Consider the following 57,671-nt stretch of genomic DNA (forward strand, 5'->3'; position numbering starts at 1 on the left):
CGTATTTCATTGTACCCATTTTAGCTCCCATCATGGGCGCGTCACTCGGCGGCTGGCTTTACCCTAAAGTGATTGGTATTTACCTTACCAATGACGAGCAAACAGCAAATGAACCCGCTGAAAATGCACCACAAGTTTCAACAAACGCATAAACATCACGATCTACAATTAAAGAAAATAGGACATTATCATGGAAAAGAAATATATCGTTGCTCTAGACCAAGGCACAACTAGCTCTCGCGCCGTCGTACTCGATCGTGATGCCAATATTGTTTGTAGCGCGCAACGTGAATTCACCCAAATTTATCCGCAAGCAGGTTGGGTTGAGCATGATCCATTAGAAATTTGGGCGTCACAAAGCTCAACATTGGTTGAAGCGTTAGCTAAGGGAGGTTTGCATTCTGATGAGATCGCCGGCATTGGTATTACCAACCAACGTGAAACCACCATTGTTTGGAACCGCGCAACGGGCAAGCCCATTTATAACGCCATAGTTTGGCAATGTCGCCGTACAGCCAGCATTTGTGAAGAGCTCAAACAAGCAGGCTTAGAAGATTACATTCTCGAAAATACCGGCCTAGTGGTTGACCCTTACTTCTCCGGCACCAAAGTAAAATGGATTTTAGACCATGTTGAAGGCGCGCGTGAGCAAGCTGAAAAAGGTGAATTAGCGTTCGGCACCGTGGACTCATGGCTGATTTGGAACATGACCCAAGGTCGTACCCACGTCACCGACCCAACCAATGCCAGCCGTACTATGCTATTTAACATCAATACCCTAGAGTGGGATGACAAACTACTTGATGCATTAGCCATTCCTCGCGCCATGATGCCAGAAGTCAAATCATCATCGGAAGTATACGCACAAACCAACATAGGTGGTAAAGGCGGCACACGTATTCCAATCGCCGGTATTGCAGGGGATCAGCAAGCGGCTTTATTTGGCCAAATGTGTGTAGAAGCCGGACAAGCCAAAAACACCTACGGCACAGGTTGTTTCTTATTAATGAACACGGGTGATAAGAAAGTTACCTCCAAAAACGGCCTATTAACCACCCTCGCCTGCGGTCCAAAAGGCGAAGTAAGCTATGCACTAGAAGGGGCTGTATTCATGGGCGGCGCATCCGTACAATGGCTGCGTGATGAGCTACAACTAATTAGCGATGTTGCCGACACCGAATATTTTGCCACTAAAGTAGACACCTCAAATGGCGCTTATGTGGTGCCAGCATTTACTGGCCTTGGCGCGCCACATTGGGACCCGTATGCCCGCGGTGCCATTGTTGGGTTAACCCGTGGGGTAAACCGCAATCACATAATCCGTGCCACATTGGAAAGTATCGCCTATCAATCATTAGATGTTATTTCCGCAATGCAGGCAGATTCAGGTATCAAGCTCGATTTTCTAAAAGTGGATGGCGGCGCGGTGGCCAACAACTTCTTAATGCAGTTCCAGTCTGATGTGTTAAACACCGAAGTTCAGCGCCCAGTGGTAACAGAAGTAACGGCATTAGGCGCTGCTTATCTCGCAGGTTTAGCGGTGGGTTTCTGGGGCAGCATTGAAGAGCTTAAACACAAATCAGTGCTGGATCGTTCGTTCCAACCTTGTGCCGACGACGGCAAACGTGAACGCCGCCATAATGGCTGGAAACGTGCGGTTGAATGTGCCAAAGGTTGGATCACTGAATAACCTATCGTTAAGAAGTTAGCCATAATAAGGCAAACAACGCCTCTGCCCCCAAGCCATCGCTAAGTGTTGCGCTTGGGGTAATCACCGCAATTATTAATAATAACCCGCAGTTTTGCTTAAGCTTATTACAATCGGATAAAGTATATTTTGCTGATCCAGAATTGAGGTTAATAAGGGTTTAACTGCGCATCAATTCCAGCAGCTGAGTATTCAACTGCACCAACGCCAAGTTTAACTGGTCACGTTGTTTTTCAGCCATTTCACTGGTTTCATGCTGTATTTTTTGCAGCGCCTCTTTTACCTTCTTTATTTCATCTTTGGTCGCTTGAATCTGCTCTTGCTTCACATCTTCATTGGTTTTACTGCCTTTACTTAGCTCTTGCTGGCGCTGGCTAAGCATTTGCTCTTTTAATTCATCACTGACTTTTGGCTTATTTGGCCCTTGGCCGCCCTGCTCTTTTGCCAGCAGCTCACGCGCTTGCGGCGAAATGCTGACCGTATCACCAGTCGGCGGTGGTGGTGGCGGATGATCCACGCCCTCGAGGCGGTCTTCCTTTACCTCAGTCGGCCCTTGTGGCCTAACTAGGGATGGATTAACATCAAACCCATCGCGTTGCGGCGTTATGTTCATAATGTGCCATAAAATAACGAATACTTAATCTCGTTATCGGCATTGCTGCAGCAATCTTTAACCCATTCTAAACAAGGTTCTATCATGGATATCAGCACCAAAACCGAGCTTGAAGCCGCCGCCTTTCGCCGCCTACTGGCTCACTTAGACCAGCATAAAGAAGTGCAAAACATTGATTTGATGATCACGGCTGACTTTTGTCGTAACTGCTTAAGTAAGTGGATAGCTGCAGAAGCGAAAGCGCGTGATGTTGAGCTAACAGATGATGAAGCGCGAGAGTGGATTTACAAAATGCCCTATTCACAATGGAAAGAGCAGCACCAGCTGCCCGCTACCGATGAGCAAATGGCGGCGTTTAACGCCAAGAAAAAGTAATTGAACCAATTTATCACTAAATTGAAACACGGCTTTCTTGTTGGTGCCAAGTCGTCACCAACAAGAAAATGACGGTTACTTGTTCAACATTTCAGCAGATAACTTTAATAGAGAATCACCATTTATTTCAGCGGTTGAAATTTCATTGTGAAAATCTCGTCTAAGTTTTTGCACCTTCTCACTAAGATCCCTGACTTTCGATATATCTCTTGATGGTATTTTATCCCACGCAACAGCGTTAGCCAAAGGGGTAGGTTTCGTTGGTTGATTAGCGATAAGAATGTCTGGCTTCACGCCTTTAAACTGAAAACTATCACCATTTAAGCGATACAACTGCCCAACACTATATTGTAAAGTACCAAACTCGAAATCCTTTACATCATAAATTCGTTTAAGTTTCCTCGCCATTTTCACTAGCCCCATACCATAACTGGTGTGACCAACAAGGATTGCTCGTCCATGCTCTTGCATCGCTGCAGCAAAGAGCTCGGCAGAGCCTGCCGTTTTAGCATCGGTGAGAATAATAATATCCTTTTCAAAGGATAAAGAGTGAGTGGACTCGGTCCGCTCGACATTAACCCTATTGGTTTGACTGCGAATCTGAAAAACCTCGGCATCAGGCAGAAATAAAGCTGCTAATTTTGTGGCTTCTCTTAAAGATCCACCTTCATTGCCCCTCAAATCGATAATTAAACCTCGAATCTCATTCGCATTGATACCTGCTAATTCGCTTGCGACTTGTTGTGCAACGTCGACTGGAAACGAACTAATTTTAAGTACAGCTACACGTTGTGTCATATCTGGAAATTTAAGCGACTCCACACTGATTGCCTGCTGTTTAATATTTTTCCTTGTTAACTCTACTTGCTTTATTTCGCCAGTTTTCTCTTCGAATAAGAGCCGAACTTTTGTACCTAACGCTCCATTTAATAAACTAAGAATATCAAGAGGATCACGACCAATAATGTCTTGATAGTCAAAATCTGACTGTGCTATCGCCAACAATTCGTCCCCAGCTTCAATTCCTGCATTTGCTGCCGGAGAGCTCAAATACACATCGGTTATTTTAGCTCCACTGCCGACTTTTAAACCAACACCATACGCCTCTTCACCCATTCCTATTAATGAAGTGTGAAAACGAGCTGGATAATAGTTACTCGCAGGATCATAAGCCACCACGTAATGATGAGCGAGGATCTCGAATACATCAAAATCTGACAAATTTGCAATTTTGTCTATTTGGTATTGATACCTTTGTTGCAATACAGTTAGCGGATGTTTATAGGGAAGATCTTCAATCACAGCTAAATCTTGTTGGCTTTTATACTTCCAATATGCAATAAGGTAATTTTGCGAAATACTCTGAGAGCTATCTCGCGAAGGAGCCTTTAAGCTCACTTTACTGGGCTGCTTTAACAGCGACTTGGCATACTCATAACGATTTTGTTTAATCGATAATAGTTCGCGTGTATTTTGAATCAACCTAGTTATGCCACCACTTGCAAACTCTTCCGCAAAATGGACATTTTTAGACCGGAACTCACTCACATCTTGATCAGTAAAGAAGATTCGCTGTGGATCAAGACCGGCAATTAATCCATTCAGCATATGTTGTGATAATTGAGCATCAACAGCTATTGGCCTTAAATGTGCACGCTGTAAAATTTCCGTGATACGTTGCGCCGAAACAATTTCAGCGGTTCGGTTAGTACCTGTATTTAAGTTACGAGGTAAAGACTGCTCTAAAGGTTGAACAGGTCGATCAAGTTGATAACTTTTCTGGGGTGTAGAAGGTGGAGCAGTGCTAGCACAACCCGCTAGTAACATGGAGGCAGTCAAAACATAGAGTTTAACTTTCATAATCGCCCTAACTTATTAAAAATAGGGCGAAATATAACAAAAACCAGGATTTAGAACAAATTGATTAACTCACCAAGCTATCATTCACAAAATAAAAGTAGCCTATGTTTAATAGTGTCAGTTCAACTGGCTAACCCGCTTTAGGTCGGTAATGCTCACAAATGCCGTGTAAAAAGTTACGCAGTAATTGATCACCACACGCCTTGTAGTTGCGGCTATCATATTTACGAAACAGCGCGCTGAGCTCAGGGCGAGATAAAGCAAAACCCGCCTTATCCATAATGTCGAGTAAGTCGTCTTCTTTTAATTCAAACGCAATACGGATTTTCTTCAAAATCAAGTTGTTATTCATACGTTGTGCGGGTGCAGGCGCTTGCCCTTCACGTACACCGCGGCGCTGAATAATTAATCCATCTAAAAACTTTTCGAGCACCGCGTCGGTACACTCTAAATAGCCTTGTTCATCTTCTTTTTTCAATAACAAGCTAATGGAAAATGGCTTGATCTTATGGCCAGCTAAAGCAAAGATCGCTTGCATGTCAGTTTCTTTTAAATTCAACGCGTAACGCAGGCGACGTAAAACAAGGTTATGGATCATAAAACACTCCGAAAATTAAGGCGGCTAAACTACCACAAAAGCCTTGTATTATCGAGGAGCAATTGAGCACAGCTTGCCAGTGACAGCTACGTTGGGACTGCGATAAAAGCTGTATATCCATACAGTTGCAATGGCACTTTTGCTATTTGGCTCGATAAACTTTTCAAAAAATTCTCGCTTTGTTCACAACAAATTTCTAACTAGCTGATATATAATGGCAAAAAAAGTAAGCCATAAAATTTAGCGAGCCAAATTTGGCGCGCTAAATGAATTCTCGCTTTGTTTTCCCCTGTGTTGCTTGTTACGGAAAGCAAAAGAGCATTTAACTGGCTGAATATTATTAATTTATTTTTTACGGAATGACGGTTTTCGTGCGCTAGCGTGCGGGATTTATACGGAATTCCGTATAATACGCTGTTAAATTTTTGAGGCATGTATGTTCGAAATCGCCAATAGTTCTCCATTTTTTGAACTTATGCATAGTGAAGAACCTTTACTTGTTCAGAACATAGAGGTTGTGAACGATAATAAAATCAACATGGATATAAGTTATCATAATCCTAAAAAATTCATTTTAGAGTTAAACAACTTATTAAAAAGTACTATTTTTTTTGTTGAAACGGCGATGAAAAATAGCCCTGATTGGTTAAGAAACTCCGTGAAGGATTTTAGGGAATCTAATATTGATGAATATGAAATATTAAAAAACCTTAGAAATACTAGTGCACATCAATCCTTGGTCTTTCCAAATGAATCTCTTTCGATGGGCTTATATCGCGTGCAATCAGAAATAGAATACAAACAAAAAATCGGAATAGGTGATCATGAAAAGCCAGGAAAATATTCATGGGATTTAGCATTCAAAAATACTAATGATTTATTTCATGATGTTCTGGTATTCCAAAGTATTGCATTTATGGATCTTGAGCATAGTGCTTTATGGGAATGCTTAGGGATAACACGCCGTTGGTTTTTCCATGTCAAATTTAAAAACAGAGATACTACCTTTGATGAAGTAATAGATGTCTATAAACTTATATGTAACTTTTCAACTAAATTACTCGATCAGGTTTGTAATGATTATGCAAAGCTCAAAGATCTGAAATTCTCTCAAAATTTCCACGCTGAACTACCGGAATGTAATTTTGTAAATACTATTCTCGAAATAGACCTGTATCCGTCACTGTTTTGTAAGTGGTGGGAAATTGAAGTAGAACCATTAAACTTTGGTATATTAGCTACAATAAATGAAGCCAATCAATTTCATTGGATTAATTCATTCCATACAAATGCTTATGATAATTTAATGAAGAACTCAGATGAATATATCTCACAATTAGAAAGCATTATTAAATTAGAGCCAAAAGAAATATATACAGAAGAACATGCGCTTAAAGTATTTTCATTTATAAAATTAAATCATTGGCACGTAAAGTCTGCGTTCAATGCAAGTCTAATGGATACACCAGTTGATATTGGTGACATTATGAGAATACAAAGACTGGGAAAAATATTCATGGATGAATATGCAAAGAAAAAGCAATGTACTATTTCTTCTAGCTATCAAAGCTTTAGGTCTCACCTTCAAGCGGTGCATAAAAATTTAACAAGCGCTTTAAACGGAACAAAAACAGTTGGTTAGGTTCCGCTTCGCTGCACATTATAACCAACAATTTTTGTCCGCTTAAGCGGGCGTTGAGGCTGTAGAATTACTCGATTTTAACAAAAACAAGTGTGATTTAAGGTTTGTAAATGCATTAGCAAAGTCGTTTTAATGGCTTAGAATGCGATACAGAGACTCAAAAAAATCACTAAATATTATTCAAAGAAAAATTCTACAGGCTCGCTATACATCATGGATTATCAAATGAAGTTGTTTATATGTTTGGCATTTCTGTTCGTCTGTTTTACGTCAAGTGCTAACACCCCCTATGAATTACCACGAAGCTCAGTAATCGAGCTTGAAGAAAAATCTAGTGGGCGTATCTACCCCTTGTTTATTCAACTGCCACCTTCCTACACGACGAATACTGACCAGATTTACCCGGTAATTTACCTCACCGACGCGCATTACAGCTTTCCAATTGTGAGTGGTGCTATGCGTTTTCCGATGAATAGCGGCCTAATGCAGCATGCAATCATTGTTGCAATGTCTTATGAGAAAGGTTCGAAGGGTGCCAGCAGCAGGATCAGAGACTACACGCCAACATCGGCGAAAGCCTGGAAGTTGCAGACTGGAAATGCTAAAGCGCACACAACTTTTTTGCGTGAAACCGTAATGCCATTTATTGAAAGCCAATATAGGGCGAGCAAAACGGATCGAACCTTTGTCGGTAATTCACTGGGCGGTTTATTTGGTGCTTATATTCTATTTACTGAACCGGATTTGTTTTCCAGCTACATATTGGGGAGCCCATCGGTTTGGTTTGATGATTACGCAATACTAAATATCCCCTTAACCAAAGCAAAGGCGAAGATAAAAGTATATTTATCCGTAGGCGAGTATGAAACGCCAGCTTTTGGCGAAAGGCAAGACATGGTTGCTGGTGCTATGCAGCTCAGAGACAGAATTACAGCATTAAGCAACGCAGAGATGGAGCTAAACTTTGCCGTCGTTTCAGGCGCCAGCCACGCCACAGCATTCCCGACTACGGCCATTCAAGGCTTGGATTGGGTATATGGTATAAAACGGAAATGATGCATAACAAATCGCGGCTTTCGGGGCCTGCGGCACCTACGACGCTCACAAGTTCGCGCGCATGCGACTTATGAGATCAACGAAAGAGATAAAATTTAATGTATAAAGTTGGCGTTGTTTTATTTGATGATTTCACAGATGTAGACTTCTTTCTTATGTATGACTTGCTTGGGCGAACAACTGATAGTTGGTCAGTTAGCATACTGGGAACTAAACCTGAACATTATTCCCATCTTGGTATGAAAGTTAAAACTGACGGACATATTTCTGAGGTAACGAATCAAGATGTCGTTCTTATAACGAGTGGTAAACGTGGCATTCCAGCCGCCATGAGAGATACTGAATTTATGTCAGCGCTGAATCTTGACCCAAAAAAGCAGCTAATTGGTTCGATTTGTGCGGGGTCATTTATCCTTCATGAGCTAGGTATACTAAAAGGTAAGCCGTTAACGACGAATCCAGACGCTAAGAGTGTTCTGCAAAGTATGGGAGGAGACGTTCAAGACTTACCTCTCGTGGTAGAAGGTAACGTAGCCACTGCCGGAGGTTGTCTCTCACTAATGTATCTAATTGGTTGGCTGGCAGAGCGGCTGTTTGACTCAAGTAAGCGAAAAGCTATACAGAATCAATTAATCCCAGCTGGACAGTTAGAACTTTTTGAAGAGCTCATTGCCACGACTATTCAATCAGCAGAGTTGAAAAATTCGCATAATCGGTTAGCCGGAGGTCTCTAACCACCAGCCCCCACACCACCCATCATGCACTCTTGATTGAGAAGATATGCAATGGGCGGTTCATCTTCCGTAATGAATAGTAATCCAAATGTCCTTCAGTGATACCAGACCTTGAGCAGCAAGGAACTCATTGCTTATACCTATGTTTATTCCTTTGGTTTTCGAGCTTCTGCAGGGCCCTTTGCTGGTGATACCACAAGCAATGGCGAGACGTTCACTGACACCCAACTTGATTATACTCCTCACTTTGGTGCGCGGTTTTCGCCATTGTCGCCAGTAGCACATTCTCAGTCTGCGCCGGATCCAATGATCTAAATCCACGGTAAGCTGATAAGCGTTTGCAACCAGATAGTAATATCCCCAGCCGCGTAAATATTGCGTCAATTTATGAATTTGTAGGGTCATTGAGATCCCCCAATTACGGTTGCTTAGCTCCCTGACTTTGGCCTTAAATCGCTTTAATGCACTGTCGTGGATCTGAATTTTGCCGTAACGGAGGGTAAACCCGAGAAACTTGGAGCCAGATACAGGCCCTTCCAGCAGTTTGCTCTTAATTCCTTGCCAATGTTGTTCAGCAAAGTCATAAAACACATCAATACTCATGTTGTCGTTGCCGGGTACCCCTTGTCTTGTGCTAGCTCATCTCCAGCCTACGCCTGATATGATGTTCTCCGGATGGCCGTCCCGTTCTCAGCTCGCAGTTTTGCTAGCGGCTTCCTCCAGACCTTTCCTCACGGAAAAACCCTTGCCATTCGCTAATAGTTAACGTCTAATAATCAAAAGGTTATATAGACGGTGATTTTCCTATAGAGGACTTTCACCTAATCAGCGCATACCCACGCTGGACGTGCACAAGAAATTAAACGCAATCAAAAACTTCTGGCTATGACTGAAAATAAGGTCTAAAATTAGCACTTATTTAAATATTTAATTGGTGTTGTTATGAGACAGGTTTTAGCTGATTGTTCAGCAAGTATTTCTGAGTTAAAGAAAAATCCAACAGCTTTGTTAAACGAAGCCGATGGTTCTGCTATTGCTATCCTAAACCACAATAAGCCAGCAGCTTATCTTGTACCAGCAGAGACTTATGAGTTTCTAATGGATATGCTCGATGACTACGAGCTTGCTAAACTTGTTGAAAATCGCCGCGGTGAGTTATCTGAAGCGGTGGAAGTAGATATCGATGACTTATAAGCTTAAATTTTTACCTGCTGCCAAGAAAGAATGGAGCAAGTTAGCTCCACCAATTCAAAGTCAGTTCAAAAAGAAGCTTAAAGAGCGTCTAGAAAACCCGCATGTACCTTCGTCTAAACTTCGTGGTTATGACTCAGTTTACAAGATCAAACTACGTACAGCAGGGTATCGCTTAGCCTATGAAGTCATCGACGATGAAATCGTGGTGTATGTGTTGGCTATTGGAAAACGGGATAAAGATGCAGTGTACAAAAAGTTAGCATCGAGGTTCTTGTAACGAGACTGTAGAATAACTCCAACAGCCAGATTTGACTAAAAAACGAGTCCCTGCAATCAATCCTAAGCGCTTTTAAGTCATTAGGTAATGCATTTGGAACCCATAAAACAGGCTTTTTTTCTTAAAAAAGAGAAATTCTACAACCTCAACAGCAGCATAATTGGCTAGCCGGAGGTTTCTAACCTCCAGCCCCCCCACACCACCCATCATGCACTCTTGATTGAGAAGATGTGCAATGGTCGATTCATCTTCCGTAATGAATAGTAATCCAAATGTCCTTCAGTGATACCAGACCTTGAGCAGCGAGGAATTCATTGCTAATGGCGATATTTATCCCTTTGGTTTTCGAGCTCCTACAAGCCCTTTTCTGGTGATACCACATAGGCAACGGCGAGACGTTCACTGACACCCAGCTTGATTAAACGTCTCACTTGGGTGCGCGGTTTTCGCCAGTAGCACATTCTCAATCTGCGCCCGACCCTATGATCGTAAGCGCTCAATACTAAACGTAAGTTTAACAAATAATCTAACAATACAGACATATATACCTGCACTTTATATCAGTTGCGAAACAATATAACGAATAAGTATCGATATTCATTGAATAGCATTGCATAAACCGTAAAAAAACAGTAGTCTGCGCTAAATTGACTAGATACGTATGTATAGTGAATAAGTATGCCAAAGAGTTCGGCTATTATTGACTAGCTGCAACACGAGATTCGCAATGATGAATAACACTCAAACAATCAAACAGCACAAATCAAAATCAAACTTCTGGATCTTTTTAATTCCTTCTTTGATCGGTTTATTCTTGTTTATGGCACCTGTTACCTATAACGGTGACATTACCATTCCTATTGCGATACTGGCGAAATCTATCCAAGCATTGCTGGGGGATTATCTTGTTGGCATCGTGACTGCAATCGTGGCATTTATGGCAGCAGCATCTATGCTTTTTCGTATTAAGAACCCGACTTTTATTGCTAACAGCACATTTTTAAATGGGTTATTCAATCCATCACCTCTTTGGTTAGCAGTACGCATCATAGGTGGTATTGCGGTAGTAATGACTTACTTTCAACTTGGACCAAAAGCCATTTGGGAAGGTAACACTGGTGGTTTAGTGCTTGAAGGTTTGCTACCAACACTATTTTCTGTCTTTATTTTCGCTGGTCTATTACTCCCACTACTGCTTAACTTCGGCTTGTTAGAACTGTTTGGTACATTGCTGTCAAAAGTGATGCGTCCAATATTCAATCTTCCTGGTCGTAGTGCGATTGACTGTATGGCTTCTTGGTTGGGTGACGGTAGTGTTGGTATCTTGCTGACCAGTAAGCAATACGAAAACAAGTTTTATACCGAGCGTGAAGCTGCCGTTGTTGGTACCACGTTCTCGGCGGTATCAATTACGTTTAGCTTGGTGGTGATAGCGCAAGTTGAGCTTGAACATATGTTCCTGCCATTTTATGCGGCGATCTGTTTAGCAGGTTTCGTTGCTGCAATGATCATTCCTCGCTTACCTCCACTAAGCTACAAGAAAAATACCTTTATTGATGGTACGGCTCCTGCACACGATGCTGATGCCATTCCTATGGGCCACTCTAGCTTTAGTTGGGGTTTGGAGCTTGCGCTAGAAAAAGCAGGAAGAGTGAAATCAATTAAAACGATTGTGACTGAAGGCGTTCAAAATGCAGTCGATATGGTTTTTGGTGTGCTGCCTGTCGTGATGGGGCTTGGTACAGTGGCATTGGTCATCGCAGAATACACTTCAGTATTTACATTCCTAGGCCAACCCTTCATTCCATACTTAGAGTTATTAGGTGTACCGGAAGCGACTGAAGCATCAAAAACGATTGTGGTTGGTTTTGCTGATATGTTCATCCCGTCGATTCTTGCTGCGTCGATTGAAAGTGAGATGACACGTTTTGTTATTGCGGCAATGTCAGTCACTCAGCTAATTTACATGTCGGAAGTAGGTGCACTGCTACTTGGTAGCCGTATTCCCGTAAACATTTTTGAGCTGTTTGTTATCTTCATTCTGCGCACAGTGATCACGCTACCAGTGATTGCTGGTGTCGCACACTTGATTTTCTAAGTTACCGATTATTTAAATGACAAATGTACGAAAGGCTTCCAGTTGTTGGTAGCCTTTTTCGTCTCTAACGATCACTCTTCAAATAAGGCTAACTTGATACGCCTTAGTCAAACGACGTTAACATCCAGCGACGCGAAAAATGGTCGAAATTGCGGCACCCAGTTTCCAAAGCGAAATGCACCTCCCTGCTAAACTTGAAGTGGTCCAAGGACTTGGAAGTACAGGTGGTTTTTGGTTTATTAAAGTAACGAAAGAGGATAAATTTCACTCGATTACTTATCAGGGAGCGCTGTCAAAAAAGCAGCTAACGCTAGAGCTTACAAAAATAAACCAATATTTGTATAGAAACACCTAATCGTCGACTAGCAGAATTTCTGCATTCGGGAGAAGTAATGGATTACAACACATTTTTACCTAGTAAAAGTCTATCTTCATTTATTAATTGCTTTTGGACGCTTGAAGTCGCTTCGGAAGAAAAGCCAGCAAAACAACGTATTGTTCCCGATGGCTGCATTGAATTAACCTTCATATTAGGCGATGACATTAAGCGCTATACCTCAGCAAATGATTACATACTGCAGCCACGCGCCATGGTACTTGGACAAACGGTTTCCCCTTTCTATATTCAACCAACAGGATATGTTCATACCTTCGCCGCCAGTTTCTTTCCTTATGCTTTCTCCCATTTTGTATCTAAGCCAATAATAAGTCTAAGAAATAAAGAAACATCAATTTATGAATTATTTGGGCATGATGAAGCCGCAGAGCTGGAAGGTGACATCATTCGAGCACTGGATACCAAGCAAAGAATTAAGATCCTTGAGAATTTTCTTCTTGCCAAACTGAGTGCCCCTCATACCATTGAGAACATTGTAAAAACAACAGTGGACGTTATATTTTCAAAAAATGGCAATGTATCCATTGATGCAATCACCGAGTCAAACCCCAATAAAAAACGCCAGTTAGAAAGAAAATTTTTGAACATGGTTGGCGTAAGCCCGAAAAATTTAAGTAAACTTGTGCGCTTGCAAGCGGCTTTAAAACTAATAATAAGCCAAGAAGACAGCCTTACGAGCATTGCGTACAAAAGCAACTATTATGACCAATCTCACTTTATTAAAGACTTTAAGGAATTCACAGGAGTCAACCCTCGCGATTTTCTCGACGACAAAAGCATGGCGCTTTCTTTGCTTTTCAACAAATAAGCAGATCTGTCGCTTTTTTACAATTTCTTGTTGCTACCCTGCTCTATCTTGAAAACTGCTCGCTCAAAGTAATACACGACCATCAACAGCGGCACATTAATCACACAGAATGCTAGCAGTACAGGCAAAACTACAAGGATGAAATAATGCACAGTATCGCATCAATTTTTGAGATCCCAGCAACAGACTTAGATCGTGCGGTAAAATTTTACGGCAGCATTTTTGCTTTAACGATTGAAATCATGGATATTCCAGGGATGAGAATGGGAATATTCCCTTACGAGGATCAAGCTACGGTTGGGGTGATTGTCCAGGGGGAAGGCTACTTGCCGTCTAGCTCAGGCATCACCTTATATTTAAATGCAGGCGAAGACCTTCAACTGGTGCTATCAAAAGTAGAAGCAAATGGCGGAAAAATTCTCGCAGCCAAAACACCACATGCAGACGAAAGCGGTTTCTTCGCATTATTTCTAGACACAGAAGGAAACCGACTTGGCCTGCACTCTCCCAAGTAAAAAAGTTGCATGCTACCCAGCACATTGATATGAAACGGGCGACAAGGCAAAAGCGTATACCTTGAGCGCTCACACTATCATTGAAAGGTCACGAGTCAGCCAGCGCTCTTTGCTCTGGCTGACGGTTTTTCACAAGTTAATGCAACGTGTCACACCTGATTGCTGGGCAAATTCTTCATCATGACTGACCAAAATAAAGCCACTACGATAATCTTTTAGCGCCTGCGCCAGCATTATTTTTGAATCAAGATCCAGATGGTTATCTGGCTCATCAAGTAACAACAGTGGTTGCATTGATTGATGGCTAACAATCAACATCGCAAGTTTCATCTTTTCGCCGCCACTGAGCATGCCGCCAAGGCGAAAAACATTGTCACGACGAAAACCAACACCCGCTAGTAGAGTTCGCGCATCACTCTCAGCTATGCCATCACAATGTTGCGTCAAGTTATCCAACATCGATAATTCAGGCCGAACAGCGCCAAAATGTTGGTCAAGGTAATAAAGTGGTGTATTCAGCTGCAGCGCGCCTGTTTGCAGTCGCTCCTCACCTAAGAGTGTTTTCAAAAAGGTCGATTTGCCAGCGCCGTTTTGCCCTATTAGATGCACCTTATCAGCTGAAAAGATCTGCTGTGTAATGGGTTGCGCACTGCCGAATGCCAATCTCCCCTGCACAATAGAAACCACTTTGCGAGCGCGGCTTTGATTGTCTGCCAAATACAGTTTCTGACTTTTTATTTGCTCTTTTCTTGCGCTTAGCGCCTGCTGTGTTTCAAGCAGGTGAGCTTGGCGCAGTTGCTCATTTTTATTGCGGTTCGAGGCGCGAGCACTGGCTTTGTCTTTTTTGGCATCAAGTAAAATGGATGGCTGACTGCCCTCTTTGCGTAACTTGTTGCCTTGCGCGGCTCGTTGCTCTGCTTTTTCTCGATTGCGCTGCGCTTGCTCTACAAGCTGTTTTTTCTGTTTCTCAATACTGGCTAATTGACGCCCAACCGATTGTAACTCAATGTCTTTTTGTTCAGCGTAAATGTCATAGTTGCCACCAAACACTTGCAAGCCCAATTTAGACAATTCCCACACTTCTTGCATTTCTCGCAGTAATTCACGATCGTGGCTAATGAGCAAAATGGCTCCTTTAAACGCCTGCATCGATTCAATTAACCAATGCTTACCATAGCGATCAAGATGATTTGACGGTTCATCAAGGATCAACAGCTCAACATCGCTATCCAACAATTGCCACAGCTGTAATTTCGCTAGCTGCCCCCCGCTCAGTTGAGCGCAGGGAAAGTCAGGCGTTGGTGGTAACCCCATGGCGCTAAGCTGCGCACTAAGCCGGGCTGGAAGGTCCCATTCATCGCCAATCAGGTCAAACCAATGTGCTGAGCAATCGCCCAGCTCAATCTGCTTGAGCCCTTGAAGTACATCGTCTTTCGCCAAAAACTGCGCGATAGTAAGTTCGCCAGCAAGTAACTGCGACGGTTGCTGGCGATACACACCAAACGATGTTGGCAAAGTAACAGTGCCACTCGATGGGATTAGCTCGCCGCTTAATATTGATGCAAATACCGATTTTCCCACTCCATTGCGACCGACTAAGCCAACACGGCGCTTGGTCATTGAGCATGACAATTGTTGAAATAACACGTCACCGTTTTCAAATTGATGGTGAATATGGTGAGCTTGTAACACTGGCATAATTTGCCTCCTGTGTGACAGGGACATAAGCCGTAGCTAAATACAATTTAGTGATGAGAGCGATGCTAATACACGCACTTATAAAAGCGATTCAAATCAATGAATGAAAATGTAATGGCAACGAAATATCGGAAAGTGAGCTACGCCTACTAACCCTGTAGATCCAAAAATAAAGTAAGAAATGGATAACAGGTTTAGATCTTCATGTTGGCGTAAACTCCTCAAGAAATAGTGGAGTTATGTTAATCAGCTAACTGGACTAAAGTCAAGCCCGCAATAAGAAGCAATCCGTACCAACAGCCGCGATTATCAAGCAAACGATTTATATCAAATACTTTGAACAAGCTGGTGCTGACCAAGTTACTTTTAGGTGATATTATTTTTACAATGAGTTGGACAATAAAGTAACCGCTTTTCGTTGTAACTTATTTGATGCTCGGTATTTTAGTTTTTCGGTGAGCCGTTTTTCGCGGTACGAAAATATTCAAATTCAAGTGAGTATACCGCTAGTTTTACTTCGTTCAGCCGCATTAAAATCAATTTGGAATGTTATAAATGAGTATTTTACTTAACGCATATTGTACACACCTTATGCCTCCTTCATTAGCTTTTCCCCATACGCTTCATGGACGCCGTGATTTAACCAATCCTGAACTCACGCAGCATTTAAAAGGGTTTCAAGGCTATGTAATGGAAAAAGGCAACAAGGAAATGACCAAGATTAAATATCATCTCCTTAGGCACATTCAAAGAGTCAATCATCATTTTAGCTTTACTATTGAAGAGACTGATTTAGATGCTTTAGCACAATGGTCATTGGATTCTAACGCCATCCTTTTTCTCAAAGATGGCTCTATTCGTAGTCCAGTGGGAAGCGTCTTATTTACTCCAAGTGGTGATCTACCTGATCCAGCTGTTAACGTCCCCTTTTTACCCGAAAGTTACAATCGTAGGGAGCAGACAGAACACTTTCTCAAGCAAAATAATATTCCGGTGCCCAAGCTACCGCCTATTCCATGTGAGCAAGAGTTACTATTGCGGTCTGAAGATGCAATTTATCATCGTGCCATGGCTCTTTTTGTCGTCGCACTTAGGGCTGAATACCTTGCAACAGGGGAGCCTATTCAAATTGAGACCCTCAAGGAAAAAATTCCTGACGGATTTAGAGATCTTAGCCCTGCTGAAATCGTTTTTCTAAACGGTGAACCAAGTGAAGAAGAGGTCATACAATTTGCTTGGCGCTATGAAGGGGTTGCTTTATTACTTTGGGTACTAGGGTTGCTACCTGAGCTTGACTTCCCAAACTCAATTTGCGATGTGCCTAACGTAGCTAAAATAGCCTTTAACTGCGATGCCCTTAAAAAGGATATTAAATTGAAGCCAATCAATGAAGTATTGGATTGTTTGGATTTGCACTACCGACTTCATTGGCTATGCCGGCAGGCTGCGCTTGATGAAAAACCACTTCCCTTTGAAGTTGATAGTGGCGTTATTGTAGAGCGTCACTACGCACTAAACTGGCTAATTGGCTTTGAGGGCTCAAATTGGGATGATGTAGACACACCAACCTAAATTTGAAGACATACTCACTACAAAGCCAGCTAGTATATGCCCAAGCTCCAGTTGATTATTGGCCAACGCAGTAAACAACTGGAACCCTTGCTAATCCCGAAGTGCAACTGTCATTAAAGACAATGGGTAGCTATGACAATCCCTCTGTCTCATTCTTGTTTGCAGTAAAGCCATGCGGCAGCAGCTGCACTCTGCTGTTACCTATGGCGCCACATCTGCAGAGATGGCGCTAACTGAACTTATCGCTTTAGCCAGCAGCACAGTCGTATCGCGTTAAATCATTATAGGATAGACAACATTGGCCTGGGATTAACTAATACCAAGAATGCGATCAGGTTGAGCAAAACGGGCTAAAACCTAAAAAGCGAAAATCAGCCGCACGGATGCGGCTGATAAGCCACCGAAAGGTTTTAGTGGGCTCTTTTCGGTATTATTTTGCTGCTGCCAATTTTTGTGCCAGTCGTTTAATGTCAGCCAAGGCTTGCTGCTTCGAAGCACGGTGGCGCTCATCACCAAACTCCTGATATTCAGATGCTATTTCATAAAAAGCATCTGCGCCAAGGTACGGAGAAAGTTGCTCAATATGGCGCGAAAGATGATTAAACTCATACTTAGCCTCGCCTTTTTTAAAATCAAACTCGCCCCAAGACGCCAGTAATACCACCTTTTTACCACTGAGTATTGGCTCAAGAGGTTGGTCGCCACGGGCTAAATCAAATGAAAAGGTTTTGTCTACTCTTATCACTAAATCGAACCAAGCTTTGAGCACCGCTGGCATGCCGTAATTATACATAGGACTACTGAGAACAATAATGTCGGCTTTGATCACCTCATCAATTAACCTATCAGACTGGGCCAGTACGGTGCGCTGCTGCTCACTCAACTCTCCCCTGGCAAAAGCTGCAGCAATAAACGCTTCATCTATAAACATAGGCGGGGTTAAAGACAAGTCACGATGAATAACTTCAGCTTGATTATATTGCTGCTTAAACTCATCAATAAATGTCTCGCCTAACATCCGGCTTATTGACATATGATGCTGCTGAGTTGGATGAAACTTCCTGACACTTGCGCTAACATATAGAACATTTTCCATGACACTCTCCTTATTTTTCTGATAGGTGGAGTGTACAAATCGCGCCGTACTCGTGACAAATTAGAAAAAGCCTTAAATAGATAACTTAAGATTAACTATAGAGACACTATGCTGACGCAAATATCTTCCCTTAATTACCTCAAAACCTTTGTTATTGCGGCGCAGCACTTAAGCTTTAAAGCGGCCGCTAACACATTAAATATTTCACCAACGGCTGTATCGCATCAGATCAAGGGGCTTGAGTCACAACTTCGCGTGGCATTATTCGTACGCCACACCCGTGCCGTGTCTTTAACGGATGCCGGTAATAAACTGTTGATCGCCTGTTTAGGCGCATTTAGTCAGTTAGATGCAACGCTCAATGAATTACAACACGACAAACGCGATCTCAACATATCCTGTTGCAACTCATTTGCCGCGCTTTGGCTAACGCCAAGAAGCGCACAAATCAGCGCCGCTTTCCCTCGCAATCCATTAAAAATATGTGCCAGTGATAGCCTGATCGATTTTTCACGGGATCAGCATATCGATATTGCCCTGCGCTATGGTCCAGACCAACACAACCCATCAGAACAATTGCTTGCTATAGAACAAATAGGCCTATACCAGTCGGCACAATTAATTGATAACAATCCCAATCATTTACCATCGGCCCTATTTGTTACCCAATGGGCGAATGAAAGCGTGCTTAAGAACATCACATGGCAAAGTCATGTGGACGAACCTGGTTATCGTGTTACCGCTGTTGAGCAGGAATATTTTGTGCTACAAGCCATTATGTCTGGGCAGGGGGTTGGGCTACTAAGTGATATCCTCGCCAAGACGGCTGTTGAACAAGGCTGGATAGTACCTGTAGCGGGCTTTACCGCGTTTACAGGTTATCGCTATTGGTTACGGGTTAATCCGGCGCGTAAAGAGATAGGCGCGGTAAAACAATTTAGTGATTGGATAAAGAATGAATTTTAAGCCTTTTTTAACTGAGAAGGTATGAAATAAACCTTGATACGAGTGCTGGCATCACGCACAAAACATAATCTATAACGATAGTCCACCTAACTGATAATTTTCAGCTACCTTTGGTAAAAGAGCGCAAACAGGACAACTAAACAATTAATGAACAAAAAGATGATAGGAACCCTTATCGCCATCGGTATTGTCTTATTTGCTGGCGCAGCCAGCTATCACTATGAAAAAGAAAGAATAAAGCAAATCACTAAAGAAACCCTGCTTTTTCGTATTGATAGCTTTGAGCAATACCTGCACTTAATGTCTGCCAGTAATATAGCCATGCGAAACGCAATGCGTAGCCATTATCAGCTTGCCCGACAAGGTGATCTAACCAACCATATTCTTGATAGCCTAGCTTTCTTTGAACAATACCAAGTTTATTCATTGCCTGAGGTTTATAACCCTGCTGATCCTAACTACCTAAATGGCACCCTCACTATCGCTGGTGAGGTAGATATCAACTCTCCTAACTTGCGTCACGAACTCACCGCGGCAATTTCCCTTAATGAACAGTTAGCGGTCTATGTAGGTGAAGCCAAATTGGCCCTTTGGACTTATTATATTTCCAAGCAAAAATTTGTGTATATATTGCCCAAGTTGCCCCTCAATCAATATCAGTTTTCTGAAAGTTTGTACTTGAAACCGTTTTGGCAACAACTTGAGCCGCAATCTAACCCTGAAGGCAGGCAAATGATTACCGACTTATACGAAGATTCTGCAGGACAAGGCTTAATGGTCACCATTGCCAGCCCTGTTTACTATCGCGGCGACTTTCTCGGTGTTATCTGTGTTGATGTCGGCATCGATTACTTACAATCGGTATTAAGAATTGGCGAGGCGGTTGGCGAGTCGGTATTGATAGATGAAAATGGCCTACTCGTTGCCACAGCTGGTGAGCCCAGCGAGGGCAAAAAATCCAATATTGTTTATTTACCTACCGCGCAGCAATGGCTCGAGCTTGATAGCAGTTGGGTTTATGCCGAGGAAATCAAGCCTGGCGAGCTGTATTTTGTTCATTCGTTAGCAAAGACTGAGCTGATGTTAGCAGCAATCCGCAAGTCTTTAACCGTTTGGCTGTTGTTGTTGCTCGGCTGCGTGCTGAGTTACTTAGCTTATAGCCAATATTGTGCATCGGTAAAACACAGGCAACTAATGCTGATCGACCCGCTGACTAAGCTCTACAACCGACGCGGTTTAGAAATTTTAGTTACACCTATTTATGCGCATTTAGCTCGAACGCAGCAATACGCGGCCATTTTATTAATTGATATTGATAAGTTTAAACAAGTTAACGACACCTATGGCCATGGTATTGGTGATGAGGTGCTGAAATCGACCGCAAAAATATTAAATAGAACCAATCGTAAAAGCGCTATTTGTGCCCGCTGGGGCGGTGAAGAGTTTATGGTGTTTTTACAGGCCGCAACCCCTAACGGCGCGATGTTAGTGGCCGAAAGAATACGGCAACAAGTTGAAAACAACACGCTAAGTGCGCAAAACTTAAACATCACCATTAGTGTCGGTATTGCTGTCACTCAAGGTGAAATGACGTTTGAGATGCTCGTTGAGCAAGCTGATAGCGCACTATACCAAGCGAAACAAAATGGCCGAAATCAGTCTGTGCTATTTACCCAACACATTTAATTTTGATGGCCTATCACCCTGCCCTACTTCACAGTGTAAACTAGCCGCTTGTCTACTATGGGTGAGTATCTAGGTAATCACTCACCCATGCTGCAAAACCAAGCCCCCCGGGTTTATTCATGACCGTGCTTGGCTTGTTTGTTAACAGGTGCCAATGTTGCTTAATATTAGCCACACCAATACTTTGCTTAAAAAAGCCAAACATCACATCGTCATTTGCCGAATCGCCGATAAATGCACAGTGTTGCTGGATTTGGTCTGAATCAAACTGATGATGACGCGCCAGCCAGTCGCGCGCGCCTTTTAGTTTGTCGTTATCCCCCAGCCACATATTAATGTGAATGGAGCTCGCCGTGGCATTGACACCGCGCTGTCTGATAAAGGCTAACACGCTGGCAACTTGCTCTGCGCTAACACCAGAAACCGCTTGATTAAAGTCAATCGCAACATCGTAACGGCGATAATCATTATCCTGAGCCAGCTGTAGTTTAGGGTAAGTACATACAATTTCGGTCGCCAGTTTAGATAACCGCTGTCGGTTTGCTTTTCTTGCTTGGCGATCGCAGCTGTCAATGTAGCTTAACTGCTCTCCTTCAGATTCAATGGTAAATGCGCCGTTTTCACCAATAACGGCGCTAACAGGCCATAATCTGGCAATTTGGTCACACCAACCCGCACAAGCCCCCGTTACAGGCACAACTTGAATGCCCGCTTGTTGTAAACGATACAGCGCAACTAATGTTTCTGCGGGTAACTTGCCTGCTAGGGTCAGGGTATCGTCTACGTCGGTAAACAAGACCTTGATCGGGTTTAAATCAGGTTTTATCGTCATAAAATAATCGTTCTACTCAGCTAAGTTTGCTCAGAGCGATGGCTCGCTCATCGGCTGCTATTGTTCTCAACTGTAAGCTTAAACTAACGGATTACACTGCCGGATTAAACTAAGTTGAGGTTATTTGATTCCCGCGGTCATAAATGACTGCATAAATTGGCGCTGAAAAATTAAAAAGATAGCCAGTAATGGCGCAATAGCGATTAAGGTTCCGGCACTTAATACGCCCCAATCGACCCCAGTTTCAGGTGAGCCAAAAAGTGCTAAGCCCACTGTAACAGGCCGACTTGCTTCGGTGTTTGTGATCACCAATGGCCATAAAAAATTATTCCAATGGTAACTCACTGAAACCAGTGCATAAGCAAGATAAGTCGGCTTAGCCAGCGGCACATACACTTTAACTAATATCGCAAGTGGCCCTAAACCTTCAATTCGGGCGGCGTCGTGCAGCTCTTGGGGCATTTGTTTAAATGTTTGGCGCAGTAAGAAGATACCAAACGCGCTGGCAATGTAGGGCAAGGCAATGCCCAAGTAACTATCAACCGCCCCTAGTTGAGCAATAAACTGATAATTTTCACTGATGAGTATTTCTGGCATCACCATCAATTGCAGTAATATCAATACAAAGACAACATTGCGACCGGTAAATTTGACTCTTGCTAAGGCGTAACCTGCCAGTGTGCATACCAGTAATTGGGCAATGAGCAAGATCGAAACACTGGCAAAAGTATTGATTAAATAGCGGGTAAAAGGCGCCATTTGCCAAGCTTGTTGAAAATTATCTAAGCTGATTGGCTCGCTTAAATCGAAAGTAATTGCCGCGGAGCCGGTATGAAGCGACGCCCACAGCATATAAAGCAAGGGCGAGATCCAGAGCAACGCCAATACCCACGCGGCAAGGGTATTACTCGCACTAAACCATTTAATGGATGCCGCTGAGCCCTTAGCGGAATTGATACTCATTGGTAATGTACCTTATTGCGAGATAAAGCAAATTGCAGCGCCGAAACAAGCGCTAGCACCGCCAACAAAAACAAGGTTTGAGTAGCAGCATAAGGTTGATCTAAATAAGAAAACGCAGTTTCATAAATATAGTAAAGCAACAAAGTGCTGGCGTTATTTGGCCCACCTTTAGTAAGAATAAATAAGTGGTCAACCAACTTAAACGCGTTAATCAATGCATTAATCAGGACAAATAAAGTTGTCGGAGCCAGTAACGGCATGACCACCTTACGAAATCGATACCATCGACTCGGCGACTCAAGCCGAGCGGCTTCGATAAGATCACTGGGCAACGATTGCAGCGCCGCAAGATAAAAAATCATAAAGAACCCCGCTTCCTTCCAGATAGTTAACATCATTAGTGCGCCTAATGAGGTGTCGGGATCCCCCAGCCAGTTATAGCCATTAATACCAAATACGCTTAAAAAACGGTTCAGCAAGCCAATATTGGGTTCATAAAAAAACAGCCATACGTTGGCAGCGGCCACCATAGGTAACAAGGTGGGTAGAAAAAAACCTAACCGTAAAAAACTGCGCCCTTTGAGCTTTTGGTTAACCCAAAGCGCCATGGTTAAGGCGAGAATAACGGAGGTTGGCACCGTGAATAGTGCATACCAAGCGTTATTGGTCAGCGCTTTGATGAACACCGGATCGTCGGCGAGATAATGAACGTTATCAAAGCCAGTGTAGAGCGTTGAGCCTGAACCGGTTGAGCTAAAAAAGCTGCTAAAAATACTATTAATCACCGGAAGGTAGGTAAACGCCCCCAATAGTGTTAACGCAGGTAGCAAACATAACCAAGCAAAAACCCATGGCTGACGACGCCAAGGGGACGTAAACAAAAAATTGCGCATAATGTTCTCAAATAGCGAGAGCGAGGCTCTCGCTGTGTTGATCGTTTCAGTGAGTCGATTGACTAAGAGCGATGTTTACGCAGCACCCGCTCAGCTTGTGCTTGCGCCGAGTCTAAGGCCGCTTTAGGTGGTTGCTGGCCAATTAAAGCCGATTGGATCGCATCATCAAGCATTTTGCGTACGCGTCCTGCTTGATACGTCGCCAATTCAGCAGTGGCATGCTCAAGCTGATCACGGGCCACCAGCGCTTGCGGCACTTTTTTCGTGTAGTCGATTAGGCTTTCAGTGTCATAAGCGGCGCTGCTAACGCCCACATAGCCAGTGGTCTTACTCCATTGCGCAGATTGCTCTGGCGATGTCATAAATTTGATCAACTCAAAGGCGGCTTGTTGCTCTTGCTCGCTGCCGTTGCGAAATAGATAAAAATTGCCGCCACCGGTGGGAGAGCCTTGCTCAATATTGCCAGGTAGCTGCGCTACACCCACATCAAAGGTTGCATTTTTCAACACCGCGGTCAGGTTGCCGGTACTGTGCCACATCATGGCTGTTTTTTGCTCGAGGAAATTTTGACGTAATGTTCCCCATTCGATGGTGCCCTTTGGCATTACTTGATCTTTGTTACTCAAGTCGAGCCAAAACTGCAATGCTTCCACGGTACCGGGACTGTTAAAGTTTACCTGAGTACCGTCGGCGCTCATTAAGCGTTCACCATTTTGCTTGGTTAATGCGCCAAACATCCAATAAGGATAACCCGTTGAAGGGATCATTAAACCCCAACGCTCTACTTCCGCGGCACTGTTTTTCTTCACTAGTTTGGCAGCGGTTTTACGAAGCGCTTGCCATGTTGTTGGTGGTTTTTCAGGATCAAGGCCAGCCGCACGAAAAGCGTCTTTGTTGTAATACATGACGATAGTGGAGCGCTGAAAAGGGACCCCCCACGTTTTTTGCTCAGATTGTCCATTTTCCATTAGCGCTGGATAAAAGCTGTTAAGCCACGCTTTATCTTCAGGCGTTTTCACAAAGTCATCAAAGGGTCTGATCACGCCCATGTCTTTTAGTTCAAGCATATCAATGGAAAACAGTACCGATGTTTGCACTGGCTCGCCGCCTTTTAGTGCAGCAAGGGCTTTTATACGAGCATCATTATAATTACCCGCATAAATTGCATTAACGGAGATGTCAGGGTGTTGCCCTTCAAATTTTTCGATCATGCCGTCAACCACTTCAGTCAGCGGCCCCCCGACGGCAACCGGGTAATACATGGTTAATTCAGTGGCAGCATTTACCGAGCATGCCGAAACACTCAGCACGGTGCCGCACAGCCATTTACGCAAAGTCAACATAGTCAATTTCCTTTTCTGTTAGCGATATTCGTTGTTTCGTTTGTGGACAAAAATAGTGGCAGTCTTGTTGCGACCACTGCAGATAAAGCTGAGTACCTAGCCGAAACTGAGGTGCGCCAGCCACTTTGATACAGATAGATTGCTCTTGATACGTGGCGGTAAGTAACGTGCAGTCACCCTGATAATCCATTTTGACGAGCGTACAAGGTAAGCCGTGCTCTGCCAGTGATAAATCTTCGGGGCGGATGCCGAGCAGGTATTGGTGATCGTGGCAACGAAATATATTCATCGCAGGCGAGCCAATAAACTGCGCCGCAAAAATTGTTTTAGGGGATTGATAAAGTGAATGCGGCGAACCACACTGCTCCACATTGCCTTGGTTTAGCAACACCACCTGATCGGCCATCGACATGGCTTCAACTTGATCATGGGTCACATACACCACTGTCAGCCCTAGCTGTTGTTGCAACGCCCTCAATTCATGGCGCATTTGCGCTCTTAATTTCGCGTCAAGGTTACTCAAGGGCTCGTCCATTAGACACACTGGGTGTTGTGACACAATCGCCCGCGCTAAAGCAACGCGTTGACATTGCCCCCCTGACAATTCTGCGGGCTGCTTGTGCTGGTGTGCCTCTAAAGAAACCAATGCTAAGGCATGTTTTAAGCGCTCTTGTTGCTCAGCTTTAGGCAACTTTCTGGCTTTAAGGCCAAACAGAATATTGTCATTAACACTTAAATGCGGAAACAAAGCATAGGATTGAAACACCATACTGATCCCGCGTTGTGACGGCTCTAAATCGGTAATGTCTTGACCTTTTAAGAAAAACTGACCACTAGAAGGCGATTCTAAACCCGCTAGTATTCTTAATAAGGTAGTTTTACCACAACCTGATGGACCCAGTAGTGCAACGAACTGTCCTTGCTCGACACGTAAACTAATGTCATTGAGCGCTTTATATTCATGCCATTGCTTACTGATGTTACGCAGTTCAAGCTCACTCATTAATAGAGTCTCCTAGGTGAATATCTACCTGATGCTGTTGGCAAAGGTGTTGTAGGGCAGGAATATTTTTTTCAATAAATAGATCATCAATGGCAGATAAGTGCGCCACTCGGGCATTCGCAGCGCGTTGATATTTCGTGCTATCGGCGAGCAAAAATTTACGTTGGCTATTAGCCAGCAACGCTCTGGTTAATTCGGCCTCTTCAGGCTGAAATTCAAATAACGCACCTTGCTCATCAATAGCCGCAACGCCACATAATGCAATGTCAGCACGAAACTGATGGATGAACTGCGTGGTATGAAAACCACTGGTATCTTGATCTTGAGTGCGTAATTTGCCACCCGCAACCCAAGTTTCAATATTCTCGAAAGCGGTTAATTTCATCACCGCATGCAGGTTGTTAGTGATAACAGTAAGGGCGATATCTTTGGGTAAAACCTCTAACACTTGCGCGACGGTGCTACCGTAACCAAGGAACACCGTGCTCTCAGGTAATAAATAGTTAACCACCTGACGGGCTATCGCTCGTTTGGCGTCAATATTGTGAACTTTGCGCTGGGCATAAGCCTTATTGGTATTGGCAGCCAATAAGGCAACGCCGCCATGCTGACGCCGGGCTAATCCGCGCTCACACAGATCATTAATAGTGCGTCGAATCGTTTGCGTGGTGACCGCATATTCATCCGCGAGTGATTCCGTGCTGATATAGCCATCACGCTTTAACCGCTGCAAAATGTCTTGTTGACGTTGGTTTAACACAATCCGCCTTACCTGCCTTAGATGTTGATGAAACCTCAAGCGCCTTAGGTTCATATGAAAACAATAATGTTCATATGAATGTACGAGAATTGTATGACGCTTAATTGACTAAGACATGACCGTTAAGTGAAACTGGCAAAATACCAAAAAGGTGCTATTGCGATCAGATCTGGCCCCTTGTTTAAAAAAAAGGGGCTTAAAACAGCGCTTATTACACGGTTTATTAACGACTCAAGGGAGCAGCTTGGCTGCGGCTTGTTGAATTACTTGGCCAGAATGCGGATATCCCTTCACCCTGCTTTTCATTGTGATATTCTAGCGCCCTGTGTTTAGCGCCAATTTAACGGAAACCATATGTCACGAATTGAAACCAACTCTGCCCTCACCTTTATTACAGGTAAAGACGCCGCTCTAGAGGACTCCATTGAAACCATGCAAACCAAGCTAAAAAGCGTTGGTTTTGATATTGAAGAGGCGTCATGGCTAAATCCTGTACCTAATGTGTGGTCTGTGCATATTCGTGACAAGGACTGTCCACTGTGTTTTACCAATGGTAAAGGCGCCAGTAAAAAAGCCGCTTTAGCCAGCGCCTTAGGTGAGTTTTTTGAACGTTTAAGCTGTAACTATTTTTGGGCTGATTTCTACTTAGGTAAAAAAAATGCACAAAGTGATTTCGTGCATTATCCAAACGAGAAATGGTTTAACTTAACCGATGACAACAGCCTGCCAGCGGGCATGCTAGATGATTATTTACGCCAACATTACAACCCACAAAATGAGCTCACCGCGCGTCACTTAGTGGATTTTAACTCTGGTAATGAAAAGCGCGGTATTTGCGCCCTGCCCTTTACTCGCCAAGACAATCAAGAAACCGTTTATATTCCAATGAATATCGTGGCGAACTTGTATGTCAGTAATGGCATGTCGGCAGGTAACACGCGCACCGAAGCGCGGGTACAAGCCTTATCTGAATTATTTGAGCGCAGTGTAAAAAATAAAATTATTGCTGATGGTATCAGTTTGCCTGAAATTCCAGCCAAAGTGATCGCCAGCTACCCAAGCATTAAAGCGTCAATTGATAAGCTAGAAGCAGAAGGCTTTCCTATTTATAGCTACGACGCTTCCTTAGGCGGTAAATACCCAGTGATATGTGTGGTATTACTTAACCCTACTAATGGCACTTGCTTTGCTTCTTTTGGCGCACACCCTAAATTTGAAGTGGCTTTTGAGCGCACTGTGACTGAATTACTTCAAGGTCGTAGTTTAAAAGACTTAGACGTGTTTTACCCACCGACATTTGATAATGATGACGTGGCCGATCACCACAACCTTGAAACCCACTTTATTGACAGTGCCGGTTTGATCTCGTGGGATTTATTCAAGAAAAAAGCCGACTATGAGTTTGTTCATTGGAACAGCGAAGGCAGCTCACCTGATGAATTTGATGCGCTAATGGCCGCATTTGATGACATTGACCAGCCTGTGTATATTGCCGATTACGAGCACTTAAATGTGTACTCATGTCGTATTCTGGCGCCGGGCTTATCTGAAATTTACCCGGTTGAAGATTTAGTATGGCGCAATAATACCGGCGGTAACAAGCTGCGCAAGTTGATGTTTAAACTATCGAAAAACTGGTTTGACCAAAAACAGGCAAGCAAAGTGCTCGATTACTTAGATGCACAAGACTACAGCGAACAAGAGCGGGTATTTGAGCTGATAGGGTTGGCGTTTGAAGCCGGTAATCCATGGAAAACCTTGCGTGTGGGTGAGCTTCGCTGCTTACTTTCAATCACGCTAGGCGAGCTAGAAGAAGCGCAAGAATGGGCGCAGTGGACCTTAGATTACGGTCAGTCAACCCTTAGCCCTGCGCGCATGCGTTTTTACGACTGTTTAAGCCAAGCGTTGCAGCTTGAGCTTGACGAGAACCGCAAGCGTAAACAATACCTCAACGTGTTTGAGCGCATGTACAGCGCCGAATTAGTACAGCAAGTGTTTGATCTGATCGATTTAAAACAACCAAATAATGGTTTAAGTCCGATCAATTACAAGCTAGAAGGCCAAGCGTTGCATCAAAAACTGCTGCAAGCCTACGATAAACTGCAAAAAGCCAAAGCGGCGCACGCAGCGAAGACGCACAAGCTGTAATTAATTTTCGGTCAATTACAACATAGGCAGTCGATTATGCTGCCTATGTTGTGCTGATTTGTGATCTTTTTGGCTCAATAAACCCTATCTTAAATAAGGTTAAAGACCTTTATTCAAAAGGTTTTTAACCCTTACTCGTAATATTTTCTTAGTGCATGAACTGAAATATCAGCATTGACTAGAAATGTAGTAAAATTACAAAACAAAATCATGATAAATGATCACGATCAATTTCCAGCCCCAATCCCTCTGCTATATTTTGTTTCAGAGAATAGAAACGTAGAGGTGAGGAGAGAATGATGACATTATTGATTCAATTACTGCGCATTCTTGATTTTGCCCAAATGGCAAATACAGTACTAGCCTTCATCGTTTCACCTCGCGTTTATCACACCACCCAACTGACTACCTTAGCGCTTCAACACCAAGTAATACATGGCATAACAGCCATAAAAACAGCCGACTTTTCATTATCCAATCATTGCTAAGCTTTTATTTAATGATTGATTTAATAAAGAAAACGATTGCTGGTAATAATACTTGGGGTCGATTAGGCTAGAAGTAAAAATAAAGTGGTTAATAAATAACAACAAGATGAATACTGCTTATGGCCATGGTTAAGATTTCCAGTCCATCATCTTGAAGCATTAAAACAACATGGCATGTTAAACATATAGCTGTTAATGGCTTAGTCCATTAATGAAAATTAGTAATACATACTGTAGGAATACCGTTATGGCAGAACTTAAAGAACAACTTACCCAAGCTTGGGCTGGCTTCACCGAAGGTGACTGGCAAACAGAGGTAAACGTTCGTGACTTCATCCAAAAGAACTACACCCCATATGAAGGTGATGATTCTTTCTTAGCTGGCCCAACTGCGGCGACCGACACACTTTGGGAAAAAGTGATGGAAGGTATCAAGCAAGAAAACAGCACTCACGCACCGGTAGATTTCGATACTTCTGTTATCTCAACAATTGTTTCTCACGATGCAGGTTACGTAAACAAAGACTTAGAAACCATCGTTGGTTTACAAACTGAAGCGCCACTTAAACGTGCGATTATCCCTAACGGTGGTATTCGTATGGTTGAAGGCGGTATTGCTGCATACGATCGCGAACTTGACCCAGAAGTTAAGAAAATCTACACCGATTACCGTAAAACACACAACCAAGGTGTGTTTGACGTTTACACTGGCGCGATCATGAAGTGTCGTAAGTCTGGTGTACTAACAGGTTTACCTGATGCTTACGGCCGTGGTCGTATCATTGGTGATTACCGTCGCGTAGCGCTATACGGTATCGACTTCCTAATGGCTGATAAAGCTCAGCAACACAAGTCGCTAGAAGCGGAGCTTGTGGCAGGTACTCAATTAGAAGACACGATTAAACTACGTGAAGAAATCTTCGATCAATACCGTGCTCTAGGCCAAATGAAAGAAATGGCGGCCAAATACGGTTTCGATATTTCTAACCCAGCAACAACGGCACAAGAAGCGATTCAGTGGACTTACTTTGGCTACCTAGCTGCGGTTAAATCACAAAACGGTGCAGCGATGTCTTTCGGACGTACTGCTACGTTCCTAGACGTGTACATCGAGCGTGACCTAAAAGCGGGTAAAATTACTGAAGAGCAAGCGCAAGAGCTGATTGACCACTTGGTAATGAAGCTGCGTATGGTTCGTTTCCTACGTACGCCTGAATACGATACGCTGTTCTCTGGTGACCCAATCTGGGCAACTGAGTCTATCGGTGGTATGGGTACAGATGGCCGAACTTTGGTAACTAAGAACGCTTTCCGTTTCCTAAACACACAATACACTATGGGCCCATCACCTGAGCCAAACATTACAGTATTGTGGTCTGAAAGCTTGCCATCAAACTTCAAACAGTACTGCGCCAAAGTATCTATCGATACGTCTTCTATCCAGTACGAAAACGATGACTTGATGCGTAACGATTTTGACAACGATGACTACGCTATCGCATGTTGTGTTTCGCCAATGATCGTTGGTAAACAAATGCAGTTCTTCGGTGCCCGTGCCAACCTTGCTAAAACGCTACTTTACGCCATCAACGGTGGTGTAGATGAGAAGATGAAAATGCAAGTGGGTCCTAAGACGATCCCTGCAATCACTAGCGAAGTGCTTAACTACGACGAAGTTTACGCTAACTTAGACCACTTCATGGACTGGCTAGCTGAGCAATACGTCACAGCACTTAACTGTATTCACTACATGCACGACAAGTACAGCTACGAAGCTGCGCTAATGGCACTGCATGATCGCGACGTATCTCGCACCATGGCATGTGGTATTGCCGGTCTGTCTATTGCTGCTGACTCATTAGCTGCAATTAAGTACGCAAAAGTTAAACCAATTCGTGACGAAGACGGTATCGCGGTTGATTTTGATATCGAAGGCGACTATCCAAAATTCGGTAACAACGACCCTCGCGTTGATGACATTGCTTGTGAGCTTGTTGAAAGCTTCATGAAGAAAATCAAAGCGCGTCCAATGTACCGTAACGCTCGTGCGACTCAATCTATCCTGACTATCACATCAAACGTGGTATACGGTAAGAAAACAGGTAACACACCTGACGGCCGCCGCGCAGGTACACCGTTTGCTCCGGGTGCTAACCCAATGCACGGTCGTGATGAGAAAGGTGCGGTTGCATCATTAACATCGGTATCTAAACTGCCGTTTGCTTACGCACAAGATGGTATTTCTTATACCTTCTCTATCGTGCCAAATGCACTAGGTAAAGACGACAATTCACAACGCGCTAACTTAGCAGGTTTGATGGATGGTTACTTCAAGCACACGCCAAACACCGAAGGTGGTCAGCACTTGAACGTAAACGTAATGAACCGTGAAATGCTACTAGACGCAATGGAAAACCCTGAGAAATACCCTCAGCTAACCATTCGTGTATCAGGTTACGCGGTACGTTTTAACTCGCTGACTAAAGAGCAACAAAACGACGTTATTACTCGTACTTTTACTAGCTCGCTTTAATAGCTCGCTTTAATCTTCGATAACATACATCTTAGATTAACTTGAGAACCAAAAGCCTTGCTCAGCAAGGCTTTTTTTTGCCTGTTATTTTGAACTCGCACAACCACTGTAGACTGATACGCATGTAGCAATAAATTAACCCTTGTGGCTTGCTTTAACACGTTCCAACTCTTTCTTCACTTACTTAATACAAGTCATCCGAAATACACTATTTTTCAGGTTAGTTCTACTCGACTCTTTTACGCAGCGGGTTCTTTGGTTACAATTACGCTATTGTTCGCTCACGCGAATGCTATTCCTATTAGGTATTTATGACTGCTACTACGAACCCAGAAACCATTAATATTCAAACCGATGTCTCGCCCGACTTTGGCAAAGTAACCGGAAGAATTCATTCTGTGGAAACCTGTGGCACAGTTGATGGACCGGGTATCCGTTTCATTATTTTTACTCAAGGCTGCTTAATGCGCTGCCAGTATTGCCATAACCGTGACACTTGGGATACGGAAGCAGGTAAAGAAACCACAGTGCAAGAATTAATGGACGACTTAGTTCAATACCGCCACTTTATGAATGCGTCAGGCGGCGGCATTACTGCTTCTGGTGGCGAGGTAATGTTACAACAAGAGTTTGTTCACGCCTTATTTAGCCAAGCGCAGAAGGAAGGTATCCACACTTGCCTTGATACCAATGGTTTTGTTCGTAAAATGACGCCGCTGGTCGATGAGGTATTAGACGTTTCCGATCTAGTGATGCTTGACATCAAGCAGATCCACAATGACGCCCATATAGCCTTAACTCATGTCAGTAACAAATACACCCTTGCCTTTGCCCAGCACTTAGCACAGCGCAATCAAAGGACATGGTTACGATATGTAATTGTACCCGGCCACACCGATGATGAACAATCGGCTCGTGATTTAGGTGAGTTTATTAAGCCAATGAAAAACATCGAAAAAATTGAGTTACTGCCGTATCACGAATTAGGTCGTCATAAGTGGATTGCCATGGGTGAAGAATACCCACTAGAAGGTGTCTCGCCGCCATCTCGAGAGGTGATGAATAACATCAAGGCAATTTTAAGCGAATATCACGACAACGTGATTTTCTAATCAATTACAATGGATAATCTCGCAATAGAATTTACCTTTTTGAGTGGCCTTGCGCTGCTGTGCGTGATTTTTTTAGTCGCTTGCTGTTTGTACCGAACCTTTCCCTTTCATCATATCCCAAGTGACCTGCAGCAGCGGTGTTTAGGCATTGCTGTCGCTTTATTGCCTTTGTGGTTATTAAAAGCGGGTTTACATCCTGGCTTAGAAATGCATTTCCTTGGCTTAACGGTGGCCACCTTGATGATTGGCTGGCATTTAAGTTTGCTCATCGGTGTCGCTAATTTACTATTACTCGGTATTTGGCAGGGTAGCTCACCTGCGCAGATAACCATTGAAGCCCTACTTGGCGTCGCGTTGCCCATAGGCATCACTGTTAGTGTATTAACTGGCTACCGCCGTTATCTGCCACAGCATTTTTTTATTTATATCTTTGTTTGTGGCTTTTTTGCTGCCGCCTTAGCCATGCTCGGCCGCCATCTTGCGCTGGGACTATTTTACTTAATTGATGGCCAATACCGAGCATCTGCAGTAACAGAGGATTATCTCTATTTATGGCCTTTATTGCTTTTTCCAGAAGCCCTACTCAACGGCATGGCCGTAACATTAATGGCGACCTACCGTCCACAATGGCTTACTTCCTTCAGAGATAAAGACCTTAGCTAACCCGAGTTCTGGATAAGCAAAATAGTATATTTTGCCTGCAAAAATGCGGTAAATAGACCTAAAAAGGACGTTGAACTTTGCGCCTTGATATTGTTTTGGTATATATCCCTATACGCTTTGCGTTTTCATCCCTGAAAACGAAATTTTGCAGTAAAAACAAACTTTATCCGCTCGTTATAAGCTTAAGCAAAAATGAGGCTAGCTAACTAAAACCTATATTTTCGATGTGATTTAAAAATGATATCTAATTTACGTTAAAATCAAGCAAATATTCCATTCCTACTTAAGCTAAATATTATAGTGCTAGTTAAAACTAGCGTATTTACTCAGCAGGATCGAGATATGAAAGTAGCATGGAAAGTCGTAGGAGCGTCTTCACTGGTTTTAGCTATTACCATTACTTTATTGTCTTGGTATCAATACAGTGAAATGACTCAAAACCTTAAAGCCCAATCCCACAGCGCGGTGCAAGAGTCTAGCTCAGCACTAAGCCAGCAAATAACCCATTGGCTCAACGGTAAAATTGATATCATCAACATTATGGCCCAAGTGATTGATGCCGATTTCAACAAAGACAATATTCAAAAGACATTCGATAGTCCGTTACTGAAACAAGAATTCTTACTGATTTTTGGTGGCTTAGATACTGATGGTATAGCCATGACTAACGATCCTACTTGGCAACCAAAAGACTGGGATGCTCGTAAACGCCCTTGGTATAACGTAGCAAGAAACAGTCGCGAAGCTGCAATTACCGAGCCCTACGCTGACGCAGTAACCAAGGATATACTGATTTCTGTGGTCGCCAAATTCTCCGATAAAGGCGATTTTAAGGGGGCATTTGGTGGTGATTTAAGCCTGAAAACGGTGTCTGAAGCCCTTAATACCGTTAACTTTAACGGCTCTGGCTATGCATTTTTACTCAGTGGAGCAGGAAAGGTTATCTCTCACCCTAATGGTGATTTTAATGGTAAGGACTATAGCCAAGTATTCGGCGGTAAAAAAATAGCCCTAAATCAGGGAATCAATGAAGTTGAAATAAATGATAACGCGTATTGGGTCAGCTTTATTCCGCTCAAAGATTTGAAAGGATTAGATTGGTACTTAGCCGTGGTCGTCGATGAAGATATCGTGATGGCGTCAGCCGATGTGATAGCGTGGCAATCATTGCTAGGTGGTATTATCAGTGTGATCATCGGCATTGTGATTATTGGCAGTGTTATGCAATCTATTCTTAAACCTATCGGCTTATTAAGCAGCTCGCTACTGGAGATCAACAGTGGTAATGGTGATTTGACTAAACGTTTACCAGTAATATCCAAAGATGAATTTGGCGAAGTTGCGAATCAATTCAACCTGTTTATTGGTCAACTGCAACAGATGATCACTAACGTCAAATCGATTTCCTATGACATCAGGCAGAGTACTGATTTAACCAGTCAGGAATCACAAAAAGCAGAGTCAGAATTAGCAACTCAGTTAGCAGAGCTAGACCAACTAGCAACCGCGATGAACCAGATGGCATCGAGTGCCGTAGAGGTTGCTAACAGTGCTCAAGTGGCGGCCCAGTCTGCTCAAACAGCGGATACTGAAACCGCCAATGGCGTTAAAATAGTCTCTAATGCCAGTCTTTCAATTAAAAACTTGGCCAGTGAAATGGATCAAGCCGTGGCAACGGTGGTTGAGCTGGCTAAATACAGTGACAACATCGAGTCCATTTTACTGGTTATTACTGGTATTGCCGAACAAACCAACCTACTTGCCCTTAACGCTGCAATTGAAGCAGCCCGTGCAGGTGAAACAGGTCGAGGCTTTGCCGTAGTAGCGGATGAGGTTCGCTCACTTGCCTCACGCACGCAAAAATCTACCAGCGAAATCAAAACCATGATAGAACAGCTGCAGTCTGGTGTAAGAGAAGCTGAAACCAAGATTAAGCAAAGCCGTGAAATGGCAAATGACACCTCAGAAGAAGCAGGCAAAGCGAATCAAGCACTTGATGTAATTCGCACCGCGATCTTGCAAATTAATGATATGAATTTACAGATAGCCGCTGCTGCCGAGCAACAATCGGCAACCTCTGAAGAGATAAACCGTAACACCACTAATATTCGTGATATTAGCCAAGAGGTTTCTAACGGGGCGCTTGAGCAGGTTAATCACTGCCAAGCAATGACCCAACAAGTATCTGAACAAGATACCCTACTGAGTCAATTTAAAGTGTAAGCGTTTGCTTTAATCATTAGCATTTAAGGTAACAAACAAGCAAAACCTAGGTGTTTATTTTATTACATAAGTTTGGTTGAGCACGCTCAGTGACGAAAGAGCCTTGATTAAAAGTAATCCAGTAAATCACGATAATACTCATTCGTGCGCATTAAACTGGTATGGTCACCTTGGGCGATGATCTGCCCTTGAGCCATCACTAAAATTAAGTCCATTTGCTGGAGCATAATGGGTTTATGGGTGATCATCATCAGGGTTTGCTGCTTGGCGTTAACATGGCTGAATATCTCGTCCATCATTTTCTGTTCAGTTAATCCGTCTAATCCCTTGCTCGGCTCGTCTAATACCAATACTCGGCTATCACGTAACAATACCTGAGCAAGTTGTAAACGCTGCTTTTGACCACCCGATAATCCCGCTCCTGTTTCTCCCAGCCAAGTGTCAATGCCAAACTCCAGTGACGCAATAAAGTCACCCAATCCCACTTGCTGACAAACTTGAACCATATCAGCAGTCGTCGCATCAGGGTTGGCTAAGCGCAGGTTATCCGCAATAGTGGCATTAAATATATGCCCTGTTTGACTCATTAAGGCGATGTGTTGGCGTAACGAAGCTTTGCTAAAACCATTAATATCCTGCTCTGCAATAGTCACTTGCCCGGCTGCGGTCGGCCAAAAGCCCATTAACAGGTTAACTAGGGTAGACTTACCCGCCCCACTTGGCCCAATAATCGCTACTTTTTGCCCGGGTTGGATCGTGACATGAATATCCGTTAAAGAATAAGTTTGTTGGCCGGGATAACTGAAGCTAAGGTGATTAAACGCAATGGCACCAGCTTGAATGGCAACCGTATTATTCAGCCCATCAGGCCCTTGATTAAAGTGAGGGACAGGCATATCGACTATATCGAATAGTCGCTGCGCACTGGCTAGAGTTTGCGGCAATAACTGACAAGCTAATGGCAGTGCCATCACCGTTTCAATACTAACTAGCATCAATAACGATAAGCTAGCAATATACTCTGGGGCTAACTTACCTGCTGCCGCTAACGGGACCAGTATAATAAAACTGCATAAAACCAAAGCGTTAACCAACAGAAAGTTCACTAAATTACTGACACTGTTTTTTTGCTGCAGCGCTAATTCTAATTGCAAAAAACGGCTAGACAGTTGCAGCATACTGACTTGATAACGCTCCGCCACTTGATACATCACCAATTCTCGTAGCGCAAAAATTCCATCCACTAAACCCAATTGCATTTGGTTGTTAAGATTGAGCTTCTCTTGTTGCTGGCTGCGAGCCCAAAGGTAACTGACATAAGGCAAACCTAGGCCAAGTATTATCAACACCAGCGCCAGCACTAACGCTAGTGACACCGAGAAATAAGCCACTGCCGCACACACCAAAGGCACACTAACCAGTGCAACCACAGCAGGCAATAAGATACGCAGATAAAAATTATCCAAATTATCGATGTCTTGTTGCATTCGCGTAAGTAAATCGGCGGATTGAAACTGAACTTGGTAGTAAGGTAATAAAGGCTCAAGCTTTTGGTAAAAATAGTAACGCAGCTGCGCTAAAATTCGAAAAGTGGCCTCATGGGTGATCACCCGCTCGGCATAACGCCCAACGGTGCGCACAATGGCTAAAAATCGCACCACCGCGCCAGGGGTAAAATAGTTAATAGAAGCGCCAGTAAGCCCCGCCATTGCCATGATGGTTAAAAACCAACCCGACACGGCCAGTAAACTGATGTTAGCAAGTAGCGCCAAGAGTGACAGCAGCGCACCCAGTAACATAAAACCGAGCTGCGGGCGCATAAGCTCAAGTAAACGAAAAAAGTTACGCATTCTGCTGCCCTCCACGTGGCTGACTCACATTGACCATGGCATGGTAGTTTCCTTGCAAAGCCAATAGTTGTTGGTGTGAGCCTTGCTCAATAATCTGCCCTTGTGACATCACTAAGATCTGCTTTGCTTGCTTAACGGTGTGTAAACGGTGAGCAATTACTATCACTAAATGGTCTTTGGCATAAGCTGTGATAGCCTGTAACACTTTTTCTTCACTGTCTTTATCTAAATGACTGCTCGGCTCATCGAGCACTAACACATCCGGTTGATGATAAAAAGCCCGGGATAATGCTAGTCGCTGGCTTTGACCACCAGATAAACCCAGACCGCCCTCACCGACCGCTGTTTCGAGTTGTTCTGGCTGCTTATTTACAAAGTCAAACAACCCCGCCTGCACTAATGCTTTATTGACTTTTGTCACGTCATAATCGTTAGTTAAAGCGACGTTATAACCGATACTGCCAAAGAAAATATGCCCTTGCTGCGCAATCCAACCGCAATGAATTAACCATTGGTCTCTTAATGCTGGAGTAAGGCGCTCACCATTGATTAACACTTGCCCCGAGTCCGCTTGATTAAAACCCAGCAGAATGTCGATTAGCGTCGACTTACCCGCGCCACTTTCACCAACAATGGCGTAAATACCGGTCTGCTCAAAAGTAAGGTTGATGTCAGATAAAGTAAGGCTGCGCCCCGGATATGCATAATTTAACGACTCGCAAGATAAGGTAAATGGCGCCTTAAATTGAGGGGCACTCGTTTTAGCGGCATCCGTTTCACAGCCTTCAGGCTCAGCAAGCAATTTAATCATATCCGCCGCCGCCGCTGCACCCGCCATTTTTGCATGATACTGGGTGCCTAAGTTTCTAAAAGGTAAGTAGAACTCCGGTGCCAATAATAGTACCCACAGCGCAATAAGGTAGCTGGCTTCACCATAATACAAACGAAAGCCAAAAATCACCGCCACTAAAGCAATGGAGACTGATGCGAGAAACTCTAAGAAGAACGAAGACAAGAACGCCACGCGAAGGATTTTCATGGTTTGACGGCGATAGTCGTCACTAATTTCTTTCACCGCCGCGAGCTCTTGTTTGGCGCTGTTAAATACTTTCAACTGAGTTAACCCTTGAATAATATCAAGGAAGTGACTACTCATTCGCAACAACTTAGCCCAATGTTGCTGATTCATGGCTTCGGCGCGTTTGCCAATTAGAATCATAAAAAAAGGAATAAATGGCGCGGTAAAGAGGAAAATAAGGCCGGCTAACCAGTCCATAGGAAACACAAGAGCTAATACCGCCAAGGGGATCACTGCGCAGTAGGCAACCACGGGTAGGTAACCAGCAAAATAATCTTGTAACGACTCAACCCCCTGATGCAGCAGCTGTGCGAGTGCTGTTTGCCCATGTTGTCGCGTATAAGCAGGCCCTAAAGTGACGAGTTTTTGCAAAAGCTCTTGTCTTATTTCATGCTTTATTTTGGCGGCGCCGCGCTGGCTAAAACGTTCGCTGGCATAACCTAAGCCTGCTCTTAACAGCACCACAAGGCCCAAGGTTGCTAGCCATGGCGTTAACTGATGTAGCGATTGTTGCTTAAAAATAGCGCCATCGATGATCCACGCTAACAACGCCATCTGCCCTATCATAACCAAACCGTTAAGGGAGCCAAGCGCGATGGCTTTAACCAATAGGCCTTGAGATTTAGATTTTTGCTGCTTTAGCCAGCGATTAGCTAACTTTGTGTCATCAGCATTAAGTTGTTGCGACATGTGAGTATTCCCTTAGAGACAATGAGTTGAAAAACATTAACAACAAACTGAAACACAGCCAGATACATCATAAAAAATGGGGGGAGTAACATGAATTAGTCAAGGCTCCTTAACTCGCTATCAAGGAGCCTCTATAGCAAGGTACTTAATTATCGACGTCTTGGTCTTTTGCCACGTTATCAACGTGTTGCTGCATTTCGTACCACATCACATTAATAATGCCAAAAGCGCACGCCAGTAACACACCTAAAATCCAACTAAAATACCACATAAACTGTCCTTATCCGGTGATTGCATAGAAACCTATTACAATCACCTGAGTTAAAAATGATTAGTAAGATGAATGACTGTTTCCGGTAATTTCAGCCACCGTGACACGACGCCACATTTTGTAATAACACCAAAATGAATAACCTAATACAATGGGCAACAATAGCACCACCACTGACAGCATGATCATCAGCGTCATCTCACTTGAGACCGCGTCCCACAGGGTTAAACTGTGGTTAGGCACCGAGCTAGATGGCATTACAAATGGGAACATAGACGCCCCTGCGGTTAAAATAACCCCCACATTTGCTAAGCTACTGGCGATAAATGCCGCGACACCTCGTGCCATTTTCATTAATACGCTGGCCAATAACGCCATAATTATCCCCAGTGCAGGTAATAACCACATTAACGGCTGCACCGAATAATTATGTAACCAAGCTTGAGAAACGATTTCAACCTGCTTCAAGGTAGGATTAGCAACGCCTGCCGTATCAAGAGCACTGGTAATTTGATACCCCGGCACTGTCTGCCAAATCAAGATGCCACCCAGTACAAAAGCCACAACCAACGTCAGCGCAGCCCATTGACCAATACGCGCAGCGCGTTCTGCCACCACTTTTTCTGTACGCATGACTAGCCAAGCACCGCCATGCATGGTGACCATCGCCACACTCACCACGCCGCACAATAATGCAAACGGGTTAAACAAAGCAAAAAATGAACCCGTGTAAGTCACGCGCATTAAGTCATCAAAGTGAAAAGGAACCCCCTGTAGCAAGTTACCAAAGGCCACACCAAACACTAACGGCGGTACCGAACTGCCAACAAATAGCGCCCAATCCCAGTTATTTCGCCACTTTTTACTATCAATCTTACTGCGATAGTCAAACCCCAGTGGACGTAAAAACAAGGCAAATAAGGTCAGCATCATAGCGAAGTAAAACCCGCTAAAGGCGGTGGCGTAAACCAGCGGCCAGGCAGCAAATAACGCACCGCCTAAGGTAATAAACCACACTTGGTTACCATCCCAATGAGCACCAACGGTGTTTATCACGACGCGGCGCTCATCGTCAGACTTACCGACGAAGGGAAGCAACGTCCCCACGCCCATGTCCATACCATCAGTGATAGCGAAGCCGATCATTAACACCCCAATCAGCACCCACCAAATTAGCTTTAAGCTTTCGTAATCAAACATCCGTGACTCCTAATAATGGCTTTGACGCAGTGATGCCGTGGCATCTGCTTCTTGTTCAAAATGATATCGACCCGTATGGAGCGAGCTTGGCCCCATTTTGGCAAACTTCACCATTAGGAACATTTCAATGATAAACAAGATGATATAAACACTGACAAAGGCAACCATGGTGGTAATCACTTGGCTAACAGTCAAGTTTGACACGCCTAAGAAGGTCGGTAACACTTCACTGATGGCCCAAGGTTGACGGCCAAATTCCGCCACAAACCAGCCGGTTTCAATGGCTATCCAAGGCAATGGTAGCGCAAATAAAATAGCCTTAAGTAGCCATCTCTTTTGCTCTATTTGTCGCTTCGCGTTGTAGTAAAACGCCAACACAAATAAACCGAGCATCGCGACACCACAGCCCACCATAATACGGAAACTCCAGAATAATGGCGCAGCTGGGGGCGTTGAATCTTTTACCGCAGCTTGAATTTGTGCTTCAGTGGCGTCGACCACATTCGGCGTGTAAGCTTTAAGCAGTAAGCCATAACCAAGGTCTACTTTTAGCTCATCGAAGCGAGCAATGTTTTCCGGTGTATCTTCACCGCTACGCAGCTTTTGCAAATACTCATAAGCAATCATGCCATTACGAATTCGCACTTCATGCTCAGCTTGCAAATCACGTAATCCGATTACTTCTTCGTCCAATGAACGTGTGGCAATGATCCCCATCAAATAAGGTATTTTAAGGGCATGCTCAGTTTCCATGGTTTCATCATTAGGAAACCCTATTACGGTAAATGATGCCGGCGCGGGCTGGGTCTCATATTCGGCTTCAATAGCCGCTAACTTAACCCGCTGTACTTCGCCAACTTCGTAACCCGATTCATCGCCCAATAAAATTACCGATAGGATAGATGCCAAACCAAAACCCGCAGCAACCGAGAATGAACGTTTCGCAAATGGCAAGTCTCGGCCTTTCAAGATGTAGTAACTACTGATACTCATCACAAACATCGAGCCAGCGACATAGCCTGCAGCCACGGTATGGATAAATTTAACCTGAGCAACCGGGTTAAACACTAACTCTGCAAAACTGACCATTTCCATGCGCATGGTTAGGTAGTTAAATTCACTGCCGACTGGGTTTTGCATCCAGCCATTGGCAATTAATATCCATAATGCAGATAAATTGGTGCCTAAGGCCATCAAGAAGGTGGCAGCTAAATGTTGACGTTTAGTGAGCCGGTCCCAGCCCAAAAAGAACATACCAACAAAGGTCGATTCTAAAAAGAACGCCATTAGCCCTTCAATCGCTAATGGCGCACCAAAAATATCACCCACATAATGTGAGTAATACGACCAGTTAGTACCAAACTCAAATTCCATGGTTAAGCCAGTGGCAACCCCAATCGCGAAATTAATACCAAACAGCTTGCCCCAAAACTTGGTCATGTCGCGGTATATTTCTCGCCCAGTCATGACATACACAGACTCCATAATAAACAGGATCCATGTCATTCCCAAAGTCAATGGTACAAACAAAAAATGGAACATGGCGGTAATTGCAAATTGCCACCGTGACAGTTCCACTAAGGTTTCGTTGATCATAAAACGCTCCTACATTGCGTCAAATATATAAATCTTATGAGTCGGAATTCGGCTGGTTGTTTTTAGCAAAAAGTTGATCTTTCATGCTTAACATCTTGCTTACGCCCGCGCCCAACTTCATTAGGGTGCTTAATTTTTCCGGTGATAAGCGTTGTAGCTCGCCTGACCACTGCGTCAACATTTCGAGTAGATCATGAATTTCTTGCATTTTTTCAAGGGCAAAAGCTTCTTCTTGGTCTTTTGGCTCTTCCAGCAAGTTGTCACGTAATAAGGACAGGGTTGGGTCTACTTCCCGCTTTTTACGCTCTTCAAAAATTGTATTGGCCATGTCCCAAATAGAGCCGGTCACTCGGTAATATTCTTTGCGATCGCCCGGAATATGACTAACTTGCACTAAGCGCCAAGATTGCAGCTCTTTCATGCCCATGCTGACGTTACCACGTGAAATATTCAGCGTTTCAGCCAGCTCATTGGCACTTAAAGGCCGTTCGGTCACGACCAGTAGGGCATACATTTGTCCAACGGTGCGATTAAAGCCCCAACGGCTGCCCATTTCGCCAAAGTGGAATACAAAAGATTGCACACTGGGAGAGATGTCCATATCAACCTATAGATGTTTCAGAAATTTCTGAAAGTTTAAATACTATTTAAATATTGATCAAGATCAATCTGGTGCAGATTGTTGATTAGTTATCACGAGCGACGAGGGAGATGAGGAAGATTAATTGAGCTTGAGTGGTTTTTTCAGGAATAAGGCAGGTAAAAATATTGAATTTAAGCCATAACGCAGAGCCAAAACAGCCAGATTTTTAGAACCTGCAGTACACTCAACCTTACTCTGGTAAGGTTGAGTTTGACTAGCTGCATTTTTAATCAAATAAAAATGCTTTATCTAAGCTTTTAAAACCTTGGTTTAATACAAAAGCTAAGTCGCCATAGGTAGGTTTGCTAACCGCTTGTTTTGGTGGCTCATTCTGCTGATTGCTTTGCTGCACTAATTTTTGATGGATCTGGTGATACCAGCGCACTAAACTCGGCGGCAGCGGGCTTTGCGCACGCTTACCCAGCCAATAAAGCCCCTGCAAGGGTAGGCTCACCATAAATAAAACCATACCCACCGTGGTTGGCCAAAACATCTCATGGCCAACTTGATATTGCAGTAATATTGTTAATACCGCTAACATCGGCATAAACTTTTCTGCAAACTCGGTGGCCTTTATCACCAAATTCTCAGGAAATAGGCCGTTTAGCTCTTTTCTCTGTGGCCACACTTTCATGTAGGCTTTACCAGTTTGTAATTTTCCACCAAAAAATTTCATATTTACCTGCCTTACCGCTAAAAGTGGCGAGAAAATGAGCCTAATTTGTTAAAAATTGATTTCAATTAACTCTAAAGACGCTTCGCTTTGTTATTTTCTTACATTAGCTGTATCCTTGTTACAACTAAGCGTATCCACAGACGTTTACCCTACTGTTCTCTTGGTTAAACGTTGATTATAAACAGTGCGGATCACTAAATGATACCGACTATCGGCTTTTTGTCCGACTTGTATTAAGGATACATTAAGTCAAGCAATTGACATAATCGCAATTGTTTTCCACTCGTAATCGAAATGTAATTTTTAGGATTTGCCAATGAACAAACTTGTTCTCGTTCTTAACTGTGGTAGCTCTTCTCTCAAATTTGCAGTACTCAACGCCGAAAATGGCGATGAGTACATCTCTGGTTTGGCAGAATGTTTTAATTTGGAAGAGGCCCGGATAAAATGGAAGTTAGACGGCACTAAACAAGAAGCGTCATTAGGTGCATTTTCTGCTCACCGTGAAGCAGTTGAATATATCGTATCAAAAATCCTCAGCACTAAGCCTGAGCTACTAGAAAACTTAATTGCGATTGGTCATCGTGTGGTACACGGCGGTGAAAAATTCACTAAGTCAGTGCTCATTGATGAGCATGTGATCGAAGGTATTCAAGCCTGTGCAGCCCTTGCGCCACTACATAACCCTGCTCATCTAATAGGTATTCGCGCGGCGCAAGCCGCTTTTGCTAACTTACCTCAAGTTGCGGTTTTTGACACAGCCTTCCATCAGAGTATGCCTGAGTCTGCATACTTATACGCCTTACCTTACAAACTATACCGCGAGCACGGCATTCGTCGCTATGGCATGCACGGCACTAGCCATTTGTTTGTCAGCCAAATGGCGGCCAAAATGCTTGGTAAAGATCTAAGCGAAACCAATGTGATTACCGCGCATCTTGGTAACGGCGCGTCTATATGCGCAGTTAAAAACGGTAAGAGTGTTGACACCAGCATGGGCCTTACGCCATTAGAAGGCTTGGTAATGGGCACGCGTAGTGGTGATATTGACCCAAGCATTATTCAACATATGGTTAACAAATTAGGTTACACCTTAGATGAAGTGAATAATGTATTAAACAAGCAAAGCGGTTTAATGGGCATTTCTGAAGTATCGAGTGATTGTCGCGCCATTGAAGAAGGTTACGCAGAAGGCCACAAAGGTTGTACCTTAGCGCTAGAAATTTTCTGCTACCGCCTCGCAAAATACATCGCTTCTTATACCGTGCCACTACAACGCCTAGATGCGATTGTATTTACCGGTGGTATAGGGGAAAACTCTAATTTAATTCGTCAAATTGTTTTGCAAAACTTAGCTATCTTTGGCTTTGCCGTTGATGATGAGAAAAATGAAGCTGCTAGATTTGGCAACGAAGGCATTATCACTGCAGAAAACAGCCCGATAGCCTTAGTTATCCCCACCAATGAAGAGTGGGTTATCGCAAAAGATTCAGCTGCTCTTGTCAGTGCTTAATAATCGATTGGGGGCTTCGCTCCCACGTTTTTGAAGCAATTGCGCGATATAATCGTTATGCGAAGCGCGATTGCTCGACAACCTAATTTGAGGAACGCTTGTGTCTCGTACAATAATGCTTATTCCCATTGGCTCTGGTGTTGGAGTGACCTCCGTTAGCCTAGGCATGGTTCGCGCCATGGAACGTCACGGTGTAATTGTCAACTTCTTTAAACCCATTGCCCAGCCTAAATCCGGTGATACCGGGCCAGAACGCTCAACCACCATTATTCGCAACGCGACTAATTTTGTCCCGCCTGAACCTTTTAGCATGCAATACGCTGAGAACATGATTTCTACGAATCAGACCTCAGAGTTATTAGAAAACATCGTTGCACGCTTTCAAACGGGCACCGCTGGCGCGGATGTTGTGGTAGTTGAAGGGTTAGTACCGACCGGAAAACTTCAGTTTGCGAATGAACTAAACTACCAAATTGCGAAGGCAATTGGCGCCGAAATGGTGTTTGTTACTCAACCAAGTAACGACTCAAGCCAGCAGCTGAAAGAGCGCATTGAAATTGCCGTATCAGCCTTTGGTGGCCACGCTAATAAACGCATAATCGGTTGTATCATCAACAAGGTAGGCGCGCCCCTTGATGATCACGAAAAAACACGTCCTGATTTAACAGAAATGTTTGAGAACCACCATAAATCAGGTGCCAATCTCGAAGTATTACAAATGTTTGGCAAAAGCCCACTGCGTATTTTGGGCTGCATTCCTTGGAATCCTAATTTAGTCGCGCCACGCGCTAAAGACTTGGCTGAGCACATGAATGCCACCATCCTCAATAAAGGTGAGATGGCAACACGACGCCTACAAAGCGTGACGTTTTGTGCCCGTTCAATTCCCAACATGGTTGAACATTTTAAACCGGGCTCAATGCTCGTTACTTCTGGCGATCGCAGTGATGTGATTGTTTCAGCTTGTTTAGCGTCGATGAACGGCGTAAAAATTGGCTGCTTATTATTGACTGGCGGTTACCAGCCAGAGCCACAAGTAATGAAATTGTGTGAAACAGCCATGGAAACCACTGGCTTACCGATTATGTTGATCGGCACGAACACTTGGCAAACTTCGGTTAGATTACAAAGCTTTAACGTTGAAATTCCAACAGATGATGCTGAGCGCATTGAGCTAGTGCAAGATTATGTTGCGGGTCATGTGGACAAACATTGGATTGCAACGTTAACGCAAGGCTCTACATTGCCGCGTAAACTATCGCCACCAGCGTTCCGTTACCACCTAACTGAGCTAGCGCGCGCAGTAAATCGCCGCGTAGTATTACCAGAAGGTGAAGAGCCAAGAACGATCAAAGCCGCAGCGTTGTGTGATCAACGTGGCATTGCGACTCCCGTGTTACTGGGTAACCCTGAGCGCATCCACCTAGCGGCAGCGCAACAAGGTGTGGTGTTAGGTGAAGGTGTGGAAATCATCGATCCTGAAACGGTGCGTGAAAAATACGTAGCACCTATGGTTGAGTTACGTAAAGGTAAAGGCCTAACCGAAGTGGTTGCTCGTGAGCAACTAGAAGACAACGTAGTGCTTGGTACTATGATGTTAGCCCAAGATGAAGTAGACGGGCTCGTCTCTGGTGCCATTCACACCACGGCGAACACTATCCGCCCACCATTGCAGTTAATTAAAACGGCACCGGGCGCGAACTTAGTGTCTTCTATCTTCTTCATGCTATTGCCTGATCAAGTCTTAGTTTATGGCGACTGTGCCATCAACCCTGACCCGAATGCAGAGCAACTAGCCGATATAGCTATTCAATCAGCCGACTCTGCAGCAGCGTTTGGTATTGAGCCAAAAGTAGCCATGATCAGCTACTCTACTGGCTCTTCAGGTACTGGCTCAGATGTTGATAAAGTACGTGAAGCAACCAAGATAGCGAAAGAGCGTCGTCCAGACTTAATCATTGATGGTCCATTGCAATACGATGCCGCTATCATGGAAAATGTGGCTAAAAGTAAAGCGCCGAACAGCCCTGTGGCAGGTAAGGCAACAGTATTTATCTTCCCAGATTTAAATACCGGTAACACTACTTATAAAGCAGTGCAACGAAGTGCCGACTTGATCAGTATTGGTCCGATGCTACAAGGCATGCGTAAGCCAGTGAACGACTTATCACGCGGCGCCTTAGTTGATGATATTGTGTACACCATTGCTTTAACGGCAATACAAGCTTCACAGCTTAAAGGCTAAATGACTAAAGCCCTGTTTAACAGGGCTTTTTTTCAATGGAAGCGAGTAATCCCACCACCCTCTTTAGCGTTACCAGCTAACCCACAGAGTTATGCACAGATTTTGTGGATATCTTTACTTAATCCCCTACTGTTACTAACACAAATAAAATAAAACACGGCACTTAACTTATATTTATTCACATGTAAAGAATAAAACTGCCCTATTTTCTGTATTATTTCCATTTAACAGGACAAGTAACAAACCCTAGACGAATAAAGTCTAATACGCGCCTAGCGGTAGGTTAACCTTAAATATGTACAACGTATTTTAAGGAGGGCAATATGAATGGGATGATAGAAGGTCAAGCTTCACAGCTATACGACCTACTCCATGATGAGAACGATATCTCTTTAATGTTATACCTAGAAAAGAAACAGTTCAGCCACAATCAGCAACGGGCAATTATCAAGCAGCTCAAAGCGATGAACAGCCCGACACAAAGCCAACTAGCGGGATTATTAGATCAAAACTTAATCTAACCCTCTAACCTATAAATTAAGATTTTTAAGCCTTTATCTGGTTGTTCATTAATAAATACAGAAGAAGGCTCAATCTTATCTTCTAAAACTAATTCGGGACAATGTTCCGCCACTGCTGATTTCAGAAAGGCAAAGTCAAGGTCGGGCGAGTTTAGGCATAACATCGCGCGCCCTCCCGGCGCTAAAAGCTCCGGCAAACGCCTAATGATTTTAGGGTAATCTCGAATAACATTAACGCTACCCTTTTGCAGTGATGGTGGATCAGCAATCACTAAATCATACGGTCCCGACTTTTTAAGTTTGCCCCAACTTTTAAATAAGTCATGAGCCATAAATTTCACTTTGCTCAAGTCATGCTGATTTAAACGATGATTGTCTCGGCCAACAGAAAGGGATGGTTTACTCATGTCTAAATTGACCACTTGACGGGCACTCCCAGCTATGGCCGCCACGGAAAAACCACAAGTGTAAGCAAACAAGTTCAGCACATTAGCTTGTTCACTGTGCGTTTGTACCCAACGCCTCCCCTGCTCCATATCGAAAAATAAACCATAGTTTTGATTTTTGCCTAAACGCAACTGGTATTTAAGCCCAGCTTCATCGGCAACTGGCTCAGGAATGTTTTCACCCCAAAGCAACTCATAGGGGGCCATATGCTGAAAACGATACTGAACTTGAATGCTCAAGCAACGCTCGCCCAACTGCGCTTTAATTACCTCAACCAACGAATCAAGCCGTTCACGCTCAACCTCGCTGTATAAAATAATTAATACAACGGGACTAAACCAATCGATATTAATAAAACGAAAGCCCGGATAGCGGCCGCCACGGCCATGAAAGATCCGACAAGCTTGCGTCGACTTGGGCCAATTAAAATGAGGTTGAATTTGACTAAAAGAGGACATAAGGCAGGCTCAACAAGTAAAACGGCGATTCTACACTATACCCAAGCAACCTCAAGATGCTTGGCGATAGAACCACCCTATAACGCTTTTTTCGCAATCTGGTTGATTACTTTGCTTGCTTGATCGAATCAATCACATCACTTTCAGAGCTCAACAGCACCGCAAACCAGCGCCCTTGTTCACTGGTCTCTAAAGCTATTTTAAATATCATGGTTAAAGGAACCGATAACAGCATACCGACGGTCCCCAACAGCCAGCCCCAAAATATTAACGATAAAAACACCACTAAGGTCGAGAGCCCGAGCCCTCGACCAAGAAACCGTGGCTCAACCATATTGCCCATCACCATATTCACCATCACATAACTTAATGCAACGATAGCAGCATGGCCTAAACTCAGCTGCAAAAATGCCAAGATAACAGCCGGAACCGCAGCAATAATCGAGCCGATGTTAGGAATGTAGTTAAGTAAAAAAGCGAGTACGCCCCATAAAATAAAAAAGTCGACACCAATAAGCCACAGGATAACCGACACCAACATCCCGGTTGCGATACTAACAAATGTTTTAATCACCATATATTGATTGACCGAGCTTAAAAACTTATCCAGTCCTTGTAATTTCATCTCTGGATCGCGAAAAGCCAGATGTAGCTTTGCTGGCATGCCAGTGGCCTCACCCAACATAAATACCACCGTCAGTAACAACAAAAAAACATTGGCTAACACACTGCCGAAACTCGATAGCATATTCGTCACCATATTCATGGCGGTACTTGGGTTAAAATAGTCTTTAAACACATCCATTGATATCTGAATATCATGTGCTTGTAGCCAAGCCGTTAAGCCAACAAAACGCTCTGTTAGCTGCGCTTCATATGCAGGTAGCTGGGATCGAAATTCCGTTACCGAAGCCCCGACTACACTGCCCATAATGAAAAAAGCCAACACTATCACACTGATAATCAAGCCGATTGCAACGCCCCTTGGTACCCTTAATTGCACCAAGTAATTAATAGCAGGATGACAAATAATGGCGATAAATAAGGACAACAGAAAAGGCACGATAATCGCACTAGCAAGCTTGATCCCCGCGAGACAAATGATGATGCCAGCAAATACTAAAATACCGCGGCTAATTACAGACTGATCGGCCATGCTACTTCCCAAATGTTGATAAACGAACACAATAAAAAAAATTCATCTCAAAATAACATCCTTTTTTGTTAATTTAACGTAATACTATGAATAAATAATCAATAATGAGACCGCCATGAATATATTGATCACCGGAGGCACTGGGCTTATTGGTCAGAGGCTCTGTAAAGTCCTTAACTCCGCCCATCAATTAACGGTATTAAGCCGCAGCAAACATAAAGCACATTCACTGCTAGGCTCTGACATAACCATCATTGAGGATTTAGCGTCTTTAACAAATCTTAATCAATTTGATGCGGTGATTAACCTTGCCGGAGAACCCATTGCTGAAAAACGCTGGACCGAAAAACAAAAACACGCAATTTGTCAAAGTAGGTGGACGATCACGCAGCAACTGGTCGAACTGTTCAAAGCGTCGGACCATGCGCCGAAGACATTTATCAGCGGCTCTGCCATTGGCATTTATGGCCGTCAAAATGCTCAGCCTATTACCGAAGACTTTGACCAATACAATCAGGAATTCAGCCATACCATTTGCCAACAATGGGAAGACATAGCCAATCAAGCTCAGCCCCATACCCGCGTTTGTAACCTTCGCACGGGTATCGTACTTAGCCAACAAGGTGGTGCACTAAAGAAAATGCTTCCCCCTTTCAAAATGGGCGTGGGTGGCAGGATCGGCTCTGGCCAACAGTTCATGTCTTGGATCCATATCGATGACATGGTCAATGGCATTATATGGTTACTGGAGCATGACGCCCTGTCTGGCGCGTTTAACTTTACTGCGCCTAAACCTGTGACCAATAAAACATTCTCACTGGAATTAGCAGCAACCCTTAACAGACCCGCTTTTTGCCCTGTGCCCGCCACCGTACTCAAAGTTTTATTAGGGGAAATGAGTGACTTATTGCTCTACGGACAAAACGTGTTACCGGAAAAATTAAGCCAATCCGGCTATCAATTTAAGCACCCAGATATAAAAGAAGCCCTACAAGACTTGCTGAGCAAATGACTTTGCTCAGGCCGTCTTTTTCAGACTAAATATCCGACATTCGTGACGATGGCGTAGCGGTTTGGTCTTATTTTTAGCTAAGTAAGATTAAGCCCACCATCAGAAAGGATGATTTCACCAGTTAGGTAGATACCGCTATGCGCACTTAAGATATTTGGCTGGAACGTGTTCAACAAGCCATACATTGTTTGCGGTTTTAAAGAAAAGGAAACCATCTTTAGCCATTTGCTCAGCATCTACCTTCAGAATGACGGGCTTACCATAGCGAGCCCCCACTGCGTTTGCGACAGAGTCAGCCTCTGACAAATGTACATGATGCCTTTTCTGTTTGGATATGCCCTCAGCCATTATACTGGTCATAAAACGCTTAGCAGTACCATGTAATAACACACTGGGCGGTATTGTAGGCTCAAGCGTTAAATCAATCTCAACAGAATGACCTTGATTAGCGCGAATTTTGTTGCCACATCGACTGATGCTAAAACGCTGCTTATCATTGGTTTCAACAACAATTTGAAGTAGCTCTTTGGTCATCTTAGGGCTGGTTGATTTTTCGATTATGTCCGCGATATATGCCCAGCCATTAGGGTCAAGCCTGAGACCAATTGATTCCGGCGCGTGACGCAGTAAGTAACTTAAATATTTTGATATTTGTTCAAATTCTTTATTCATTGATGGACCTTACGTGTTCTTTATCGCTATTTGCGTTGAGGAAATTTTCCGCTTAACACTGAGGCGATAAGTTGATATGTACTCCGTAATGTTACTGGGGCTACAATTTAATGACAAATTTGACGACTTGCTAAGGTCGCTTGTTGCAAGCTAACTTTCGATGAAAACAAACTGTTCGTCATTACTCCATCCTGCTTGCGCTTTCATTTTATACAAGTCAAATGCCGCTTGATAAGGGTCAACTTCGAATTCACTTTGCACCATTGCCCAAGCTATCCAATGAGATACGGGGTAATAACAGCCAGAAAGTTGGTATAGGGGCTCACTTAAGAAGAAAAATGCTTCGTATCCTTCTTCTCCGCAGTACTTAGCAATGATCTCGCATAAGTCATCATCGAGATGTATGGTCGGCGAATCTGCATTGTTAAGCACGTCACGCCTTAGGCTTTCATTACCTCGATAAACTGACCTTCTAGCAACATTTGATTTTTTGCTATTCAACTTGATTAACTCTGAATCACCATATTGATTGAGAGCCGCTTCAATATTTGTATTTAGTTGTTCAAGTTTACTCAGCAGGGCCAGATCATCTATCGCAATAGATTGGGGCAAGCTTGTCCTTACCTCGTTAACCCGTTTAAGTAAAAGATCACCATTAGGAAATATTGAAAAGCAATCTTTTAGTTTTTCATCCCCGACATGCCAAATGTCAAAATGAAGCGCATAGTCTTCTCGAATATCGGGCATAGCGTTCGTCGTTTCACCAAGCGCCTCTCGCCACTTCTTTTGCCATTGTTGTTTAATGCTCATAAATCTCAATGCCTCTGACACTGTATTCACTGCTAAAGTTATTTCAGGTGAAACAGGAAGATTAAATTATCATTAAATAACAATCTATTAGCAAGTTAACTATTGTTACTCATTACAGAAAAAAGCCCCATCTAAAATGGGGCTTACTAGGCACTTGAGTATGAAAGGGTGACTCAATCAGTGGATAATAAATCCAAGTATTCTTGTTCACTCAATACCTGCACGCCTTTCTCGCGCGCGGCAGTAATTTTACTCTCCCCCACCTTGAGGCCAGCAACTAAATAGTCTGTTTTGCCGGTGACCGATTTGGCGGTTTTCGCACCCAGCTCTTTGGCTTGTTTTTCCATGTCGGCACGCGCCCCTTGCACCATGGTGCCGGTGAAGACGATGATCTTGCCAGAAATAGGCGATTGCGCCACTTCAAGCTCAGAAATTTGTGGCGTTTCAGATAAATTAAAGCCTAAATTATACACCTCAAAGAACGCATCCTTAATGCTGCTTAAACCTGCCACTATCGCCTCGGCACTCAATTTGGCAAAGCCATCTAGGTCGACAATTTGCTCTACTGTTAAGTCAAACAGCGCCAATAGTTTATGGTGTTGCAATAATCTTTCACAGTTTCCCGCGCCAAGTCGGTTAACACCAAATGCCGCAAGAAAGCGCCAATCTTCAATTTCAAGCTCTCGGCTGGCTCTAAGCTGGTCGATTAAGTTACGCGAGGTCTTTTCACCAAAGCCAAAGCGCACAAAATCACGTTCGGTCAGTTGATATACCTGATGTATTTCATCCACGCCGTAAAGGTGAAGCTTTTCAATCACTTTTGGCCCAAAACCATCATTATTGCCTAAGGTTTTGAAAAAGTGAATCAGAGTATTCTCGCGCCTTGCTGGGCAATTAACGTTACCGCACATAAGGTGGTCGCCTACCCAATCAAGTACAGAGTTGCAGCTAGGGCAATGCTCAGGTAGTTCAGGCTCTGCTTTTTTAACCACTAACTCAATTTTAGGAATAACTAAGCCACTGCGCACTAAGCGAACCACCGCCCCCGGCCCAACGCCATTATTTTTGACCATTTTATAATGGTGCACTGTCGCTCGGCTGATAGTGGCACCGCTAAGTTTGGTCGGCTTTAGTAAAGCGACAGGAGAAACCCGGCCTGTTCTTGAGGTTTGTGGCACCACACTTAACACTTCAACGTCTGCTGATGCCTCGTTAACCTTAAAGGCGATTTGCCATCTATGGTGCTTTCTAGTCGCGCCCATATGGGCCTTTACTTGCTCATCGGTCACTTCAAGAATGACGCCGTCAATATCGTAATCAACGGCATTCCAAATCTGTTCAACAATGGATTCAAAGTCAGCTAACAGCGTTTTATAATCACCGGTCCAGTTATCGATTAGTTGAAACGGATAAAATACACAGGCGCCATCTTCAATGGCTTTTTGCACATTCTCATCCACTTTCTTTTCAGCAATGATTGCTGCTTGAATATTTCTCGAATTTTCAAAGTGCTGACTTAATACTTCATCAAAGTAGCTTTTACTAATAACGATTTCGCCAGGCCCTAAGCCTCTGTCGCCATTATTCACCACTTGTAAACCGCGAGTAAATGCGCGGGTAATATCTTGTCCTCTTACGCCATCACCGCGAGTATAAAGGGTGGTGCCATCATCAAAAGCCGCGTAGCCGTCCAGTTTTGGCGTTACCCGCACTTTTATCTCGCTAGCATCAACTTTCACTTCTTGCGCCGCTTTTAAAACTCGGTCGACCCATTTCTCAATTTCATTAAAGGTATAGGCCTTATCCGTTGACAACATTTTTTGCGGCAATGGCACCGTCTTGCTTTCGGCCAATACTTCCGGCTCAACTGCGGCAAGGTAAGGATGATTGGGATCGATATCCTTAAGTTTGAAAATGAGTGCATCATATTGGTGATCGGTAATCAGTGGCGCACCCGCGCGATAAAGGGCATTGGTGATCTTTAGGATAGCAACGAGGGCTGGCTCTGAAAGATGTTCAAATTCAAGCCGCCCTATGGCCTCCTGAATAGGGATAAGGTCAACATCAAGGGCAAGCAGGTTGATAATCGCTAATTGCTCATTATTAAATTGGAATTGTTCGGAAGTTGTCATACTCAATGGCTCATTGCGGTCAAGCTCAAAATAAAAAAGCCCCTTCAGTTGAAGAGGCTATCAACGGTGGTAAGTGAACTAATCAACTAATGCTTGTCGCTCAAAGTCGGTAATACGTTGCTTGTATTCATTCACTTTTTGGCGCGTTAACGGCTGTCTCGTACCGTCAAGCAATAAACCATTTAATTCAGAGGCAAGCATCTCTGATGCATGTAGCATCAGTTGGAAGTTATTTGATGCATCACCCGCACAAGGCAGCGCCATAAACAATGATAAACCATGGGTTTCAAACTGCTCCATATGATCGACATCAAATGTGCCAGGTTTAACCATGTTGGCCATGCTAAATAACACGGGACCATTACCCGTCGGACTTAAATGACGATGGAAAATATCCATTTCACCAAACTTAAAGCCCAAATTAAGCAGTATTGGCAATAATTCTGCTCCCGCAAATAAGGAGCCTTCTTGCGACATGACATTAAGCACAAACACATCTTGTGGGCCATCGTAAGCAGACGCTGCTTTAGCCGGCTTTTCAGCAGTTTCTTGAGGCGCAGGTGCTTCCGATCCTTCCTGCTCAATTGTTGTCTCAACTTTTGCCGCTACAACGGGTTCTGCCAAGGGCTCTGGCGCAACAGGACGGGCAACAGGTTTTACTTTTACTTGAACCGGTTTCGCTTCATGGTAGTGCTTTTGGCCGTGTTCATCAAAGTAAGGCTCTCTAAATGCAGGAGCGCGTGTCACGTACTCCACTTCATCGGCTTCGGGTACACTCTGCTGCAATACATCTTGTTGCGATGCACTAGGTGCGGGGTTTGGCTCCGTTTCCACCGCAGGTTGCGGCGCGATAGGCTCGCTAACATTTGTAACTGGGTCCATAACGGGTGTTATGTTACCAGGTTGCTCAGGCTCTACAGCTGAAAAACTAGGATAAAGGTCGTCTGACAGATCTGGATTTGCTTTTTTAGTGTGATTAAGATAATCATCTTGTTGCTCTGTAGATGAACCAAAACTAGAAGAAACAACCCGCACTTCACCGATACCATCGGAATCAAATTCAGTTTCAGCACTGGCTTCTTTGGGCTCGACTTTACGTACCGGCTTATCTTTGAGCGATTTAGGTTTGTTTTTATGATTTGACCACAAGCCATGGATCAATAATGCGGCAATCGCAATCGCGCCCACAATGATTAGAACAAGACGAAAATCCTGCATTCAACAATCTCTTAATGTATGTTAAGTCTCGGTTATAAGTAACGTTTAATCTGTCAAAAGCCAATTGACTAGGCTAATAATGGTAGCCTTTTTAGCCTATTTGTAAAACAAATTAACCGTCTAAATGGTGTTCCTGAAACTTGATTTGATGTATTTATCGTTACTCTACCCAAGCGAACACGCCTTTGACAAGAGCACAGTACCTTGAAAGCCTTTATTCGTCCAGTCGTGAACCGTGAACGAACAGAAAAATTACAGAATAAATGTTAACATTTCATAAAGTAAGCATAACCTTGATATCTTAGGACTGAATGAACTTTAAATTAAGCATTATTTATTTTAAATAGTTCGCGGTAGCTCTCACTTTAGTGATGATTTAAATTGATTTACTATGGCAATCAAAACCGAAGCTAAAACAATTAATACATTGGAAAACTTAATCTATTATGCGCAATAACAACAAAATCACGGCCCCTCTGAGCGGCTTAGAATTTTTCCTCACTGGCTTTAATTTGATCCGCCAGCCTGGTCTTCGTACTTTTGTCCTTGTTCCCCTCTGCATTAACCTGTTGCTGTTTTCTGGCGCCTTCTATGCACTGTATCTACAACTTGGCCCTTGGATGGACAGTTTAATGAGTTACGTGCCCGATATGCTGAGTTGGTTAAGCTACGTTATTTGGCCCATTTTACTGCTTTGCATCTTATTTATCTTTTCTTATCTGTTTTCTACTGTTGCCAATCTTATCTCCGCCCCCTTTAATGGTTTATTGGCTGAAAAAGTTGAATTACATCTCACAGGGCAGCCGATCAACGATGATGGGCTAGTGCAGGTAATGAAAGATATTCCTCGCGCGCTCAGACGTGAAGTAGACAAAATGCTTTACTTCATACCCAAAGCCATCGGTTGTTTAATTTTGTTTCTTATTCCCGTGGTTGGCCAAACGGTAGCCCCAGTACTGTGGTTTTTACTGTCTTGTTGGATGATGGCCATTCAATATGTCGACTATGGCTTTGATAACCACAAAATTAGCTTCCCTACTATGCGTGACACGCTAAAAACCAAGCGCATGAGTAACTTAAGTTTTGGTTGTATCGCGACGCTTTTAAGTGCAATCCCCATTGTTAACCTGATTGTGATGCCCGTTGGCGTGTGTGGCGGTACGGCGATGTGGGTAGCGCATTATCGCAAAGATATGACTGGCCGAGGTTAAACCTCGTCAACTGAAGCCCTTCGTTGCCATGTAAACTCTGTCCATAGTTTAAGGTACGAAGGGTTACGATGCGCTCGACCTTGAGCGCACAGCATTACTTGAGAAGCATCAGCATTTTTTCAATACCATTGAAGCAACACTAAACCCCGCTCCAAATGCGACCCACACACAATAGTCACTGGCCGACAACTGTTGGTGCAAGTGAAAACTTAAACCGAGTCCAGCGGCCCCTGTGCCACCGTATTGCGCAACACAATCTGGCACTCGCTTTTCTGTCACGTCTGTCAAAAGCTGTTCGGCAATCAGTTGATTCAATACTCGATTGGTTGGTTGCAGAAAATATTGCGTCACGTCTGCTAAAGGTAGCTTCAATTCGGTTAGATGTTGCTGCAGATGAGTACAAATTGCATCAGCAATG

The 57,671-nt window shown here is 43.6% G+C and carries 51 protein-coding genes (2 of these 51 only partly in view); 25 read left to right on the forward strand and 26 right to left on the reverse strand.

Annotated features, from left to right (window positions below; genetic code table 11):
* Both K6Y31_RS00765 and glpK read left to right on the forward strand, forming a co-directional pair.
* Nucleotides 1-152: the final stretch of an MIP/aquaporin family protein gene (locus tag K6Y31_RS00765; protein ID WP_233050964.1), read on the forward strand. The gene continues 697 nt to the left of window position 1, outside the view; 152 of the gene's 849 nt are visible here — the last part of the coding sequence; the start codon falls outside the window, past its left edge; the stop codon is at nucleotides 150-152.
* A gap of 38 nt (nucleotides 153-190) precedes the next feature.
* Nucleotides 191-1,690, forward strand: a complete 1,500-nt coding sequence (gene glpK / locus K6Y31_RS00770; RefSeq protein WP_233050965.1) for a glycerol kinase GlpK — start codon at nucleotides 191-193, stop codon at nucleotides 1,688-1,690.
* 178 nt (nucleotides 1,691-1,868) lie between these two features.
* Here the strand turns inward: glpK and K6Y31_RS00775 are convergent, their stop codons facing one another.
* Nucleotides 1,869-2,321 carry a hypothetical protein gene (locus K6Y31_RS00775; protein WP_233050966.1) on the reverse strand — a complete coding sequence of 151 codons (453 nt, stop codon included), beginning with the start codon at nucleotides 2,319-2,321 and terminating at the stop codon, nucleotides 1,869-1,871.
* Between the two features lie 84 nt (nucleotides 2,322-2,405).
* On the opposite strand from K6Y31_RS00775, the gene K6Y31_RS00780 reads away from it, so the two are divergent.
* Nucleotides 2,406-2,696 carry a DUF1244 domain-containing protein gene (locus K6Y31_RS00780; protein WP_233050967.1) on the forward strand — a complete coding sequence of 97 codons (291 nt, stop codon included), beginning with the start codon at nucleotides 2,406-2,408 and terminating at the stop codon, nucleotides 2,694-2,696.
* Between the two features lie 75 nt (nucleotides 2,697-2,771).
* Here K6Y31_RS00780 and K6Y31_RS00785 read toward each other — a convergent pair whose 3' ends face one another.
* Together K6Y31_RS00785 and K6Y31_RS00790 are read right to left on the reverse strand one after the other, a co-directional pair.
* Nucleotides 2,772-4,556 carry a S41 family peptidase gene (locus K6Y31_RS00785; protein WP_233050968.1) on the reverse strand — a complete coding sequence of 595 codons (1,785 nt, stop codon included), beginning with the start codon at nucleotides 4,554-4,556 and terminating at the stop codon, nucleotides 2,772-2,774.
* A 130-nt stretch (nucleotides 4,557-4,686) separates the two neighbouring features.
* Nucleotides 4,687-5,154 carry a YehS family protein gene (locus K6Y31_RS00790; RefSeq protein WP_233050969.1) on the reverse strand — a complete coding sequence of 156 codons (468 nt, stop codon included), beginning with the start codon at nucleotides 5,152-5,154 and terminating at the stop codon, nucleotides 4,687-4,689.
* A gap of 436 nt (nucleotides 5,155-5,590) precedes the next feature.
* Here K6Y31_RS00790 and K6Y31_RS00795 point away from each other — a divergent pair, with 436 nt between their 5' ends.
* The 3 genes from K6Y31_RS00795 (at nucleotide 5,591) to K6Y31_RS00805 (ending at nucleotide 8,586) form a co-directional block, all read left to right on the forward strand.
* Nucleotides 5,591-6,796, forward strand: coding sequence for a hypothetical protein (locus K6Y31_RS00795; RefSeq protein ID WP_233050970.1), 1,206 nt, complete (start codon nucleotides 5,591-5,593; stop codon nucleotides 6,794-6,796).
* A 225-nt stretch (nucleotides 6,797-7,021) separates the two neighbouring features.
* Nucleotides 7,022-7,852 carry an alpha/beta hydrolase gene (locus K6Y31_RS00800; RefSeq protein WP_233050971.1) on the forward strand — a complete coding sequence of 277 codons (831 nt, stop codon included), beginning with the start codon at nucleotides 7,022-7,024 and terminating at the stop codon, nucleotides 7,850-7,852.
* 98 nt (nucleotides 7,853-7,950) lie between these two features.
* A complete protein-coding gene (locus K6Y31_RS00805) occupies nucleotides 7,951-8,586 on the forward strand; it encodes a DJ-1/PfpI family protein (RefSeq protein WP_233050972.1) in 636 nt (211 codons plus the stop codon).
* A gap of 60 nt (nucleotides 8,587-8,646) precedes the next feature.
* On the opposite strand, the gene K6Y31_RS00810 is transcribed toward K6Y31_RS00805, so the two are convergent.
* Nucleotides 8,647-9,189, reverse strand: coding sequence for a group II intron maturase-specific domain-containing protein (locus K6Y31_RS00810; protein ID WP_345790221.1), 543 nt, complete (start codon nucleotides 9,187-9,189; stop codon nucleotides 8,647-8,649).
* Between the two features lie 339 nt (nucleotides 9,190-9,528).
* Between K6Y31_RS00810 and K6Y31_RS00815 the strand changes: the two genes are divergently transcribed.
* The 5 genes from K6Y31_RS00815 to K6Y31_RS00835 all read left to right on the forward strand — a co-directional run bounded on the left by K6Y31_RS00815 (nucleotide 9,529) and on the right by K6Y31_RS00835 (nucleotide 13,875).
* Nucleotides 9,529-9,780: a type II toxin-antitoxin system Phd/YefM family antitoxin gene (locus tag K6Y31_RS00815; RefSeq protein WP_233050973.1), complete on the forward strand. Its 252-nt coding sequence runs from the start codon at nucleotides 9,529-9,531 to the stop codon at nucleotides 9,778-9,780.
* Nucleotides 9,770-10,057, forward strand: a complete 288-nt coding sequence (locus tag K6Y31_RS00820; protein ID WP_233050974.1) for a type II toxin-antitoxin system RelE family toxin — start codon at nucleotides 9,770-9,772, stop codon at nucleotides 10,055-10,057. Before K6Y31_RS00815 ends, K6Y31_RS00820 begins: the two co-directional genes overlap by 11 nt.
* 727 nt (nucleotides 10,058-10,784) lie before the next feature.
* The gene (locus K6Y31_RS00825) at nucleotides 10,785-12,155 is read left to right on the forward strand and encodes a YjiH family protein (RefSeq protein WP_233050975.1); all 1,371 of its coding nucleotides are present in this window, start codon (nucleotides 10,785-10,787) and stop codon (nucleotides 12,153-12,155) included.
* A 392-nt stretch (nucleotides 12,156-12,547) separates the two neighbouring features.
* Entirely contained in the window at nucleotides 12,548-13,360 is an 813-nt protein-coding gene (locus K6Y31_RS00830) for a helix-turn-helix transcriptional regulator (RefSeq protein WP_233050976.1), read from the forward strand.
* A 146-nt stretch (nucleotides 13,361-13,506) separates the two neighbouring features.
* Nucleotides 13,507-13,875: a VOC family protein gene (locus K6Y31_RS00835; RefSeq protein WP_233050977.1), complete on the forward strand. Its 369-nt coding sequence runs from the start codon at nucleotides 13,507-13,509 to the stop codon at nucleotides 13,873-13,875.
* Nucleotides 13,876-14,004: 129 nt separating this feature from the next.
* Here the strand turns inward: K6Y31_RS00835 and K6Y31_RS00840 are convergent, their stop codons facing one another.
* Complete coding sequence (locus tag K6Y31_RS00840; RefSeq protein WP_233050978.1) at nucleotides 14,005-15,573, reverse strand: ATP-binding cassette domain-containing protein; 1,569 nt, start codon at nucleotides 15,571-15,573, stop codon at nucleotides 14,005-14,007.
* Nucleotides 15,574-16,128: 555 nt separating this feature from the next.
* Between K6Y31_RS00840 and K6Y31_RS00845 the strand changes: the two genes are divergently transcribed.
* The gene (locus K6Y31_RS00845; RefSeq protein WP_233050979.1) at nucleotides 16,129-17,145 is read left to right on the forward strand and encodes a DUF4272 domain-containing protein; all 1,017 of its coding nucleotides are present in this window, start codon (nucleotides 16,129-16,131) and stop codon (nucleotides 17,143-17,145) included.
* Nucleotides 17,146-17,575: 430 nt separating this feature from the next.
* On the opposite strand, the gene K6Y31_RS00850 is transcribed toward K6Y31_RS00845, so the two are convergent.
* Nucleotides 17,576-18,241, reverse strand: coding sequence for an FMN-dependent NADH-azoreductase (locus K6Y31_RS00850; protein WP_233050980.1), 666 nt, complete (start codon nucleotides 18,239-18,241; stop codon nucleotides 17,576-17,578).
* Nucleotides 18,242-18,349: 108 nt separating this feature from the next.
* On the opposite strand from K6Y31_RS00850, the gene K6Y31_RS00855 reads away from it, so the two are divergent.
* A complete protein-coding gene (locus K6Y31_RS00855) occupies nucleotides 18,350-19,207 on the forward strand; it encodes a LysR family transcriptional regulator (protein ID WP_233050981.1) in 858 nt (285 codons plus the stop codon).
* A 159-nt stretch (nucleotides 19,208-19,366) separates the two neighbouring features.
* Nucleotides 19,367-20,893 (forward strand): sensor domain-containing diguanylate cyclase, encoded by a 1,527-nt coding sequence (locus K6Y31_RS00860; RefSeq protein WP_233050982.1) that lies wholly within the window; start codon nucleotides 19,367-19,369, stop codon nucleotides 20,891-20,893.
* Nucleotides 20,894-20,948: 55 nt separating this feature from the next.
* Here the strand turns inward: K6Y31_RS00860 and K6Y31_RS00865 are convergent, their stop codons facing one another.
* From K6Y31_RS00865 to K6Y31_RS00890, 6 genes are all read right to left on the reverse strand, one after another.
* Complete coding sequence (locus tag K6Y31_RS00865; RefSeq protein WP_233050983.1) at nucleotides 20,949-21,725, reverse strand: HAD-IIB family hydrolase; 777 nt, start codon at nucleotides 21,723-21,725, stop codon at nucleotides 20,949-20,951.
* Between the two features lie 120 nt (nucleotides 21,726-21,845).
* Nucleotides 21,846-22,688, reverse strand: coding sequence for a carbohydrate ABC transporter permease (locus K6Y31_RS00870; RefSeq protein ID WP_233050984.1), 843 nt, complete (start codon nucleotides 22,686-22,688; stop codon nucleotides 21,846-21,848).
* On the reverse strand, nucleotides 22,685-23,581 hold the full coding sequence (locus K6Y31_RS00875; RefSeq protein ID WP_233050985.1) for a carbohydrate ABC transporter permease: 897 nt from the start codon (nucleotides 23,579-23,581) through the stop codon (nucleotides 22,685-22,687). The genes K6Y31_RS00870 and K6Y31_RS00875 overlap by 4 nt, the downstream gene beginning before the upstream one ends.
* Before the next feature lie 62 nt (nucleotides 23,582-23,643).
* Nucleotides 23,644-24,924 carry an ABC transporter substrate-binding protein gene (locus K6Y31_RS00880; protein WP_233050986.1) on the reverse strand — a complete coding sequence of 427 codons (1,281 nt, stop codon included), beginning with the start codon at nucleotides 24,922-24,924 and terminating at the stop codon, nucleotides 23,644-23,646.
* Nucleotides 24,908-25,927 carry an ABC transporter ATP-binding protein gene (locus K6Y31_RS00885; protein ID WP_233050987.1) on the reverse strand — a complete coding sequence of 340 codons (1,020 nt, stop codon included), beginning with the start codon at nucleotides 25,925-25,927 and terminating at the stop codon, nucleotides 24,908-24,910. Before K6Y31_RS00885 ends, K6Y31_RS00880 begins: the two co-directional genes overlap by 17 nt.
* A complete protein-coding gene (locus K6Y31_RS00890) occupies nucleotides 25,920-26,687 on the reverse strand; it encodes a DeoR/GlpR family DNA-binding transcription regulator (protein ID WP_233050988.1) in 768 nt (255 codons plus the stop codon). Before K6Y31_RS00890 ends, K6Y31_RS00885 begins: the two co-directional genes overlap by 8 nt.
* A gap of 354 nt (nucleotides 26,688-27,041) precedes the next feature.
* Here K6Y31_RS00890 and ycaO point away from each other — a divergent pair, with 354 nt between their 5' ends.
* The 6 genes from ycaO to K6Y31_RS00920 all read left to right on the forward strand — a co-directional run bounded on the left by ycaO (nucleotide 27,042) and on the right by K6Y31_RS00920 (nucleotide 35,854).
* Nucleotides 27,042-28,835 (forward strand): 30S ribosomal protein S12 methylthiotransferase accessory factor YcaO, encoded by a 1,794-nt coding sequence (gene ycaO / locus K6Y31_RS00895; RefSeq protein ID WP_233050989.1) that lies wholly within the window; start codon nucleotides 27,042-27,044, stop codon nucleotides 28,833-28,835.
* Nucleotides 28,836-29,131: 296 nt separating this feature from the next.
* Nucleotides 29,132-29,323 carry a hypothetical protein gene (locus K6Y31_RS00900; RefSeq protein ID WP_233050990.1) on the forward strand — a complete coding sequence of 64 codons (192 nt, stop codon included), beginning with the start codon at nucleotides 29,132-29,134 and terminating at the stop codon, nucleotides 29,321-29,323.
* A gap of 247 nt (nucleotides 29,324-29,570) precedes the next feature.
* Nucleotides 29,571-31,856 carry a formate C-acetyltransferase gene (pflB, locus tag K6Y31_RS00905; RefSeq protein WP_233050991.1) on the forward strand — a complete coding sequence of 762 codons (2,286 nt, stop codon included), beginning with the start codon at nucleotides 29,571-29,573 and terminating at the stop codon, nucleotides 31,854-31,856.
* Nucleotides 31,857-32,167: 311 nt separating this feature from the next.
* Nucleotides 32,168-32,968, forward strand: a complete 801-nt coding sequence (pflA, locus tag K6Y31_RS00910) for a pyruvate formate lyase 1-activating protein (RefSeq protein WP_233050992.1) — start codon at nucleotides 32,168-32,170, stop codon at nucleotides 32,966-32,968.
* Nucleotides 32,969-32,977: 9 nt separating this feature from the next.
* Entirely contained in the window at nucleotides 32,978-33,631 is a 654-nt protein-coding gene (locus tag K6Y31_RS00915) for an energy-coupling factor ABC transporter permease (RefSeq protein ID WP_233050993.1), read from the forward strand.
* Nucleotides 33,632-33,973: 342 nt separating this feature from the next.
* The gene (locus K6Y31_RS00920; RefSeq protein ID WP_233050994.1) at nucleotides 33,974-35,854 is read left to right on the forward strand and encodes a methyl-accepting chemotaxis protein; all 1,881 of its coding nucleotides are present in this window, start codon (nucleotides 33,974-33,976) and stop codon (nucleotides 35,852-35,854) included.
* Nucleotides 35,855-35,961: 107 nt separating this feature from the next.
* Here the strand turns inward: K6Y31_RS00920 and cydC are convergent, their stop codons facing one another.
* From cydC to yfbV, 7 genes are all read right to left on the reverse strand, one after another.
* The gene (cydC, locus tag K6Y31_RS00925; RefSeq protein WP_233050995.1) at nucleotides 35,962-37,704 is read right to left on the reverse strand and encodes a thiol reductant ABC exporter subunit CydC; all 1,743 of its coding nucleotides are present in this window, start codon (nucleotides 37,702-37,704) and stop codon (nucleotides 35,962-35,964) included.
* Entirely contained in the window at nucleotides 37,697-39,472 is a 1,776-nt protein-coding gene (gene cydD, locus K6Y31_RS00930; RefSeq protein WP_233050996.1) for a thiol reductant ABC exporter subunit CydD, read from the reverse strand. Before cydD ends, cydC begins: the two co-directional genes overlap by 8 nt.
* Before the next feature lie 145 nt (nucleotides 39,473-39,617).
* Nucleotides 39,618-39,743, reverse strand: coding sequence for a cytochrome bd-I oxidase subunit CydX (cydX, locus tag K6Y31_RS00935; protein ID WP_232801155.1), 126 nt, complete (start codon nucleotides 39,741-39,743; stop codon nucleotides 39,618-39,620).
* 60 nt (nucleotides 39,744-39,803) lie between these two features.
* On the reverse strand, nucleotides 39,804-40,943 hold the full coding sequence (cydB, locus tag K6Y31_RS00940; RefSeq protein WP_233050997.1) for a cytochrome d ubiquinol oxidase subunit II: 1,140 nt from the start codon (nucleotides 40,941-40,943) through the stop codon (nucleotides 39,804-39,806).
* Between the two features lie 9 nt (nucleotides 40,944-40,952).
* On the reverse strand, nucleotides 40,953-42,539 hold the full coding sequence (locus K6Y31_RS00945; protein WP_233050998.1) for a cytochrome ubiquinol oxidase subunit I: 1,587 nt from the start codon (nucleotides 42,537-42,539) through the stop codon (nucleotides 40,953-40,955).
* 34 nt (nucleotides 42,540-42,573) lie between these two features.
* On the reverse strand, nucleotides 42,574-43,140 hold the full coding sequence (locus K6Y31_RS00950; RefSeq protein ID WP_233050999.1) for a GbsR/MarR family transcriptional regulator: 567 nt from the start codon (nucleotides 43,138-43,140) through the stop codon (nucleotides 42,574-42,576).
* Nucleotides 43,141-43,408: 268 nt separating this feature from the next.
* Nucleotides 43,409-43,858 carry a terminus macrodomain insulation protein YfbV gene (gene yfbV, locus K6Y31_RS00955; protein WP_233051000.1) on the reverse strand — a complete coding sequence of 150 codons (450 nt, stop codon included), beginning with the start codon at nucleotides 43,856-43,858 and terminating at the stop codon, nucleotides 43,409-43,411.
* A 316-nt stretch (nucleotides 43,859-44,174) separates the two neighbouring features.
* On the opposite strand from yfbV, the gene K6Y31_RS00960 reads away from it, so the two are divergent.
* From K6Y31_RS00960 to K6Y31_RS00970, 3 genes are all read left to right on the forward strand, one after another.
* The gene (locus K6Y31_RS00960; RefSeq protein WP_233051001.1) at nucleotides 44,175-45,371 is read left to right on the forward strand and encodes an acetate kinase; all 1,197 of its coding nucleotides are present in this window, start codon (nucleotides 44,175-44,177) and stop codon (nucleotides 45,369-45,371) included.
* Nucleotides 45,372-45,471: 100 nt separating this feature from the next.
* A complete protein-coding gene (gene pta, locus K6Y31_RS00965; RefSeq protein WP_233051002.1) occupies nucleotides 45,472-47,616 on the forward strand; it encodes a phosphate acetyltransferase in 2,145 nt (714 codons plus the stop codon).
* 323 nt (nucleotides 47,617-47,939) lie between these two features.
* Nucleotides 47,940-48,137 carry a hypothetical protein gene (locus K6Y31_RS00970; RefSeq protein ID WP_233051003.1) on the forward strand — a complete coding sequence of 66 codons (198 nt, stop codon included), beginning with the start codon at nucleotides 47,940-47,942 and terminating at the stop codon, nucleotides 48,135-48,137.
* Here K6Y31_RS00970 and K6Y31_RS00975 read toward each other — a convergent pair.
* Nucleotides 48,134-49,042 carry a class I SAM-dependent methyltransferase gene (locus tag K6Y31_RS00975; RefSeq protein WP_233051004.1) on the reverse strand — a complete coding sequence of 303 codons (909 nt, stop codon included), beginning with the start codon at nucleotides 49,040-49,042 and terminating at the stop codon, nucleotides 48,134-48,136. The two genes, K6Y31_RS00970 and K6Y31_RS00975, sit on opposite strands and share 4 nt — an antisense overlap.
* Before the next feature lie 106 nt (nucleotides 49,043-49,148).
* Nucleotides 49,149-50,198 (reverse strand): AI-2E family transporter, encoded by a 1,050-nt coding sequence (locus K6Y31_RS00980; protein WP_233051005.1) that lies wholly within the window; start codon nucleotides 50,196-50,198, stop codon nucleotides 49,149-49,151.
* A 115-nt stretch (nucleotides 50,199-50,313) separates the two neighbouring features.
* On the opposite strand from K6Y31_RS00980, the gene K6Y31_RS00985 reads away from it, so the two are divergent.
* Nucleotides 50,314-51,210 (forward strand): TIGR01777 family oxidoreductase, encoded by an 897-nt coding sequence (locus K6Y31_RS00985; RefSeq protein WP_233051006.1) that lies wholly within the window; start codon nucleotides 50,314-50,316, stop codon nucleotides 51,208-51,210.
* A gap of 135 nt (nucleotides 51,211-51,345) precedes the next feature.
* On the opposite strand, the gene K6Y31_RS00990 is transcribed toward K6Y31_RS00985, so the two are convergent.
* From K6Y31_RS00990 to zipA, 4 genes are all read right to left on the reverse strand, one after another.
* Nucleotides 51,346-51,882: an RNA 2'-phosphotransferase gene (locus K6Y31_RS00990; protein WP_233051007.1), complete on the reverse strand. Its 537-nt coding sequence runs from the start codon at nucleotides 51,880-51,882 to the stop codon at nucleotides 51,346-51,348.
* 150 nt (nucleotides 51,883-52,032) lie between these two features.
* Nucleotides 52,033-52,692, reverse strand: coding sequence for a hypothetical protein (locus K6Y31_RS00995; RefSeq protein WP_233051008.1), 660 nt, complete (start codon nucleotides 52,690-52,692; stop codon nucleotides 52,033-52,035).
* 173 nt (nucleotides 52,693-52,865) lie between these two features.
* The gene (locus tag K6Y31_RS01000; RefSeq protein ID WP_233051009.1) at nucleotides 52,866-54,824 is read right to left on the reverse strand and encodes a BRCT domain-containing protein; all 1,959 of its coding nucleotides are present in this window, start codon (nucleotides 54,822-54,824) and stop codon (nucleotides 52,866-52,868) included.
* A gap of 78 nt (nucleotides 54,825-54,902) precedes the next feature.
* Nucleotides 54,903-56,042, reverse strand: coding sequence for a cell division protein ZipA (zipA, locus tag K6Y31_RS01005; RefSeq protein ID WP_233051010.1), 1,140 nt, complete (start codon nucleotides 56,040-56,042; stop codon nucleotides 54,903-54,905).
* 446 nt (nucleotides 56,043-56,488) lie between these two features.
* Between zipA and cysZ the strand changes: the two genes are divergently transcribed.
* Entirely contained in the window at nucleotides 56,489-57,253 is a 765-nt protein-coding gene (gene cysZ, locus K6Y31_RS01010) for a sulfate transporter CysZ (protein WP_233051011.1), read from the forward strand.
* Between the two features lie 108 nt (nucleotides 57,254-57,361).
* Here cysZ and K6Y31_RS01015 read toward each other — a convergent pair whose 3' ends face one another.
* Nucleotides 57,362-57,671, reverse strand: partial view of a beta-ketoacyl-ACP synthase III gene (locus tag K6Y31_RS01015; protein WP_233051012.1) — the end only. The gene runs 794 nt beyond the window's last position; the window shows 310 of its 1,104 coding nt (coding positions 795-1,104); its start codon lies beyond the right edge, outside the window — the gene reads right to left on this strand; its stop codon occupies nucleotides 57,362-57,364.

Source organism: Motilimonas cestriensis (assembly GCF_021295315.1).
In the GTDB taxonomy this organism is placed as follows: domain Bacteria; phylum Pseudomonadota; class Gammaproteobacteria; order Enterobacterales; family CBDFNC01; genus Motilimonas; species Motilimonas cestriensis.

Excerpts from the sequence above, each read along its gene's own strand:
- K6Y31_RS00830 (WP_233050976.1), top strand. The coding sequence starts at position 12,548 with ATGGATTACAACACATTTTTACCTAGTAAAAGTCTATCTTCATTTATT.
- K6Y31_RS00900 (WP_233050990.1), top strand. The coding sequence starts at position 29,132 with ATGATGACATTATTGATTCAATTACTGCGCATTCTTGATTTTGCCCAA.
- K6Y31_RS00880 (WP_233050986.1), bottom strand. The coding sequence starts at position 24,924 with ATGTTGACTTTGCGTAAATGGCTGTGCGGCACCGTGCTGAGTGTTTCG.
- K6Y31_RS00975 (WP_233051004.1), bottom strand. The coding sequence starts at position 49,042 with ATGTCCTCTTTTAGTCAAATTCAACCTCATTTTAATTGGCCCAAGTCG.
- zipA (WP_233051010.1), bottom strand. The coding sequence starts at position 56,042 with ATGCAGGATTTTCGTCTTGTTCTAATCATTGTGGGCGCGATTGCGATT.
- cydD (WP_233050996.1), bottom strand. The coding sequence starts at position 39,472 with ATGTCGCAACAACTTAATGCTGATGACACAAAGTTAGCTAATCGCTGG.
- K6Y31_RS00820 (WP_233050974.1), top strand. The coding sequence starts at position 9,770 with ATGACTTATAAGCTTAAATTTTTACCTGCTGCCAAGAAAGAATGGAGC.
- K6Y31_RS00815 (WP_233050973.1), top strand. The coding sequence starts at position 9,529 with ATGAGACAGGTTTTAGCTGATTGTTCAGCAAGTATTTCTGAGTTAAAG.
- K6Y31_RS00980 (WP_233051005.1), bottom strand. The coding sequence starts at position 50,198 with ATGGCCGATCAGTCTGTAATTAGCCGCGGTATTTTAGTATTTGCTGGC.
- K6Y31_RS00855 (WP_233050981.1), top strand. The coding sequence starts at position 18,350 with ATGCTGACGCAAATATCTTCCCTTAATTACCTCAAAACCTTTGTTATT.
- K6Y31_RS00775 (WP_233050966.1), bottom strand. The coding sequence starts at position 2,321 with ATGAACATAACGCCGCAACGCGATGGGTTTGATGTTAATCCATCCCTA.
- cydX (WP_232801155.1), bottom strand. The coding sequence starts at position 39,743 with ATGTGGTATTTTAGTTGGATTTTAGGTGTGTTACTGGCGTGCGCTTTT.
- K6Y31_RS00785 (WP_233050968.1), bottom strand. The coding sequence starts at position 4,556 with ATGAAAGTTAAACTCTATGTTTTGACTGCCTCCATGTTACTAGCGGGT.
- pflA (WP_233050992.1), top strand. The coding sequence starts at position 32,168 with ATGACTGCTACTACGAACCCAGAAACCATTAATATTCAAACCGATGTC.
- K6Y31_RS00885 (WP_233050987.1), bottom strand. The coding sequence starts at position 25,927 with ATGAGTGAGCTTGAACTGCGTAACATCAGTAAGCAATGGCATGAATAT.
- K6Y31_RS00995 (WP_233051008.1), bottom strand. The coding sequence starts at position 52,692 with ATGAGCATTAAACAACAATGGCAAAAGAAGTGGCGAGAGGCGCTTGGT.
- K6Y31_RS00790 (WP_233050969.1), bottom strand. The coding sequence starts at position 5,154 with ATGATCCATAACCTTGTTTTACGTCGCCTGCGTTACGCGTTGAATTTA.
- K6Y31_RS00780 (WP_233050967.1), top strand. The coding sequence starts at position 2,406 with ATGGATATCAGCACCAAAACCGAGCTTGAAGCCGCCGCCTTTCGCCGC.
- K6Y31_RS00915 (WP_233050993.1), top strand. The coding sequence starts at position 32,978 with ATGGATAATCTCGCAATAGAATTTACCTTTTTGAGTGGCCTTGCGCTG.
- K6Y31_RS00850 (WP_233050980.1), bottom strand. The coding sequence starts at position 18,241 with ATGGAAAATGTTCTATATGTTAGCGCAAGTGTCAGGAAGTTTCATCCA.
- K6Y31_RS00810 (WP_345790221.1), bottom strand. The coding sequence starts at position 9,189 with ATGAGTATTGATGTGTTTTATGACTTTGCTGAACAACATTGGCAAGGA.
- K6Y31_RS00920 (WP_233050994.1), top strand. The coding sequence starts at position 33,974 with ATGAAAGTAGCATGGAAAGTCGTAGGAGCGTCTTCACTGGTTTTAGCT.
- K6Y31_RS00960 (WP_233051001.1), top strand. The coding sequence starts at position 44,175 with ATGAACAAACTTGTTCTCGTTCTTAACTGTGGTAGCTCTTCTCTCAAA.
- K6Y31_RS00860 (WP_233050982.1), top strand. The coding sequence starts at position 19,367 with ATGATAGGAACCCTTATCGCCATCGGTATTGTCTTATTTGCTGGCGCA.
- K6Y31_RS00800 (WP_233050971.1), top strand. The coding sequence starts at position 7,022 with ATGAAGTTGTTTATATGTTTGGCATTTCTGTTCGTCTGTTTTACGTCA.
- K6Y31_RS00835 (WP_233050977.1), top strand. The coding sequence starts at position 13,507 with ATGCACAGTATCGCATCAATTTTTGAGATCCCAGCAACAGACTTAGAT.
- K6Y31_RS00990 (WP_233051007.1), bottom strand. The coding sequence starts at position 51,882 with ATGAATAAAGAATTTGAACAAATATCAAAATATTTAAGTTACTTACTG.
- K6Y31_RS00840 (WP_233050978.1), bottom strand. The coding sequence starts at position 15,573 with ATGCCAGTGTTACAAGCTCACCATATTCACCATCAATTTGAAAACGGT.
- K6Y31_RS01000 (WP_233051009.1), bottom strand. The coding sequence starts at position 54,824 with ATGACAACTTCCGAACAATTCCAATTTAATAATGAGCAATTAGCGATT.
- K6Y31_RS00795 (WP_233050970.1), top strand. The coding sequence starts at position 5,591 with ATGTTCGAAATCGCCAATAGTTCTCCATTTTTTGAACTTATGCATAGT.
- pflB (WP_233050991.1), top strand. The coding sequence starts at position 29,571 with ATGGCAGAACTTAAAGAACAACTTACCCAAGCTTGGGCTGGCTTCACC.
- yfbV (WP_233051000.1), bottom strand. The coding sequence starts at position 43,858 with ATGAAATTTTTTGGTGGAAAATTACAAACTGGTAAAGCCTACATGAAA.
- K6Y31_RS00970 (WP_233051003.1), top strand. The coding sequence starts at position 47,940 with ATGAATGGGATGATAGAAGGTCAAGCTTCACAGCTATACGACCTACTC.
- ycaO (WP_233050989.1), top strand. The coding sequence starts at position 27,042 with ATGTCACGAATTGAAACCAACTCTGCCCTCACCTTTATTACAGGTAAA.
- cydC (WP_233050995.1), bottom strand. The coding sequence starts at position 37,704 with ATGCGTAACTTTTTTCGTTTACTTGAGCTTATGCGCCCGCAGCTCGGT.
- K6Y31_RS00825 (WP_233050975.1), top strand. The coding sequence starts at position 10,785 with ATGATGAATAACACTCAAACAATCAAACAGCACAAATCAAAATCAAAC.
- K6Y31_RS00950 (WP_233050999.1), bottom strand. The coding sequence starts at position 43,140 with ATGGACATCTCTCCCAGTGTGCAATCTTTTGTATTCCACTTTGGCGAA.
- K6Y31_RS00870 (WP_233050984.1), bottom strand. The coding sequence starts at position 22,688 with ATGAGTATCAATTCCGCTAAGGGCTCAGCGGCATCCATTAAATGGTTT.
- K6Y31_RS00875 (WP_233050985.1), bottom strand. The coding sequence starts at position 23,581 with ATGCGCAATTTTTTGTTTACGTCCCCTTGGCGTCGTCAGCCATGGGTT.
- K6Y31_RS00845 (WP_233050979.1), top strand. The coding sequence starts at position 16,129 with ATGAGTATTTTACTTAACGCATATTGTACACACCTTATGCCTCCTTCA.
- K6Y31_RS00985 (WP_233051006.1), top strand. The coding sequence starts at position 50,314 with ATGAATATATTGATCACCGGAGGCACTGGGCTTATTGGTCAGAGGCTC.
- glpK (WP_233050965.1), top strand. The coding sequence starts at position 191 with ATGGAAAAGAAATATATCGTTGCTCTAGACCAAGGCACAACTAGCTCT.
- K6Y31_RS00945 (WP_233050998.1), bottom strand. The coding sequence starts at position 42,539 with ATGATCAACGAAACCTTAGTGGAACTGTCACGGTGGCAATTTGCAATT.
- cydB (WP_233050997.1), bottom strand. The coding sequence starts at position 40,943 with ATGTTTGATTACGAAAGCTTAAAGCTAATTTGGTGGGTGCTGATTGGG.
- cysZ (WP_233051011.1), top strand. The coding sequence starts at position 56,489 with ATGCGCAATAACAACAAAATCACGGCCCCTCTGAGCGGCTTAGAATTT.
- K6Y31_RS00805 (WP_233050972.1), top strand. The coding sequence starts at position 7,951 with ATGTATAAAGTTGGCGTTGTTTTATTTGATGATTTCACAGATGTAGAC.
- K6Y31_RS00865 (WP_233050983.1), bottom strand. The coding sequence starts at position 21,725 with ATGACGATAAAACCTGATTTAAACCCGATCAAGGTCTTGTTTACCGAC.